This is a genomic window from Chryseobacterium piperi (assembly GCF_002285635.2).
In the GTDB taxonomy this organism is placed as follows: domain Bacteria; phylum Bacteroidota; class Bacteroidia; order Flavobacteriales; family Weeksellaceae; genus Chryseobacterium; species Chryseobacterium piperi.
Window position 1 is genome coordinate 4,440,696 of sequence record NZ_CP023049.2, and the last position, 57,671, is coordinate 4,498,366.

The 57,671-nt window shown below is 34.0% G+C and carries 53 protein-coding genes and 1 tRNA gene (1 of these 54 only partly in view); 30 read left to right on the forward strand and 24 right to left on the reverse strand.

All coding sequences use genetic code 11. The annotated features are described in order from the left end of the window. Window positions 1–140 precede the first annotated feature (140 nt). Window positions 141–623 (reverse strand): cytidine deaminase, encoded by a 483-nt coding sequence (locus CJF12_RS19495; RefSeq protein ID WP_034687041.1) that lies wholly within the window; start codon window positions 621–623, stop codon window positions 141–143. A gap of 102 nt (window positions 624–725) precedes the next feature. On the opposite strand from CJF12_RS19495, the gene namA reads away from it, so the two are divergent. The 4 genes from namA to CJF12_RS19515 all read left to right on the forward strand — a co-directional run bounded on the left by namA (window position 726) and on the right by CJF12_RS19515 (window position 3,880). Then, a complete protein-coding gene (gene namA, locus CJF12_RS19500) occupies window positions 726–1,778 on the forward strand; it encodes an NADPH dehydrogenase NamA (protein WP_034687037.1) in 1,053 nt (350 codons plus the stop codon). A 26-nt stretch (window positions 1,779–1,804) separates the two neighbouring features. After that, entirely contained in the window at window positions 1,805–2,095 is a 291-nt protein-coding gene (locus tag CJF12_RS19505; RefSeq protein ID WP_034687034.1) for a DUF2752 domain-containing protein, read from the forward strand. A gap of 10 nt (window positions 2,096–2,105) precedes the next feature. Then, window positions 2,106–2,426: a CCC motif membrane protein gene (locus CJF12_RS19510; RefSeq protein WP_034687031.1), complete on the forward strand. Its 321-nt coding sequence runs from the start codon at window positions 2,106–2,108 to the stop codon at window positions 2,424–2,426. 116 nt (window positions 2,427–2,542) lie between these two features. Next, window positions 2,543–3,880, forward strand: a complete 1,338-nt coding sequence (locus tag CJF12_RS19515; protein ID WP_095591034.1) for an IS1182 family transposase — start codon at window positions 2,543–2,545, stop codon at window positions 3,878–3,880. A 183-nt stretch (window positions 3,881–4,063) separates the two neighbouring features. On the opposite strand, the gene CJF12_RS20055 is transcribed toward CJF12_RS19515, so the two are convergent. The 4 genes from CJF12_RS20055 to CJF12_RS19535 all read right to left on the reverse strand — a co-directional run bounded on the left by CJF12_RS20055 (window position 4,064) and on the right by CJF12_RS19535 (window position 7,185). After that, on the reverse strand, window positions 4,064–4,216 hold the full coding sequence (locus CJF12_RS20055; protein WP_165569122.1) for a bacteriocin-like protein: 153 nt from the start codon (window positions 4,214–4,216) through the stop codon (window positions 4,064–4,066). Window positions 4,217–4,467: 251 nt separating this feature from the next. Next, window positions 4,468–6,270 (reverse strand): endonuclease, encoded by a 1,803-nt coding sequence (locus CJF12_RS19525; protein WP_051887345.1) that lies wholly within the window; start codon window positions 6,268–6,270, stop codon window positions 4,468–4,470. A gap of 200 nt (window positions 6,271–6,470) precedes the next feature. After that, entirely contained in the window at window positions 6,471–7,001 is a 531-nt protein-coding gene (locus tag CJF12_RS19530) for a DUF4136 domain-containing protein (protein ID WP_034686130.1), read from the reverse strand. Window position 7,002: 1 nt separating this feature from the next. Then, window positions 7,003–7,185, reverse strand: a complete 183-nt coding sequence (locus CJF12_RS19535) for a DUF5522 domain-containing protein (protein ID WP_034686132.1) — start codon at window positions 7,183–7,185, stop codon at window positions 7,003–7,005. A gap of 37 nt (window positions 7,186–7,222) precedes the next feature. On the opposite strand from CJF12_RS19535, the gene CJF12_RS19540 reads away from it, so the two are divergent. The 8 genes from CJF12_RS19540 to CJF12_RS19575 all read left to right on the forward strand — a co-directional run bounded on the left by CJF12_RS19540 (window position 7,223) and on the right by CJF12_RS19575 (window position 15,485). Then, a complete protein-coding gene (locus CJF12_RS19540) occupies window positions 7,223–7,567 on the forward strand; it encodes a hypothetical protein (RefSeq protein ID WP_034686134.1) in 345 nt (114 codons plus the stop codon). Window positions 7,568–7,623: 56 nt separating this feature from the next. After that, entirely contained in the window at window positions 7,624–8,532 is a 909-nt protein-coding gene (locus CJF12_RS19545; RefSeq protein ID WP_034686137.1) for a 1-aminocyclopropane-1-carboxylate deaminase/D-cysteine desulfhydrase, read from the forward strand. Between the two features lie 14 nt (window positions 8,533–8,546). Further along, the gene (locus CJF12_RS19550) at window positions 8,547–9,599 is read left to right on the forward strand and encodes a glucosaminidase domain-containing protein (protein WP_034686139.1); all 1,053 of its coding nucleotides are present in this window, start codon (window positions 8,547–8,549) and stop codon (window positions 9,597–9,599) included. A gap of 54 nt (window positions 9,600–9,653) precedes the next feature. Next, window positions 9,654–10,937 carry a glutamate-1-semialdehyde 2,1-aminomutase gene (gene hemL, locus CJF12_RS19555; protein WP_034686140.1) on the forward strand — a complete coding sequence of 428 codons (1,284 nt, stop codon included), beginning with the start codon at window positions 9,654–9,656 and terminating at the stop codon, window positions 10,935–10,937. 172 nt (window positions 10,938–11,109) lie between these two features. Further along, complete coding sequence (locus tag CJF12_RS19560; RefSeq protein ID WP_034686142.1) at window positions 11,110–12,447, forward strand: amidohydrolase; 1,338 nt, start codon at window positions 11,110–11,112, stop codon at window positions 12,445–12,447. Between the two features lie 60 nt (window positions 12,448–12,507). Further along, entirely contained in the window at window positions 12,508–13,353 is an 846-nt protein-coding gene (locus CJF12_RS19565) for a helix-turn-helix domain-containing protein (protein ID WP_034686144.1), read from the forward strand. 81 nt (window positions 13,354–13,434) lie between these two features. Continuing rightward, on the forward strand, window positions 13,435–14,676 hold the full coding sequence (locus tag CJF12_RS19570; protein ID WP_034686147.1) for an amidohydrolase: 1,242 nt from the start codon (window positions 13,435–13,437) through the stop codon (window positions 14,674–14,676). A gap of 287 nt (window positions 14,677–14,963) precedes the next feature. Beyond that, on the forward strand, window positions 14,964–15,485 hold the full coding sequence (locus CJF12_RS19575; protein WP_034686149.1) for a hypothetical protein: 522 nt from the start codon (window positions 14,964–14,966) through the stop codon (window positions 15,483–15,485). 314 nt (window positions 15,486–15,799) lie between these two features. On the opposite strand, the gene CJF12_RS19580 is transcribed toward CJF12_RS19575, so the two are convergent. Both CJF12_RS19580 and CJF12_RS19585 read right to left on the reverse strand, forming a co-directional pair. After that, on the reverse strand, window positions 15,800–17,002 hold the full coding sequence (locus CJF12_RS19580; RefSeq protein ID WP_034686152.1) for a hypothetical protein: 1,203 nt from the start codon (window positions 17,000–17,002) through the stop codon (window positions 15,800–15,802). A gap of 25 nt (window positions 17,003–17,027) precedes the next feature. Next, window positions 17,028–19,526 (reverse strand): TonB-dependent receptor domain-containing protein, encoded by a 2,499-nt coding sequence (locus tag CJF12_RS19585; RefSeq protein ID WP_034686153.1) that lies wholly within the window; start codon window positions 19,524–19,526, stop codon window positions 17,028–17,030. 188 nt (window positions 19,527–19,714) lie between these two features. On the opposite strand from CJF12_RS19585, the gene CJF12_RS19590 reads away from it, so the two are divergent. From CJF12_RS19590 to CJF12_RS19615, 6 genes are all read left to right on the forward strand, one after another. Then, a complete protein-coding gene (locus CJF12_RS19590; RefSeq protein ID WP_034686154.1) occupies window positions 19,715–20,392 on the forward strand; it encodes a response regulator in 678 nt (225 codons plus the stop codon). A gap of 55 nt (window positions 20,393–20,447) precedes the next feature. Then, the gene (locus CJF12_RS19595; RefSeq protein WP_034686158.1) at window positions 20,448–21,479 is read left to right on the forward strand and encodes a sensor histidine kinase; all 1,032 of its coding nucleotides are present in this window, start codon (window positions 20,448–20,450) and stop codon (window positions 21,477–21,479) included. A gap of 131 nt (window positions 21,480–21,610) precedes the next feature. After that, entirely contained in the window at window positions 21,611–22,207 is a 597-nt protein-coding gene (locus CJF12_RS19600; RefSeq protein ID WP_034686201.1) for an IS1096 element passenger TnpR family protein, read from the forward strand. 109 nt (window positions 22,208–22,316) lie between these two features. Then, entirely contained in the window at window positions 22,317–23,663 is a 1,347-nt protein-coding gene (locus CJF12_RS19605; protein ID WP_034686161.1) for an alpha-amylase family glycosyl hydrolase, read from the forward strand. Between the two features lie 127 nt (window positions 23,664–23,790). Further along, window positions 23,791–24,231, forward strand: coding sequence for a hypothetical protein (locus CJF12_RS19610; protein ID WP_034686164.1), 441 nt, complete (start codon window positions 23,791–23,793; stop codon window positions 24,229–24,231). A gap of 157 nt (window positions 24,232–24,388) precedes the next feature. After that, on the forward strand, window positions 24,389–25,183 hold the full coding sequence (locus CJF12_RS19615) for a thymidylate synthase (RefSeq protein WP_034686166.1): 795 nt from the start codon (window positions 24,389–24,391) through the stop codon (window positions 25,181–25,183). 157 nt (window positions 25,184–25,340) lie between these two features. Here the strand turns inward: CJF12_RS19615 and CJF12_RS19620 are convergent, their stop codons facing one another. After that, on the reverse strand, window positions 25,341–25,589 hold the full coding sequence (locus CJF12_RS19620) for a hypothetical protein (protein ID WP_034686169.1): 249 nt from the start codon (window positions 25,587–25,589) through the stop codon (window positions 25,341–25,343). A 315-nt stretch (window positions 25,590–25,904) separates the two neighbouring features. On the opposite strand from CJF12_RS19620, the gene CJF12_RS19625 reads away from it, so the two are divergent. Together CJF12_RS19625 and CJF12_RS19630 are read left to right on the forward strand one after the other, a co-directional pair. Beyond that, complete coding sequence (locus tag CJF12_RS19625) at window positions 25,905–26,135, forward strand: hypothetical protein (protein WP_034686171.1); 231 nt, start codon at window positions 25,905–25,907, stop codon at window positions 26,133–26,135. Then, window positions 26,135–28,645, forward strand: a complete 2,511-nt coding sequence (locus tag CJF12_RS19630; protein WP_034686172.1) for a M1 family metallopeptidase — start codon at window positions 26,135–26,137, stop codon at window positions 28,643–28,645. The genes CJF12_RS19625 and CJF12_RS19630 overlap by 1 nt, the downstream gene beginning before the upstream one ends. Before the next feature lie 135 nt (window positions 28,646–28,780). On the opposite strand, the gene CJF12_RS19635 is transcribed toward CJF12_RS19630, so the two are convergent. Continuing rightward, window positions 28,781–29,512 (reverse strand): class I SAM-dependent methyltransferase, encoded by a 732-nt coding sequence (locus CJF12_RS19635; RefSeq protein ID WP_034686174.1) that lies wholly within the window; start codon window positions 29,510–29,512, stop codon window positions 28,781–28,783. 85 nt (window positions 29,513–29,597) lie between these two features. Here CJF12_RS19635 and CJF12_RS19640 point away from each other — a divergent pair, with 85 nt between their 5' ends. From CJF12_RS19640 to CJF12_RS19650, 3 genes are all read left to right on the forward strand, one after another. Next, window positions 29,598–30,923 (forward strand): hydroxymethylglutaryl-CoA synthase family protein, encoded by a 1,326-nt coding sequence (locus tag CJF12_RS19640; protein ID WP_034686175.1) that lies wholly within the window; start codon window positions 29,598–29,600, stop codon window positions 30,921–30,923. A gap of 433 nt (window positions 30,924–31,356) precedes the next feature. Then, complete coding sequence (locus tag CJF12_RS19645; protein ID WP_034686177.1) at window positions 31,357–34,188, forward strand: SusC/RagA family TonB-linked outer membrane protein; 2,832 nt, start codon at window positions 31,357–31,359, stop codon at window positions 34,186–34,188. Window positions 34,189–34,200: 12 nt separating this feature from the next. Further along, window positions 34,201–35,670 (forward strand): RagB/SusD family nutrient uptake outer membrane protein, encoded by a 1,470-nt coding sequence (locus tag CJF12_RS19650; RefSeq protein WP_034686179.1) that lies wholly within the window; start codon window positions 34,201–34,203, stop codon window positions 35,668–35,670. A 103-nt stretch (window positions 35,671–35,773) separates the two neighbouring features. Here CJF12_RS19650 and CJF12_RS19655 read toward each other — a convergent pair whose 3' ends face one another. Next, on the reverse strand, window positions 35,774–36,697 hold the full coding sequence (locus CJF12_RS19655; RefSeq protein ID WP_034686181.1) for a helix-turn-helix transcriptional regulator: 924 nt from the start codon (window positions 36,695–36,697) through the stop codon (window positions 35,774–35,776). Window positions 36,698–36,873: 176 nt separating this feature from the next. Here CJF12_RS19655 and CJF12_RS19660 point away from each other — a divergent pair, with 176 nt between their 5' ends. Both CJF12_RS19660 and CJF12_RS19665 read left to right on the forward strand, forming a co-directional pair. Further along, window positions 36,874–38,403: an aldehyde dehydrogenase family protein gene (locus CJF12_RS19660; RefSeq protein WP_034686182.1), complete on the forward strand. Its 1,530-nt coding sequence runs from the start codon at window positions 36,874–36,876 to the stop codon at window positions 38,401–38,403. Window positions 38,404–38,678: 275 nt separating this feature from the next. Beyond that, window positions 38,679–39,062 carry a DUF779 domain-containing protein gene (locus CJF12_RS19665; RefSeq protein WP_034686183.1) on the forward strand — a complete coding sequence of 128 codons (384 nt, stop codon included), beginning with the start codon at window positions 38,679–38,681 and terminating at the stop codon, window positions 39,060–39,062. Window positions 39,063–39,116: 54 nt separating this feature from the next. Here the strand turns inward: CJF12_RS19665 and CJF12_RS19670 are convergent, their stop codons facing one another. Continuing rightward, window positions 39,117–40,322, reverse strand: a complete 1,206-nt coding sequence (locus CJF12_RS19670) for a dicarboxylate/amino acid:cation symporter (protein WP_034686184.1) — start codon at window positions 40,320–40,322, stop codon at window positions 39,117–39,119. A gap of 94 nt (window positions 40,323–40,416) precedes the next feature. Between CJF12_RS19670 and CJF12_RS19675 the strand changes: the two genes are divergently transcribed. Genes CJF12_RS19675 through CJF12_RS19685 form a run of 3 tightly spaced genes read left to right on the forward strand, consistent with a single transcriptional unit; the run spans window position 40,417 to window position 42,202 of the window. Then, on the forward strand, window positions 40,417–41,328 hold the full coding sequence (locus tag CJF12_RS19675) for a DnaJ C-terminal domain-containing protein (protein WP_034686186.1): 912 nt from the start codon (window positions 40,417–40,419) through the stop codon (window positions 41,326–41,328). 3 nt (window positions 41,329–41,331) lie between these two features. After that, window positions 41,332–41,634 carry a chaperone modulator CbpM gene (locus tag CJF12_RS19680; RefSeq protein ID WP_034686188.1) on the forward strand — a complete coding sequence of 101 codons (303 nt, stop codon included), beginning with the start codon at window positions 41,332–41,334 and terminating at the stop codon, window positions 41,632–41,634. A 43-nt stretch (window positions 41,635–41,677) separates the two neighbouring features. Next, window positions 41,678–42,202 carry a hypothetical protein gene (locus CJF12_RS19685; protein WP_034686189.1) on the forward strand — a complete coding sequence of 175 codons (525 nt, stop codon included), beginning with the start codon at window positions 41,678–41,680 and terminating at the stop codon, window positions 42,200–42,202. Window positions 42,203–42,240: 38 nt separating this feature from the next. On the opposite strand, the gene CJF12_RS19690 is transcribed toward CJF12_RS19685, so the two are convergent. Together CJF12_RS19690 and CJF12_RS19695 are read right to left on the reverse strand one after the other, a co-directional pair. Continuing rightward, the gene (locus tag CJF12_RS19690; protein WP_034686190.1) at window positions 42,241–43,224 is read right to left on the reverse strand and encodes a PLP-dependent cysteine synthase family protein; all 984 of its coding nucleotides are present in this window, start codon (window positions 43,222–43,224) and stop codon (window positions 42,241–42,243) included. A 142-nt stretch (window positions 43,225–43,366) separates the two neighbouring features. After that, a complete protein-coding gene (locus CJF12_RS19695; RefSeq protein WP_034686191.1) occupies window positions 43,367–44,596 on the reverse strand; it encodes an ABC transporter permease in 1,230 nt (409 codons plus the stop codon). A gap of 4 nt (window positions 44,597–44,600) precedes the next feature. Between CJF12_RS19695 and CJF12_RS19700 the strand changes: the two genes are divergently transcribed. Further along, window positions 44,601–45,797: an exo-beta-N-acetylmuramidase NamZ family protein gene (locus tag CJF12_RS19700; RefSeq protein WP_034686202.1), complete on the forward strand. Its 1,197-nt coding sequence runs from the start codon at window positions 44,601–44,603 to the stop codon at window positions 45,795–45,797. On the opposite strand, the gene CJF12_RS19705 is transcribed toward CJF12_RS19700, so the two are convergent. From CJF12_RS19705 to CJF12_RS20000, 7 genes are all read right to left on the reverse strand, one after another. After that, entirely contained in the window at window positions 45,794–46,000 is a 207-nt protein-coding gene (locus CJF12_RS19705; RefSeq protein WP_034686192.1) for a hypothetical protein, read from the reverse strand. The two genes, CJF12_RS19700 and CJF12_RS19705, sit on opposite strands and share 4 nt — an antisense overlap. Window positions 46,001–46,004: 4 nt before the next feature. Continuing rightward, window positions 46,005–46,625, reverse strand: a complete 621-nt coding sequence (locus CJF12_RS19710; protein ID WP_034686193.1) for a DUF3575 domain-containing protein — start codon at window positions 46,623–46,625, stop codon at window positions 46,005–46,007. 9 nt (window positions 46,626–46,634) lie between these two features. After that, window positions 46,635–47,810, reverse strand: coding sequence for a thioredoxin family protein (locus CJF12_RS19715; protein ID WP_034686195.1), 1,176 nt, complete (start codon window positions 47,808–47,810; stop codon window positions 46,635–46,637). A gap of 268 nt (window positions 47,811–48,078) precedes the next feature. Beyond that, window positions 48,079–50,280: a peptidase domain-containing ABC transporter gene (locus CJF12_RS19720; RefSeq protein ID WP_034686197.1), complete on the reverse strand. Its 2,202-nt coding sequence runs from the start codon at window positions 50,278–50,280 to the stop codon at window positions 48,079–48,081. Beyond that, window positions 50,280–51,608, reverse strand: a complete 1,329-nt coding sequence (locus CJF12_RS19725) for a cupin domain-containing protein (protein ID WP_034686198.1) — start codon at window positions 51,606–51,608, stop codon at window positions 50,280–50,282. The genes CJF12_RS19720 and CJF12_RS19725 overlap by 1 nt, the downstream gene beginning before the upstream one ends. 15 nt (window positions 51,609–51,623) lie before the next feature. After that, on the reverse strand, window positions 51,624–52,382 hold the full coding sequence (locus CJF12_RS19730; protein WP_095591055.1) for an IS5 family transposase: 759 nt from the start codon (window positions 52,380–52,382) through the stop codon (window positions 51,624–51,626). Window positions 52,383–52,529: 147 nt separating this feature from the next. After that, a complete protein-coding gene (locus tag CJF12_RS20000; RefSeq protein WP_157759876.1) occupies window positions 52,530–52,703 on the reverse strand; it encodes a hypothetical protein in 174 nt (57 codons plus the stop codon). Between the two features lie 422 nt (window positions 52,704–53,125). Between CJF12_RS20000 and CJF12_RS19735 the strand changes: the two genes are divergently transcribed. After that, entirely contained in the window at window positions 53,126–53,884 is a 759-nt protein-coding gene (locus tag CJF12_RS19735; RefSeq protein WP_051887413.1) for a response regulator transcription factor, read from the forward strand. Window positions 53,885–53,940: 56 nt separating this feature from the next. On the opposite strand, the gene CJF12_RS19740 is transcribed toward CJF12_RS19735, so the two are convergent. The 4 genes from CJF12_RS19740 to istB form a co-directional block, all read right to left on the reverse strand. After that, window positions 53,941–54,013: transfer RNA gene (locus CJF12_RS19740), tRNA-Phe, on the reverse strand. A gap of 150 nt (window positions 54,014–54,163) precedes the next feature. Then, complete coding sequence (locus tag CJF12_RS19745) at window positions 54,164–55,516, reverse strand: DUF3472 domain-containing protein (protein ID WP_034688292.1); 1,353 nt, start codon at window positions 55,514–55,516, stop codon at window positions 54,164–54,166. Window positions 55,517–55,803: 287 nt separating this feature from the next. Continuing rightward, window positions 55,804–57,024 (reverse strand): hypothetical protein, encoded by a 1,221-nt coding sequence (locus tag CJF12_RS19750; protein WP_034688290.1) that lies wholly within the window; start codon window positions 57,022–57,024, stop codon window positions 55,804–55,806. A gap of 81 nt (window positions 57,025–57,105) precedes the next feature. After that, a protein-coding gene (gene istB, locus CJF12_RS19755; RefSeq protein ID WP_095591070.1) for an IS21-like element helper ATPase IstB crosses the window boundary here: on the reverse strand, window positions 57,106–57,671 show its 3' portion. Its footprint extends 178 nt past the window's final position; only the last 566 of its 744 coding nucleotides appear in the window; its start codon lies beyond the right edge, outside the window — the gene reads right to left on this strand; it ends in the stop codon at window positions 57,106–57,108.

The following is a 57,671-nucleotide window of genomic DNA, read 5'->3' on the forward strand; positions in this document are numbered from 1 at the left end:
GTAGATGAACGTCCTTTTAATAAAGGAAGAACAGTTTCTAATTTTAATTTAAGAGATTTCTCACTTTGTTCGAAATGACAAAAACCTGTTGAACTCCTCATTTACAAATTGGCGATTTTGCGGTTTTACCTTTTTACAGATTATAAAAAGGTACCGTCAAAATAAAAAGGCATTAAATCCTTAATTGAATGTACTTTCACTACCTCTCCATTCATACTTGAAAAATAAAGATCGATATTTTCATGTTGTTTTGTTTCGTATTCCATCAAGCTTTGTCTGCATGCTCCACAAGGTGGAATAGGAGGTGTTTTTTCAGAACGTTCTTTGGGACCACCTACAATAAAGATTTTTTTAATTTTTTGATCCGGAAAGTTGGCGGCTACCCAAAATATGGTTGTTCTTTCAGCACAAAGTCCTGATGGGAAAGCTGCATTTTCCTGATTATTTCCGGAGAATATTTCTCCGTTTTCAAGTAAAATAGAACAGCCAACCAAAAACTGAGAATAGGGGGCATAGGCATTTTCACGAGCCTGTTTTGCTTTTTCGAACAGTTTTTTTTCTATATCGTTCAGTTCGCTACTATTTTTAAAATATTCATAGCCGATCTGTATGTCTTTTTTCATATATTGAAGCCTAAAAAGGGGGGATAAAATTACTTCTTTTTCACCACGTGAGCAAGTAGATTCTATTTCTTCGTTTGATATTAAAATATAAAACAAATCAAGATGTTATATACTCCGATACAATTCAGAAATGTAGAGCTTAAAAACAGATGGGTAATGTCCCCTATGTGTATGTATTCCTGTGAAAACGGACTGGCGAATGATTTTCATTTTGTACACTATGGAAGCAGGTCACAAGGCGGTACAGGTTTAATTATGGTTGAAGCAACAGGTGTGGAGCCACGTGGCAGAATCACGAATAAGTGTATGGGAATCTGGAATGATGAACAAGCAGAAAAACTGGAAAAGATAGTAAAGTTTGTTCATTCCAATTCGGAAAGTAAAATTGGAATTCAATTGGCCCATGCCGGAAGAAAAGGGTCTACCTGGAATAATATTCAGATTCCGGTGGAAGAGGGGTGGGAGACCATTGCTCCGAGCCCTATACCTTATCATCCTACGGAAAGGATTCCACAGGTATTGACGATTGAGGATATTAAAGCACAGATTCAGAATTTTAAGAAGGCAGCTAAAAGGGCTGTAAAGGCAGGTTTTGATATCATTGAAATCCATGGTGCACACGGGTATTTAGTCCATCAGTTTTTGTCACCTCTATCAAACATACGGACAGATGAGTATGGGGGAAGCTTTGAAAATAGAATTAGGTTTTTACTCGAGATTGTAGATGCGGTGAATGAAGAGCTCAATGAAAATGTAGCTTTGTTTGTGAGAATATCAGGAACCGAATATGCTGAGAATGGCTGGAATATTGAAGACAGTGTAGCACTGGCAAAAATACTTAAAGATCATGCAGTGGATTTGGTTGATGTTTCCAGTGGCGGAAATATCCACGGTGCAAAAATTCCTGTGTTTGATGGTTATCAGGTTCCGTTCTCCTCACAGGTAAAGAAGGAAGCTGTAGTAAAAACCGGAGCTGTAGGTCTGATTACTCAAGTAGAACAGGCCGAAGATATTTTAGAAAAAGGGGATGCAGATCTGATATTTATTGCCAGAGAAATTTTAAGAAATCCATATATTGCTGTTCAAGGCTCTTTTGAGATGGGAGAAAATTGCTTTTTCCCACATCAGTATCTGCGAGCGAAAATTTCTTCTTAATTTTAGAGAATAAAATAAAAGGAAAAATGAAAATTGAAGACTTTATGTTGCCTTGCCCAAGCAAGAAGTTCCTAGGAATAGAATGTTTCGGCTGTGGAACCCAAAGGGCTATTGTCTTGGTTTTTGAAGGAAAATTTTCAGAGGCATTTCATATGTTTCCTGCGGTTTATACTTTATTACTTTTTTTATGTACCGTGGGGCTGAATTTTATTGACAGAAAAAGAAATTATGGAAATGTTATCATTTTTTTAGCAATTCTTAATTCAGTTATCATGGTGGTTTCCTATTTTTACAAACACTTTTATTTAACAACTTAACAAAATAACTATGAATCAGAAATTACCAAACGCAACAACAGTATTAGTATTAGGGATCGTTGCTATTTTAGGCAGCTGCTGCTGTAACGGAATTGTAGGTGTCATTTGCGGATTAATCGGAATGAACCTTTATAATAAAGACAATGCCTTGTATCAAAAAGACCCAAGTCTTTATATAGATTATAATAATTTGAAGACAGGAAGAATATTATGTATTATAGGTCTTGTTATTGGGGTTTTAAGTTTAATCTATATGGTTTATGTGCTTTCAACCGGAGGTTGGGATGCCTATATGGAACAAATTGAGCAGATAAAAAATATGGGTAAATAAAAACCTATATTACAAATAACTATAAAAAATGAGGCTGTCTCAAAAGAGATAGCCTTTTTTATGCAAAAAGGAAAGCTTTCGCTTTCCTAATAGTTGCAAATTGATTAATTTGCATTGTGTTAAGTACGTCAAAAGTAGTCTTTAAAGATTACACCCCCAAAGAAAATCTGCTTTTTCCTCCCAATTTATCGGAGTTGATTGATGAGCGACATCCTGTGAAAATTGTTTCAAACATTATTGATGGCTTGGATATCAAAAGCTTAATTAAAACCTACAAACCTGGCGGAACATCTTGCTACCACCCAAAAATGCTTTTGAAAGTTTTGATTTATGGCTATTTAAGCAATATCTATTCAAGCCGCAAAATGGAGCAGGCCTTGAAAGAAAACATCCATTTTATGTGGCTCTCTGCAATGAGCCGTCCCGATCATAACACCTTAAACAGGTTCCGTAGTGAACGATTGAAAGGTGAGATTAAAGCTATTTTCACACAAATTGTTCTTCTTTTGGAAAAGGAAGGTTTGGTAAGTCTGAAAACCACTTTTGTAGATGGCACCAAGATAGAAGCCAATGCCAATCGCTATACTTTTGTTTGGGGAAGAGCTGTCAAAAAACACAAAGAAAGGATTGCAGAGCAATTAGAAGAGCTTTGGAACTATGCAGAAACAGTTGCCAAAGACGAGCTTGAAAATACAGAAAGTATTGATTTTAAAGAAGTAGATTCTGAAAAAGTAACTCAAACCATCGAAAAGATCAATGAAGTTTTGAAAGATAAAAAAGTAGCTTCAAAAGTTCGTCAGAAACTGAATTATGCTAAGAAAAACTGGGCAGATAATTTAGAGAAATATAAAAAACAGCAAGAATTATTAGAAGATAGAAATTCCTATTCCAAAACCGATACAGACGCTACTTTTATGCGAATGAAGGAGGATCATATGCGAAACGGACAACTAAAACCCGCTTACAATCTACAAATTTCTACCCATAGACAATTCATTTTACATTATTCAATTCACCCCAACCCAACAGACACCAAAACATTAGCGACTCATTTACTGGGTTTTGAAGAAAGCTATCATAAAGCTCCCAAAGAGCTTGTTGCTGATGCTGGTTATGGCTCAGAAGAAAATTACAACTTGTTAAAATCTAAGAAAATAAAAGCTTATGTTAAATATAATTACTTCAGAAAAGATCAGAAATCGGGACAAATAACCACTTCACAAAACAATCCTAAATTGGCAAAAATCAGAGAAAAGGTTTTCAAACTTCTTAATACCAGCAAGGGCATCAAACTCAGAAAACAAAGATGCCATGATGTTGAACCTGTTTTTGCAGAGCTCAAACACAACAAAAATTTTAAACGATTCATGCTTCGGGGAAAAAATAAAGTCGAGGTAGAAATCGGCATACTCGCAATTGCCCACAATCTAAAGAAAATGTCAAAAGCAGCCTAAAACAGACTGCTTTTTTGACTTATATCTTCTTTTTTCCAAGATATTTTTTTTATTCAAAATATCGAAATCTTTTTTCAATGAAATACTAAAAAGAGACTGTCCTTTTGAGACAGCCTCTTATTTTCTTTTCATCAATACCCTCTATTTATTTATGATATCTAGGAGGTAAAGATGAGAAATTCATTAAGCCGGACAAGCAGGGTAACCGCCATTAGGACATCTTGAAGAGCAATCCCTGATAACATATCCTCCACCAGGAAGGTAGCATACTCCTTGATCGCCTCCGCCTTTAATCGTTTTTAAATTTTCTTTACTGAGTTTGATTAAATTTTTCATAATAAATAATTGTTTTTGTGTGATAATTTGTGTCATACAATGTCACACTATATTTTTGTTTACACAATTATTTAACAAACTTTAACTCGGAATAATGTTTTGATTTTTAGTGTTATATGAGGCTTTTTTCTAAGTTAAACTAACTGGAGTAGCATTAATTCCGGGGTCTTATCGATAAGTTTTGGTATAAAAGAAATAAAAAGCGGGTTCAATATTGAACCCGCTTTTTATGTTTACTAAATTGAAACTATTTATTTTACAATAAACTTCAGAGTCGACTGATCCAATTTTAAAATATAAACTCCTTGCTCAAGGTTTTTAATTTTGATTGAGTTCCTGGTATTTTTAAAAGGACTATCAATTGTTTGCATTACTTTTCCTTGTAGGTTATAAATTTCAGCTTTTTTGATATTTTGAGTTTCCCCCTTTACATAGATTTCCTGATTGGAGATTGGGTTAGGATAAATCTGTAAATCCGATGATTCTGTTTTCTGATCTGATTCAATGCTCTTACTTTGTTTTCCAGTGGATGAATAACAGGTCCAGCTTAGATTGTCAAGAGCAACTCTGTTGCTTGATGAGTTGTTTTCGAGTGTCACAATCACATTTCCAGAAACATTGATGTTGCTTATGGTGGTTGTCTCAGCAATTGCACTGTAAGGAATTGTTCCTACTTGCGTACCATTCACTAAAACATTAAATGTTCCGTTGCTACCACTGAATTTTAATTGTGTTGTTACTGTTAAAGATCCAATACCATTAGCTGATGTACTTGATTTTAAAGAACCGTTTCTCACAGTAATTGCTTTATTGGAGATGGTTTGGTCAGTTCTTGCGTCTGTAGCTGTCCAGGTAATTCCACTGTTGGTCCATGTTCTTGTAGAATAGCTTGATGAACTGCCTGTAGGAATGGTTTCAAAATTTTCATTAACACAATCTGTTGACGGGTTAGTGGTTCCACCAGCTTCAGTCGTTGCAGAGACAGTTGAGCTGTTTGAAGAAGTATTTTCTGCTGCATCCTTAGCAACCACATAGAAATTATAGGTTGTAGAAGCAGTTAATCCAGACACAGTCGTAGAAGTTGAGCTAACGTTAGTTTTTAGACTTCCGTTCATATAAACATCATAAGAAGATACGCCAACATTGTCTGTGGAAGCATTCCAAGAAAGTGAAACACTGTTAGAAGTTTTTCCTGATACGGTAAGACCTGTAACGGTAGTGGGAGCCTGGGTATCTGTTGATGGTTGTTGAGATCCCCAGATTTGATTGACATATGCAGGATTGTCAATGAATGGGTTTCTGTTTCCCTGATACGTATATGAGGCATTATTTCTGGTGATTTCAGCCGGCGAAACAGGATCCTGATTATGCCATGCCAAAAGAACATTAAGTTCCCAGGTCTGTAATCCTGGATAAGCTGTGCTTCCCAGCATATTCCCTGAGGAGAATGTGGAAAGTTGGCTTTCGTAGCGGGTTACGAAATAGAAGATCATACGTGCCACATCGCCTTTAAATTCATCGATAGGTTCAAAAACAGTTCCGGCATATCCTGAGGAAGTTGAATTTCCTAATTTAGAACCATTTTGAGAAGTATAAGTAGATGAGCCTACTTTTCCGTAAGGATAATTGGATCTCATTCCATTCACTTTTCCGTCAGTGGCTCTGATAAAATGGATGTCAGAAACCATAGGAGCATTCTTATTAAATAAACTTTGAGGAACAATATGCTCACGGTTATAGCAATTCCCTTCTACAGAGTAAGTACCACACTGATTGGTACCTGGAGTATAATTATAGGGATCTGCACCATTAGGTTTTTCAGAATAGATATCCATGATAGAACCGTCATTTTCATAGTCTTTATCAATGTCTGTCGTTTTAAAGGCAGTCCACAACCCATTATATCCCTTGTCCTGATGACCATTTGTAATGATTGTACTTAATGCGCTTTTCAAAGGAGCGCCTGTTAATCCATTGGCAGAAGAGTAGTATCCTGCGGGAGCCTGAGCTTTAGCAAAGCCTGCTAAAACAAGAAATAAGATAATTTTTTTCATATTAAATAAATTTCGGTAAGATTACTACATTTTTATGAAATGAAAAATTACATTATTGTTAATTTTGAATGCAACGCATTATGTTCTGGGAATCAGTGTTTTTGATGTTTTTCTAAACTTCGATTAGCTTTTCTTAAATGAAAAAGCCAATACATTTTTGTATTGGCTTTTTACCATATTATTGTTTAAATACAATCGTATTATTTTCTCTGTGGAGGATAATTTTTCATAATTTCCGCCATGATTTCCGGGATTTGTCTTTGTTTAGCTCTTGGAGAGTCTACGGAGATTCCGCTTCCGATACCCTGCCAAACTAATTTATTACTTTTTGTATCGATAAGATCAACGATAATAGCGCCTTCATTATAATTGCTGGTCCAGGTTCTGTTCATTCCAAGCCCCCATCCGAAAGGACCACCCCATCCCCACATTCCCATTCCAGGGTTCATGCTGTTGATGTCTGTTATTTTTTTGTGATTAGCTTTTACGTTAACGATTAAGTCCGGATTTTCACCCGATGAAAGACCTTTGCTTTTCAATTGTCTTGACAATTCATTCAAAACTCTGTCTTTATCAATATCATTCAGCTTTAAATCATCAATTCTTATTTTATATGTTTTATAAGAAGTGAAGTTACCGGTTTCAGCATAGTCAGATCGTACCTGAAAAGGACTACAAGAAGTTAAGCCCAAAGTAGCCACGGCTAACAAAATAAAAATATATTTTTTCATTTTATTTATTTTTTTTATCGTTTTTAATGAATGTATCAGTCTTTTTATCGTATCCGTAAGGACAATGTTTACAGCCACTCTTACAGCAATATCCTCGTTTCAGGTGAAACTTTTCTGTGAAAACCTTGTACCCTTGTTCATTATAGTAAAAGTCTTCATGTTCTTTGATGTCAAAATGAGCCATAAGTTAAATCTTGATCAAAAACTTTATATTTGTTATTATGATAATTGTGTGCCAAAAACCATTAAAAAAATTAAAAATTAATGGCATCGCTCTTTTTCCCTTTATCTTCATAAGGAAACCCGAAGATAAGGAAAATAATGTATTGATCAATCACGAAAAAATTCACTTGAGACAACAGCTGGAATTGCTGATTATTTTCTTCTATATTTTTTATGTAATTGAATACTACTATCTGCTTTTCAAACTAAAAGATGGCTATCTGGCGTATAAAAGTATTTCATTTGAAAGAGAGGCATATGCGATGGAAAACAATCCTGATTATCTGAAAAAAAGAAAGTTCTGGGGATTCAGAAAATATCTAAGGTCAAACTTCAAAAAATAAAAGAGTTGTAGACTTTATTTCCCTGAGCTAATTAAAAATCTTTACGTTAATAATACATGATATTGCAAATTCCTTCTACATCTGTTCCTATCCAGGAAATTCCTATTCAAAAAAATGTGAAACTTTTCATAAAGCGAGAAGACCTTATCCATCCTCAAATTTCAGGGAATAAATTCTGGAAGCTTTTTTATAATATCAATAATTATTTAGAACAGAACTCTAAGAAACCTTATCTGATTACATTTGGAGGAGCCTACTCCAATCATATCTCTGCTGTTTCTGCAGTTGGAAAGCAGGCCGGAATTCCTACACTTGGCATTATCAGAGGAGAAGAGCTTGCCGATAAATGGAAATACAATCCTACTTTATTTTTTGCGTTTAAAAATGGAATGAACCTGAAGTTTGTAACCCGTGAAGAATACCGTAACAAAGAAAAGCTATCGGAGTTTTTACAACAAGAGTTTCCCAATGCTTTAGTAGTACCTGAAGGTGGAACCAATGAAGGTGCAGTAGAGGGGATAAAAATGATGCTCAATAATCAAACAAAAGATTTTGATTATCTTTGCACTGCAGTTGGAACCGGAGGGACAATCGCCGGAATTTCTAAATTTTGTGAAGAGAATCAGAAAGTTATAGGTTTTAAGGTGGTTGACGATGATTCTTTAGAAAATAAAATCTTTGGATTAACCTTAAAGAAGAATTTTAATCTAATAGATTCTAGTTTTGGAGGTTATGGTAAAATAAAGGATGAAAACATCCAGTTTATCAATGATTTTAAAGAGAATTATAATATTCCTTTGGAACCGATTTATACAGGAAAAATGATGCAGAAAGTTTTAGAACTGATCGATGAGGGGTACTTTCCTGAAAACAGCAAAATATTATGCTTTCATACTGGAGGATTACAAGGTATTGAAGGAGCAAATTTGCTTTTAGAAAAACAAAATAGAAAATTAATTATATAGTAAAATTGAAAAACATGAAAAGACTTTTCTTGCTTGTAAGCCTTTTAGTTTTATCAAAATTCTCGGCCCAGACCTGGGCTACTGAAGACCAATACATCCAAAGGTTCGCTCAATATGCAGTGGAAGAAATGGAAAAGTATAAAATTCCGGCTTCCATTACTCTTGCACAGGGGCTTTTAGAGACCGGAGGAGGACAAAGCAGATTGGCTCAGGAAGGTAAAAATCATTTCGGAATAAAGTGTAAAGAAGACTGGTCGGGTAAAACGATGAAGCATACGGATGATGCACCTAATGAATGTTTCAGGGTGTATGACGATCCCAGACAATCTTATGAAGACCACTCCATATTCTTATCTACAAGAAAGTATTACACCAATCTTTTTAATTTAGATATAAAAGATTACAGAGCCTGGGCTTATGGCCTTAAAAAAGCTGGATATGCCACCAACCCCCGTTATGCTTCTATACTGATTGGTAAAATTGAAAGATATAAATTGTATGAATTCGATAATACCAGTTCTAAAGAGGTTCTTTATGCGGTGTTAAGAATGTATCCGGATTTAAAAGATGACAGAGCCTTTATGGCAAGACTGGAACCTTCAAAAGCAGGTAAAAAAGAGCCTGTAACAGTAAGCGTACCTTATAAGCAGACATCTTATGCACAACAGCAGAAAAGAGTAGAGAGAATTAAAACCAAAGCTGAAATTCTCAATTCTATTTTAATAAAAAGTCATCCTAACGACGGTTTAAAGTATATTGTTATTCCTGAAGACACCGACGTAAAATATATCGCCAATAAATTCAAAGTAAGTGAAAGTAGACTGATTAAATGGAATGAATTGGAAGGTACAACCTTAAAGAAAAACGATATTGTCTTTCTTGAATCGAAAAACTCCAGTGGAAATACAGCAACTTATAAAGCTGAGCCAGGAGAGGGTATGCATGATATAGCTCAGAAATTTGGGATAAAATTACACAAGCTATATGCAAAAAACCGAATGGATGAAGGACAGCAATGCTCTGCAGGACAGTTAATTTATCTGATCGATAAAAAACCAAGAAATTAATAAAAACAAAAATATAAATAATGATGCGCCGTAAGGCGCATTTGTTTGAGTAATATGAGATACCAAAGAAGTTCAGCTTTATTTGATGAAGCTTATCAGTACATTCCGGGTGGTGTTAATTCACCTGTTCGGGCGTTTAAATCAGTAGGGGGAGTTCCTGTATTCATGAAATCAGCAAAAGGGGCTTATCTGACAGATGAAGATAACAATACCTATATTGATTATATCAATTCATGGGGGCCGGCTATTCTTGGACATACACATCCTGAGGTTTTAGAAGAATTAAAGTTGCAGGCAGAGAAAGGATTTTCTTTCGGAGCACCTACGGAGCTGGAAACTGAAATCGCAAAATTTATCGTAGAAAATGTACCCAATATTGATCAGATCAGAATGGTTTCTTCAGGTACGGAAGCTTGTATGAGCGCCATACGACTAGCAAGAGGATATACCGGCAGAGATAAGATTGTAAAATTTGAAGGATGTTATCATGGACATTCAGATTCTTTTTTGATCAAAGCAGGAAGTGGTGCAGCAACTTTTGGAAACCCAAATTCACCAGGGGTTACTCAGGGAACTGCGAAAGATACTCTTTTGGCGAGATATAATGATTTTGAGCAGGTTGAAGATTTATTCCGTCATAACCAGGGTGAGATTGCAGCAGTAATTATTGAACCAGTTGCAGGAAATATGGGGTGTGTTCTTCCTGAAAATAATTTCTTACAAAAACTAAGAAAGATTTGTGACGAAAATGGGGCTTTACTGATCTTTGATGAGGTGATGACAGGATTCAGATTAGCTTTTGGAGGTGCTCAGGAACTTTTTAATGTAAAAGCAGACTTGGTTACTTATGGAAAAGTAATCGGAGGAGGTTTGCCGGTAGGAGCTTTCGCAGGAAGAAATGAAATTATGGATTATTTGGCTCCTAAAGGAGGCGTATATCAGGCTGGAACATTAAGTGGAAATCCGCTAGCAATGAGAGCGGGATTAAAAACCCTTCAGCTGATTAAAAATGATCCGGCCTTCTTTGATAATATTAACAAAACAACTGAGACTTTGGATTTCGAAATTGGAAAAATTCTGAATGAAAAAGGAATTGCCCATAAAATCAACAGAAAGGGTTCTATGATGTCAGTTTTCTTTCATATCAACAGGGTTTCTAACTTTGATGAGGCACAGGAAGCGAATCATGCTTTATTTAATAATTTCTTTCATCAGATGTTGACGAATGGAATCTACCTTCCACCAAGTGGGTATGAAACTTATTTTATCAGCAACGCTATTAAAGATAAGGAAATTGATATGACACTAGAAGCTGTAAGAAAATTTGAATATTCTTAAACTTTAATCGATTATAAAATATAAATAGGATAGGGCTTGAAGTCTTATCCTATTTTTTTATTAGAAAAAAGGTTTGTTGTTGTACTTACCAAATAAATGATACAGATATTGTTATAAACGATACCCGGAGTTCTATTCTGTTCTTTTTAATTTTGTGGTAAATAGATAGGAAATGAAGACTTCAAACCATATATCACGTAAAGACTTTATCAGAAATTCAGCATTAGCGATGGCAGGATTAACTTTAACTTCGGGAACCTTAAGCGGGGCAAGCCTATTTTTCGACTATACAGGTTCTTTGATAAAAAATAAAATAAGTCTGAAAAATGTACGTCTGGAGACAGGTTTTATGTATGATGAAGGCGAAGTAGTATCAACGAAAACCGATTTGTTTTCTATCGAAATTGAAAATGGAAAGATAAAAACAATCAGTGCTAACCAACCTCATAATACAAAAGCCATTGATGCTAAAGGCTATCTGATGCTTCCTGCCTTTAAAGATATGCATATCCATTTGGATAAAACGTTTTATGGAGAAAAATGGCAGGCAGTAAAAAAAAGGACAGGTGGGGTAAAAGGGATGATTGAGTTGGAGCAGCAAATGCTTCCGGAAATGCTTAAGAATTCTACATTTAAAGCAGAGAAAATGATAGAATTGCTTCAATCCAAAGGAACTTCTTTTGCAAGAAGTCATGTCAATATTGAGCCTACTTCAAAACTGAACTCTTTAAAAAATCTACAAAAGGCATTAGAGAATAAAAAGGCAACTTTTGGAGCAGAATTGGTGGCATTTCCGCAGCATGGTGTCTTTTATACAGATTCGGTTCCTTACTTAAAAGAGGCAGCTCAGACAGATATTGATTTCATTGGGGGAGTCGATCCTTATACGATCGATGGTGCTATAGAGAAGACAATAGATTTTACAGTTCAGTTAGCTTTAGACCATAAAAAAGGAATTGATATCCACTTACATGAATCAGGAGAATCAGGATTGAAAACTGTTGAATATTTGATTAATAAAGTAAATGAAAATCCGACGTTGAAAGGGAACACGTATTTAAGCCATTGTTTTGTTCTTGGAAAATTAGATAAACCAAAGCAGGAAGAGATAGCGGAAAAACTGGCTGATGCACAAATAGGAATTGTTTCTACCATTCCGTTCGGAGGTCTCATTATGCCGATTCCAACCCTATACAAACATAATGTAACAGTTTTAACGGGTAATGATAGTATCGTTGACCATTGGAATACTTTTGGCTCAGGGAGTGTTTTGCAGAAAGCTAATCTAATGGCGCAATTGTATGGTTATTCAACAGAGTTTTTATTATCGCGTAGCTTGAGGCTTGCTACCGGAAATATCCTTCCATTGGATGATAAGGGAAATCAACAATGGCCCAGGACAGGAAATGATGCTAATTTAGTTTTTGTCAACGCTACCTGCTCTGCAGAAGCTGTATCAAGGATTTCTAAGGTAGAATCGCTTATTCATCAGGGAAATATTGTTTTTTGATAAAGAATATCACGGGCTCTCATGAAATTTACTTATTTTAGGAAGTAAATTAAGAGTAGGATGAATCATCAGTCGGATCATTTTCCCGTTTTAGGTATTCAGGTATTTAATGAAAATCAATCCAAAGGCTGTCAGCTTTTGTTTAATGAGCTTCACGGCGAAAGATCTATTGATGATCCGCATAAGCATGATTTTTTTATTATTAATCTTTTTGAACATGGTAAAGGATCTCATACTATTGATTTTATAAAATATCCTATTGAGAATCATCAGATTCATTTAGTATTCCCCGGACAGGTTCATCAGTGGGTTATAGAAAAGGAAACCATAGGATATCAATTGATGATCAGCCGTGAATGGTTTGAAGGTTTCCTGCCTGCTTTACGGTTTTCATGGTCGTATTATCAGAATCATCCTGTGATCAATGTTTCAGAGGAGATGTATCAGTTGCTTTTATATGAATTTAAGGCTATTCAAAAAGAACTCAATAAAGAGACTGTTTTTTTGGACCTGATTCAGAAGAGAAGTGAGGTGATCGGACTTCTGATCAGTAAGTCTGTAGAAGGTGTATTTAAGGATTTTGAAATTTATAATTCAAATCCAATCATTTCTAAATTCCAAAACTTTATTGATCAATATTTTAAAGAGGAGCGTTCGGTTTCTTTTTATGCGGAAAAGCTGAATATTTCGGCAAATTATTTAAATATTGTCTGTAAAAAAAGCCTTAATACCTCTGCGTCATCCCTTATTCAGGACAGGATTTTATTGGAAGCAAAACGCCTATTGAAAGTTTCTGAAATGTCTGTAAAAGATATTGTCTATGACTTGGGCTTTTATGATCATGCCAGCTTTTCTAAATTTTTTAAAGCTCAAACAGGAATGACTCCATCTCAGTTTAAAGAGTAATAATCGATACAAAATATGATATGATTAATACACTTGTTCCATTGGAAACAGGTGTAACTTTGTATTACTAAAATCAGGAATATGCAGTCAGAATATCAACTTTTATCAGCAGAAAATTTTACGTTAAAAAATGTCCGTTTAGAAACAGGATTTGAATATGATCATGAAGATGTTATCAAGACAAAAACTGATTTGTTTTGTGTTGAAATCGCTGAAGGAAAAATAAAAACAGTCAAAACTAATGATATATCTGCTAATGCTATTGATGCTAGAGGAAAATTAATGCTTCCTGCATTTAGAGATATGCATGTTCATTTAGATAAAACATTATATGGATTACCGTGGCAAGCACTTTCACCTAAAAGAAAAACGGTAAAAGATATGATTGCTTATGAGCAGGGAATTATCCAGGAACTTTTAAAAACTTCGGTACAGCGCGGTGGGCAATTGATTGATCTGTTGCAGAATTACGGAACCAATTTCGCCAGAACGCATTTCAATATCGATCCGACTTCAGGATTGGTATCATTGGAAAATTTAGAAAAAGCATTAGAAAATAAAAAAGATTCTTTTAGGGCAGAGTTGGTTGCTTTTCCTCAACATGGTTTGTATTATACAGATACTGTTCCATTAATGAAAGAAGCTGCTGCTTTAAAAAGTGTTGATTTCATCGGAGGTCTGGATCCTTATAGTATTGACGGAAGCATCGAAAAGGTTTTGGATTTTACAGTCCAGTTAGCTTTAGACCATAAAAAAGGAATTGATATCCACTTGCATGAAATAGGCGATTCGGGGATGAAAACCATCAATTATTTAATTGATAAAGCGATTGAAAACCCGATTCTTCAGGGGAATACGTTTGTGAGTCATGCTTTTGCTTTAGGACATCTTTCATTAAAGGAAACGGAGCGAATTGCCGAGAGATTGGCTGGTGCCAAGGTTGGAATTGCCTCTTCTGTTCCGTTCAGAGGTACAGTTATGCCTCTTCCTATATTAAAAAAATATGGGGTCAATGTTTTGATTGGTAATGACAACGTTCAGGACTACTGGAGTACGTTTGGGTCAGGAAATATGCTTCAGAAAGCTAATTTAATTGCTGAACTATATGGTTACGAAACGGAATTTGATCTTTCAAGAACATTGGAGTTTGCTACTCAGAGCAGACTTCCGTTAGATGATAAAGGAAATCAGCAATGGCCGAAATCGGGAGATGAAGCAAGTTTTGTTTTAGTAGATGCAAGCTGCTCAGCCGAAGCGGTTGCCAGAATTTCTAAAGTGGAATCTCTAGTAAATAAAGGGTATTTACTCTGGAAAGAGTCTTAATATATTTTTAGTACTTGTCTTTGTAATCAAACACCTTCGGAAATTATTTTTTGAAGGTGTTTTCTATTTTATGTTGGCTAAAATTCTTTTAATATTTTTTTAATATTAATTTTACGTAATAAAAGTTGTTTATATTTAAGAAAAAAATAAATTCGCAGTGGCATTCCAAGCGATGAACAAGTAGGAAAAGGCACTAATAACCACCACACAAAATTTTTTTTACGAAAAGTCAATGTTTCACCCTCCAGTCTATATACTATTGGAGGGCTAATAAATAATTAAATACTATGAACTATTTAAAATTAGATTACAAACAAATTCTTTTCTTTTATGCTTTCTTAAGACAGATGGACCTGTCACTGGATAGAAGCAGATGGACTTCTTTAAAAGAGCTTCAAGAGTACTATGAAGACAGAGTATCACCAGAACAAATGATTAATTATTTAGGTTTGAAGCTTAAGGTATCCGATGATAATTCAAATCAATTATCTGTTCGAAATGAGAATATCTTCAAAGATAAATTCAAGTTATTTTTTAAGAAAACCCACCTTACAGAAGAAGAAGCTACGAACTTACACAACTTTTTAGTATTATTTGATCAGTACTTAAAATCAGATTTAGAATATTATACCCGTGAAATGGAGATACTAAGGGTAGGTATAGAACAATTTTATACACAGCTGTTTGAACCAAAAATTAATAAAAATGATTTAAAGAAGATAAGAGCTATTGAACATTATGGACAAAACAGATTAGCAAAAACCCAGGAATTGAAAAAAGTGATTCCTAAAGATTTTATTATCAATTAATTCTTTTTAATAATTATAAAACAAAAATATGAAAAAACTGTACTCATTGATTTTAAAGATATAGTGTCATGATACTATTTTTTAGAAATTTTCCCAAAATATAAAAATAAAAGGTGTCGAATATTCGACACCTTTTATTTTATTTTTATCTATGTATACCTTTTTTGCTATTATAGTTGGAGGGCTGCAAAGGTTTTCATTGTTTTACTTCAATACATAGGCAAGTTATAAATATAAAAAAATAAACCATAAGAAGATCAATTGATCCTCTTATGGTTTTTATATAATTTGATATGATAATCTATTGATGAATCTTAGTTCATTGCATCAACAACATCAAAAGATGTTAATCCTGTCCAACCTTTAGCCCAATCTGGTAAAGCTGTACCGTTTCCTGCACCTGAAGCATTAGCATTAATGGTAAATACACCAGACATATCCGGAGCTGGAGCTTTTGCTTTCACAAGAGTAGCTACATTTATGAATCTAATGTTTTTGATATAAGAACCTGACGTAAACCATCCATATGTTCTATCCGTTTCGAAGTCAAGTCCGGTTGAATAATTTGCAACAACAATATTATCAAATTTACCTTGAGAACCAGCTCTGATTTTTAATCCTTGAGATTCAGATCCACCAGCATTTCCTAAGAAAGTAGCATTGTTTATGGTAGGGTTAGAAGTTCCGTTTCCATTAGTAGTATTAGGGTCAGTATCCTGAGTATCGGCTTCAATTCCTCTGTTTCCTGGTTCAGCCGCATTTTGATATTGCTTTTTTCTTGCAGCATAAAGGAAGTTTACAGTTCCTCTGTATCCTTCTGTCCAGTCGAAAGAATCATCTCCAACACCTGTAATTACAAGGTGATCTAAATTAGGGCTTCCACCGAAACACTCAATACCATCATCAGCTCCATCTGTTACATATACGTAAGAAATAGTAGTTCCACTACCTACGCCGAATAAAGAAAGTCCGTTGAATTCTTTTTCAGGATTGTATTTAAATCCACTGTCTTTGATAACTACATATTTAATTAGACCTGAGTTGTCGCTGTTATCAGTACCTCCATAAGTTAAATCTCCTAATTCAGAAGTTGAAGTTCCTGAAGCACTTCTGTTTGAAGGTGCGTTTCCTAATATTACAATACCTCCCCAGTGTCCTTGTTTATGTGTAGTTCCTTCAAAAACGACAGGGTTTGTTGCTGTACCATTGATGAAAATTTTCCCACCTCTGTCAACAATTAAATAAGTAGCACCTGCTGATGCTGTGATTCTTGTTCCTGCAGGAATGATAAGGGTAGCTCCCTTTTCTACTAAAAGTCTTCCTGTAAGATTGTATACTTTTGTAGCATCTAAGGTAATAGATGTTCCGGCAGCGATCTTTCCTTGAAAGTTACTTGGATCTACCGTAGATACATTCTCTGTTGTCTCATCATCAGAACTGCTACAAGAAATGGCAGTTGAAGAAAATGCAGCCACTAACGAAAGGCAAAGAGCTGCTCTTAAAATTGTTTTTTTCATAACTATATTAGATTTATATTTTTAATTAAAATTTATATGATAGATTGATTCCGACCTGACGTCCTTTTGTATAGTCTTTATGAACAAATACTCCGGCTCCGTTAGTTTGTTCAATTTTATAATCAGGGTTTAATAAGTTTTTAGCACTGATTCCGATACCCACTTGTTTAAATGAAAAGTTGATATTAGCATCAAGAAGATTACGGGCTAGCTCATAAAAGTTACCTGTTTTATTGGTTCCAAGTGCATAAAGGTTTTTCCCAACATAAGAATAAGAAACAACGAAGTCTAAGCTATTATCATTATTCCATTTATGATTATATCCTAAGTTGACATTGGCTAAGAAGTTGGCTACCCCTTGGATATCATCTTTAGTCTGATCGTTGAACTGTATAACTTTACCATTATTTTCCTTCATAAATTCGGTTTCAGTTTTTAGCTTCTGTTGAGACTGCATGAAGGTTCCGTTTAGGAAAGTGTACAATTTAGAGTTACTCCATTGATATAGATCTTTTCTAAATTCCACTTCAGCTCCGTATATATATCCCCAGTTTGCAATATTGAAATAACTCATATCACTTGGGGCTGAAGTTGAGTAGGTTGTTCTGGCAATCGGATTTTGAATATATTTTCCAAAAGCAGCAATTGACAATACTTCCCCGGATCTAGGGAAAAGCTCCCATTTTAGATCTACATTATAATTGTCAGAAGGATAAAGGTATTGGTTACCATATACGTTGTTTGTTACATCATAATAAGCAATCGGAATAAGTTCTTTTGCCTGTGGTAAAGTATATGTTTTTGAGAATGATAGTCTTAAATTTTGTTTGTCATTAACACTATATTTTGCATTTAATGCAGGGAGAAATTTATTGTATGTCTTATTTTTCTTGCCTTGGCCCATTACCGAATCATCCCAACGTGTCTGCATATCAATGAAATCATAACGACCTCCAACTTGTACAACAAATTTGTCTGAAAGACTTATGTCTACATTCGCGAATCCTGATTGGATGTTTTGTTTAATAGTATAAAAGAATGGAACAAATAATTTATTCTCAGGCTGGAATGTTAAATAAGTAAAGATAGGCTCTCCTTGAGCAGTAACTAGTGTATTGTTATGAGCATTAATAAATGCATCAATATTATTAGGATCCATTGTATGACCCAACAGATCTTTGAAAGTCATACCAATTGTAGTATTTTCAAACTTACGATCTTTATAAGATCCATCATATCCAACAGTTACTTTGAATTTATCAAATTGTTTACTAAGGTATGCGTGACCTAATACAGTATTGTCTTTTAGCTCATCAAAATATCTGTGGTTATTGATAGCACTTCCAGCAAGTAATTGAAAGTTTTGAGCATCAATAGTATTCTGAAGACGATCTGGTCTTTTGCTGTTAAGCATGTTATAACCTACGGCCCAGTCAGCTGTCCAGCTATCACCTAATTTATGATTACCAAATAATTGGTTGATCCAGGTTGTAGTAATTTTATTATCACCTCTGTTGATAATTACTTCTCTATCTACATCATAAGAATACCCCTTGTAAATTTTTGCTGCCTGATCTGATGAATGAATGTAATTGGAAGTGAAATTAATTTTATTATTGCTATTAATTTTATAACCTAAATTAATTAAAGCAGTAGTATTTGATTTGTATACCGAACGCTCTACATCGGTGAAGTTTTTATTTGGAGTACCATCAGCGAAAAAGAACCCTTCCTGTCCTTTGCTAAATTCATAAGAGTTTTCAAATCCTGCATATCCAAAGAATGAAAACTTTCCGAAATTAGCTCCTCCTTCTATATTCATTTCAGAGTTAAAAGGATTGTCTGCATTTTTAAAATTCCATTTTGTAGTGAAAGGGTAGGTTTGATTAGGATTTCCTTTTATAAAAGAAGCGGTTCTGTATCCAAAAAAACCTGGTGCTCCATCCTGTACTTTGAAATCTTTTTTATCGAAAGTCTGTAAATTGATGCTGCTTCCTAATCCTACTCTGAAATAAGGCTTTCCGGAATGCTCTTTAGAAGCAATATTGACATTGGCTCCTCCAAAATCACCAAGTAGTCTTGGGTTATACACTTTATCTAATGAGATATATTCAACCATTGATGTTTTAAATATCTCAAGGTTTATATTTTTAAATTCAGGATCATCAGATGGGATGGGTAGTCCATTAAGGGTGGTGCTGTTGTAGCGATCTCCTAAACCTCTTACAAAAATCTGCCCGCTTCCTTCTTGTTTTTGTGTTCCTGTAGCTTTAGTTACTGCCGTTGCAGCATCTCCAACACCTTGCTTGGCAAGCTGTACTGAACCTACACGCTCAATAACCTCTACGGATTTTTTTTGTAAATTAATAATGTTAGATTCGGTTCCTTTTTTTGTGGTTCCTTTGATGATAACACCTTCGATTTTCTTCTCTTTTTTAATGGTGTCTTGCTTGCTTTGAGCATAAAGTACAGTTCCCGATGTGCTTAAAAACAAAACTGCGATACTCAGTTTTCTAAAATTCATTTTATTTTTTACTATATTCTTTCGTTGCAAAGGAATAAAAGTTTATCGGAGTGGGTGATTTAGTTTAATTTAATTTTTTCTTAACTAAACATTAACAAAACGATATTATTGTTAACTTTATATGAACGATAAATGATTTCTTAATCTGTCGTATAAAAATTATTAACTTTGACTCGTAAAAATTGAAAATGAACCAAAAGAAAATACTCTTAATAGATGATGAACTCGATATTTTAGAGATTCTGTCTTATAATCTGGAAAAGGAAGGATACGATATCTATACCGCTACCAATGGTAACGAAGGAATAGAAAAAGCAAAAGAGATTATTCCCGATCTTATTTTATTAGACGTTATGATGCCCGAAAAAGATGGTATCGAAACCTGTCAGGAACTTCGTAAAGTAAAAGAACTTCAAAAATCATTAATTGTTTTTCTTTCTGCAAGAAGCGAAGAATTTTCTCAACTCGCAGGTTTTCAGGCTGGAGCCAATGATTATATCGTAAAGCTGATCAAGCCGAAAATTCTTATTTCTAAAGTAAACGCACTTTTACAATTAACATCTCAGGTTTCAGATAATGCTAAATTAATTGAAATTGGCGATTTGATTATTGATAAAGATAATTTTAGAGTTTCTAAAAGCGGTCAGCAGTTTTTGCTTCCTAAAAAAGAATTCGATTTACTTTATCTTTTGGCCTCTAACACTGAAAAAGTCTTTAAGAGAGAAGAAATTCTTGAGAAAGTTTGGGGTAATGATGTTATTGTAGGCGAAAGAACAATAGATGTTCACATTAGAAGATTAAGAGAAAAATTAGGAATTAATACCATTCAGACTTTAAAAGGAATAGGATATAAACTTATCGTTTAATTGAATAAGTCAAATAAGCTACCTTTACTCTTCTAACCAATAAAAATTTGTAAAATTGAAATTTTACAGGCTAACTCTCGTCGCATCATGTCTTCTGACATTGGTGATGTTCTTATTAGTAATCATTTTTGATTCACTAAAGGATATTTATTATAAAACTCCTTTTTTCAAAGTAGGGCTTTTCCTTTGTCTCGTCTTTATATTTATTATTAATTATGTGGTTCTGGAGCTCCTGTTTAATTATTATGGAAAGAAGCAGGTTCGTGGACTTTCCCAGATTTTGCCACAGGAAATCGTTAATAATAATGATGAAAATATCACGATTAAAGAATTAGGAGAGCGGTTTTCAGATCTGAATCAACAAAAAGTTTCCCAAATCGATATGATGACGGAAATGGAAAGTTACCGTAAAGAATATATCGGAAATGTTTCTCATGAATTGAAAACTCCGTTGTTTTCTATTCAGGGATATGTGGAAACTTTGAGAGATGGAGGAGTTGATAATCTTAGCATACGAGACAAGTATCTGGAAAGAATAGATATCTCTGTTGAGCGATTGATTGCTATCGTTACTGATTTGGATATGATTAACAGGCTTGAGGCGGGAGAAATTAATCTTACGGTTTCAAAGTTTGATGTTAATCTTTTGATAAAAGAAATTTTTGACTTGTTAGATCTTGAGGCCGAAAAGCATAACACGACTTTGCAGATTCAAACGCTGCATCCTCAGATTTTTGTTGAAGCCGATAAGCAGAAAATTTCACAGGTATTCATCAATTTAGTTTCCAATGCTATTCATTATGCCAACAGACAGGAAGCTAAGGTTGTTGTAAAAACCAGTGTTCTAAAGAATAAGGTTCTCATTGAAGTTATTGACAATGGAATGGGAATAAAATCAGAAATTCTTCCAAGGATCTTTGAGCGGTTTTATCGTGTAGAGACCAGCAGAAGTCGTAGAGAGGGAGGTTCAGGCTTAGGCTTGGCTATCGTAAAGCATATATTAGAGGCTCATAAAGAAAACATTACGGTAGAAAGTGTATACCTTGAAGGGACAAAATTTAGTTTTATGCTTGAAAAAAGTAAATAATCCGGGCAAAATTTAAGAAAAAAAATATTTTAAAAAATCCTGAAATATTTTTTTGTGACATGTCATTTATTATATATTTGCAACAGAAATTTATCATAATAATCAAGGCAAAAAGTAATTTAAAAACTGATATGGTTTACAAAATCCGCGTAATATTAGATGCGAAAGAAGATATTTTCCGTGATATCGAAGTTAAGGGAAAACAGACACTATGGAACTTACATTTAGGAATTAAAAGTGCATTCAGCTTGCAAGGAGATGAGCTTTCTACTTTTAATTTACTGGAAGAAGATGGAACGATAGTAAAAAGTGTTCCATTAGAAGATATGAGTGATGATGGTGATGGTGAAATTATGTCGGATGTATATATTGACGAAGCATTTGCCAGTGCAGGAGATAAAGCTCAGTTTCAATATGGACTTCTTGATCTTTGGGAATTCTTCTGTGAGCTTGTAGAAGTAATCGAAGAAACAAAAGGTGTTAATTATCCGATCACTGTATATCGATTTGGAAATGTTCCTTTAAAGGCTCCTACTAAAAATGGAAGTGGTGGCGGATCTAAAAAGAAATCTGCAATGCCTTTAATGGATGATGAGTTTAGTTTTGAAGATGACTTTGGAGGTGGAAATAATTTTGCTGACGAGGATGATAACTTCGACGATGATGAAGAGGAAGATTATAACGATGATGTCTTCGATGATGAAGATGATGCAGATGACGAAAGATAAGCGCTAACGCAATATAAAATACAAAGCTCCGGATTATTTCCGGGGCTTTTTTTGTCTTTTTGCCACCCTAGTCTTCAAAACAATCCTTATTTTTGTTAAAACAGGATTAATGAAAAAATTAATTTTATTAGCAATTATTGGCTTGGGAATTGTTTCCTGTACTAAGCAAAATACAAATAAGACTATGGATTTACCTAAAGATTGGAAACATTCTACAAATATTTATGAAGTTAATGTAAGACAGTATACTCAGGAAGGGACGTTTAAAGCATTTGAAAAAGAAATGCCTCGACTAAAATCAATGGGAGTGAAAACCCTTTGGTTTATGCCAATTACTCCTATTGCCCAGCAAAATAAGAAAGGAAGTATGGGAAGTCCTTATGCCGCTGCTGATTATACTTCGATCAATCCGGAATTCGGAACATTGGATGATTTCAAACATATGGTAAATGAAGCCCATAGATTAGGATTTAGAATAATCATTGACTGGGTAGCTAATCATACGGGTTGGGATCATGTCTGGACAAAGACTCATCCTGAATTTTATCTTAAGGATCCTGATGGGAAATTTCATATTGCTTCCGGAATGGATGATATTATAGAATTGGACTACAAAAATCAGGAAATGCGGAAAGCAATGATTGATGCGATGAAGTTTTGGGTTAAAGAAACCAATATTGATGGCTTCCGATGTGATTTGGCCTCTTGGGTGGAGTTGGATTTCTGGGAACAGGCACGTCCGGAAGTTGAGACTATTAAACCTCTTTTTTGGTTAGGAGAATTTGATGAGCTGGAAAACCCGGAATATGGGAAAGTGTTTGATGCAAGTTATTCGTGGACGTGGATGCATAAATCTGCGGATTATTATAATAAAAATCTTCCTTTGCAGGATTTGAAAGACCTTTTGGTGAAATACTCAAATCTTGGAGACTCTTCAATGCGAGCATGGTTTACAACTAACCATGACGAAAACTCCTGGAACGGAACGGAATATGAAAAATATGGAGTGATTACAAAACCTATGGCTGTGTTTTCTGCAACATGGAATGGAATTCCATTATTGTACTCCGGTCAGGAGCTGCCGAATATGAAAAGATTGGAATTTTTTGAGAAAGATGCAATCGAGTGGACCAATACTTATCAGATGGCTGATTTTTATAAAACATTATTGAATCTGAAATCTTCAAATCCGGCTTTAAGAGGAGGTGATAAAAATGTGATCACTTATCTTTTGAATACAACAGCTGATGATAAAATTTTAGCTTATGTAAGGAAAAGTGGAGAGCATGAAGTGTTGGTTGTTTTAAATATGTCAAAAGAACCAGTTAATTTTAGTATTCAGGATGAGAATCTTTCAGGCAGCTTTAGAAATGTCTTTGACTATACTAAAAGAGATTTTAATGATGGAAAAGGTTTTAATTTCAAAGTTTCAGATTATGCAGTCTTTGAAAAATGAGAGAATAAGCCACTTAAATTTTGGCTGAAAATTTAAAATGGTTTATATTTAATTTTAAATAAGATAACTAATACAAGCGGGCTAAAGCCCGCTTTTTAATTCAAATCGATACAGACTTTTAATTCAAATGAATAAGGAAGAAATATTAAGTATTATAAGAATAAAGGTTTCAGAAAAAATTAAAAATTTTGAAAATTTGATTGATGAAACCCGTGCTTCAAACAATGATACCAAAAGTTCAATGGGGGATAAGTATGAAACAGGTCGTGAAATGCTTCAGCAAGAAATTAATAATCTTCAGAGACAGCTTAATGAATCACTAAGCCAGCAAGCCATCCTTCAAAAAATTACTTCAGAAGATTCTTCCAAAGTACAAAACGGGGCATTGGTAAAGACAGACAGAGGTCTTTTTTATGTGGCTGTATCCATAGGTGAAGTGGTATTTGAAAACAAAAAAATGATGACTGTTTCTGCTGAATCTCCTTTGGTAAAAGCAATGTTTGGCAAGAAAAAGGGAGAGAAGTTTGAAATTATTACAATGTATCAAACAATAGAAAATATCTGGTAAATACAGGAAAATAACCAATGATTTTGTGAAAAAAGATTATCTAAGTATATCAATAAAATAAAGTTAAACAGCTGTGAAATTATTTTTTACAGCTGTTTTTTTATTAACTTTGAAGTTTGTTATAATTTACTAAAAGCACAATCATTAAATTCTCACAATGCAAAATTACTTAGACCTTTTACAACATATTCTGGATAATGGAACAGATAAAACGGATAGAACCGGAACGGGAACAAGAAGCGTCTTCGGATATCAGTTGAGGTATGATTTATCAAAAGGGTTTCCTTTGGTGACGACTAAAAAGGTGCATTTAAAATCTATTATTTATGAGCTGCTTTGGTTCTTAAAAGGAGATACCAATATTAAATATCTAAATGATCATGGAGTAAGTATCTGGGATGAGTGGGCTGATGAAAATGGAGACTTAGGTCCTGTTTACGGAGCGCAGTGGAGAAGCTGGAGCGGATCTAATGATAAAATAGTCGATCAGATTTCAGAAGTGATCGATCAGATTAAGAAAAATCCTGACTCCAGAAGACTGATTGTTTCTGCATGGAATGTTGCAGAGATACCGAATATGGCTTTGGCGCCTTGTCATGCCTTATTTCAGTTTTATGTAGCAGATGGAAAACTATCTTTGCAGTTGTATCAGAGAAGTGCTGATGTTTTCCTTGGTGTTCCTTTTAATATTGCCAGCTATGCTCTATTATTAATGATGGTGGCTCAGGTATGCGATCTTGAGGTGGGAGATTACGTCCACAGTTTTGGTGATGTCCATATTTATAACAATCATTTCGAACAAGTAAACAGACAGCTTTCAAGAGATCCGAGACCACTTCCTACAATGAAATTAAATCCTGAAATTAAAAATATTTTTGATTTTAATTTTGAAGATTTTACTTTAGAAAATTATGATCCGCATCCGGGAATTAAAGCACCTGTGGCTATTTAATAACTGATATTGAGATTGTAATTATCTTTTTAAAAAGAAATTACTTTACTAATTTATACCATTAGCGTGGGAATGGATTAGTGATTATTAAGATAAAAAAAGACCGAAAGATTATATATTTCTCTTCCGGTCTTTTATTTTTAGGATTGTTTAATTTTTAATAAGGTTGTTCTTCACAGTCTTGTGGTCTTCCACATCCACTTCCTCCTCCGCCTCTTGGGCCACCACCACCATTTCCTCCTGAGCCGCCGTTTCCTCCTACACATTGTCCAGGATTTCCATCATCATTGAGTAAACATGATTTTCCTGAGCTGCATTGGCTGTCTGACCAGCACGAAGAAGAATCTCCATTAGTATTTACACTGCCTAAAATTTGTGATAGGTTTTTTCTCGAAAGTTTTTTCATAATATTATTTGGTTTTTATGTTAACTATTTATAAATATAATAAAAAAAACAATGCAATTGTTTGAAATTTACAAATAATCATTTGGTTTGTTAAGTTGTTTGTGGATAAAATAAAGTATTTTAATTTTTTCGATAAAATTAATAAAAGAAAAATCTTGTTTTCCTTTTGCTTAAATAAGGTAAAACCCATTTTTCTATATTATCTTAGCTAATGAGTTTCACAAGATCCTTTTATATTTTTCGATGTGAATTTTAAAGTTTTTTTTCGGAGCTCTTTTCTTGTGGAAGTTTAACCATTTTCTATTGTAAAACATAATGAAATATTTAAAAATAAATACTGACGAAAAAACTGATCTCGAATTATTACAGAATGCGATTCTTCAATTGAAGGGTGTCGATTCAGTAGAGGTTATTGACGAAGAAAATCCAGAAAGCGAACTCAAAAAAGCTTTTGCTAAAACTAAAGAGCAGCTTAAAAAAGGGGATTATGAAACCCTAGTCAATGATATTTTTGATATATTAACAAAAAATAATTCTAAAAAATAATGAAAAAGGCCATTTTATCTATTGCTGTGCTTGGGCTTCTATTTTCAGCCAATGTATCAGCTCAAACCGAAACTTCAGGCAGAGAAAAAGTATACAGAGCAACTCATACAAAAGTAACGGAGCTAAAACATACAAAACTTAAAGTAAACTTTGACTATCAGAAAGAACAAATGAATGGAGAGGAGTGGCTTACAGCCTCACCTTACTTTTATCCTACCAATCAATTGATTCTTGATGCCAAAGGTATGCTGATTCATGAAGTAGCTTTAGATAATAATGGTAAAAAATCTCCTTTAAAATATGAGTATAAAGATGATGTTCTAACTATTAATTTAGATAAGACATATCAAAAAAATCAGGATTACACAGTATATATCAAATATACTTCGCGTCCTAATGAAGTGAAGCAACAAGGAAGTATGGCTATTAATGATGCCAAGGGCTTGTATTTTATTAATGCACAAGGAAAGGATCCTGATAAGCCAACCCAGATATGGACGCAGGGGGAAACAGAGTCTTCATCTGCATGGTTTCCAACTATTGACAAGCCCAATCAAAAAACAACTCAGGAGATTTATATGACAGTTCCTGATCAATACGTAACGCTTTCCAATGGAATATTAAAAGACTCTCAAAAAGAATCAAACGGGCAGAGAACTGATCATTGGGTAATGGATAAAAGACATTCTACCTATCTTTTCTTTATGGGAGTAGGAGATTATGCTATTGTTAAAGATAAGTGGAAAAATATTCCTGTAGACTATTATATAGAAAAAGAGTATGAGCCGTATGCTAAACAGATTTATGGAAATACTCCTGAAATGATTGAATTCTTCTCAAAGAAAATGGGGTATGATTATCCTTGGGCAAAGTATGCACAAATCTCAGGAAGAGACTATGTAAGTGGTGCGATGGAAAATACTACAGCAACGCTTCATGGTAGTGATATTTTGCAAAAGCCTGGACAGCTGATCGATGAGAATAAATGGGAAGATACCATTGCACACGAGTTATTTCATCATTGGTTTGGAGATCTGGTAACGGCAGAAAGTTGGAGTAACCTTACGGTAAATGAGTCTTTTGCTAATTATTCCGAATATCTCTGGAATGAATACAAGTATGGAAAAGATCAGGCGGATTATCATCAGATGAGTGATGTGAATATGTATATTCATAACCCCTCCGATTTTAAGAAAAATTTAGTAAGGTTTAATTATGATTCTCGTGAAGATGTTTTTGACTTGGTGACTTATCAAAAAGGAGGCGGTATTCTTCATATGCTAAGAAATTATTTAGGAGATGACGCATTCTTTGCAGGGATGAATGACTATTTAAAGACCAACGAATATAAAAATGGTGAGGCTCATCAATTGAGACTTTCTTTTGAGAAAGTTTCAGGAAAAGATCTGAACTGGTTTTTCAATCAATGGTATTTTGGAAGTGGAAATCCAAAACTGAGCTATTCTTATACTTTTGAACCTGTTAAAAAGCAAGTTACACTGGTTATTAATCAAACCCAGGAGCTGCCTTTTGAATTTCCTTTGGCAATAGATGTCTATGATAATGGAAAGCCTAAAAGATATAATGTATGGGTAAATGCTGAGGCTAAGAATACATTTAATTTTGATGTTTCAAAAACTCCGGATTTAATCAATATCAATGCAGATGGAATATTGGTGTCAGAAATTACTGATACAAAGACACCGGAACAATATTTAATGCAGTTTACCAACTCCAAGGAGCTAAAGAGCAGATATAATGCAGTAAAAGCTATTAAGGATCAGGTTGGAAAAAATCCGGCTGCTACAAAGTTGCTTGCTGCAGCATTGAAAGACCCTTATTTCAGAGTAAGAATGAAGGCATTGGAATTAATGGATTTGTCTAATGCTGAACAGGCAAAAGTTTTAGCATCAGATGTAGAAAAATTAGCGGCTAATGATCCTAAAACTTTGGTTCAGGGATCGGCGATTGCTGCCTTAGCAAAAACGAAGGATAAAAAATATCTTCCGCTTTTTGAAAAAGGGGTTAATGCTGTTTCAAATTCCGTAAAAGGAAATTCGTTATCAGCTTTAGTTACTGTTGATCCTTCAAGAGCTAATGCTTTAGCTGAAAAAATTGATTTGAAAGGGGCTTCTGATGACCTGTTAGCACAGTTGTTGCCTGTTGTTGTTAAAAACAAAATAACATCTCAGATGGCTAATATTGCTTCTGTTGTAGCATTTTATCCTTTCATTAAGTTTCAGAACCCGGAGTTAGGGAAATCTGCAGAAGAAGGTTTTAACTGGATTATGACTTCAGATAATCTGAAAGCTACAGAAAGTATTACAAAATTATTGGGACAGGCAAAAAGCCAGGTGGCACAAAATCCGCAAGCTAAGATGATGATTTCTCAGATGTTGAAGGATGGTCTCAGTAAAAAGATGGAATTGTTAAAACAAAATCCACAAAATGCTGCAAGTATTAATAAACAAATCGATGCTTTAAACAAATCGATTGAAGAATATAAATAAATTGTTTTTTTACAATATAATATATATATATGAAGAGGCTGTCCAATTTTTGGACAGCCTCTTATATTTAATTATTTCTTTAGAATCAGGTTTAAGAAAATATGGGGCCTTATTGTTATATATATTGATCAGTCTTTACTTCTTACAGATAATAATCGTTTCCTGATCCGAAAAACCAAAGTAATTGTCTTTTTCAAAAACTTTGATTTCCGCTTGAAATCCTGTGCTTTTTAGTCGTTCTACCAGTCCTTCCACAGAATAGATCCGTACATGATCTTCCTGTCCGAAATGTTCTAACCTTTCTTCAGGAGTTTTTACTTCAGCATTTTCATAGATTTCTCCATTTTTAAAAGGGGTCTGAATTAAAGCCATTCCATCTTTTTTCAAAACCCTGTATAACTCATTCATAGCAGCCGTATCATTGTCAATGTGTTCAAGAATATGGTAGCATAGAATAAGATCAAATTTTTCAGACTCTGAATCAATTTGCGTGATATCAAAATGGTAATCTGCTAAAAATTCGTTTTCGAAATCTGTTGGAAAATAATTGATTTCCTTTGAATTTTTCAATGTTCGGTAAATAGCTCGTGAAGGAGAAAAGTCTAATACTGAAAACCCGGGTTTCAAATAGTCTTCTTTCAGGATTTTATACAATCTCCTGGATCTCGGTAGACTTCCACAAATAGGGCAGAGTAGGTTTCCGTTATCGAGCTTTATAAAACTCTTAAGTTGGGAATGGCAGATATTGCATTCATGATGGTTTCCTTTATATAATGGATATAAAGCTTTTCTGAAAAACATTTCGTTTTCAAAAATGAATTTTTGGGGAAGAATGCTTTTGATAATATTTTTTGCAGTAGAATACATTGGTGTTTGCAATTTAATAATAGTAATCGAAAAATTCGGTGTTGTTGCTATTAATTTTTAAATTTGTGCTTTATAATTTTAACGTATGACTTTTGGAATTGAAGCTGTAGGCTACTATATACCGTCTTTGTATTTAGAGATCAAAGACCTGGCAGAAAAAAGAGGAATTGAACCTGCGAAATTAGAAAAAGGCTTAGGCTTACATAGGATGGGATTTCCTGATGTTCATGAAGATGCAGCTACTTTTGCAGCCGAAGCATTGTTAAAATTAATAAAAGACTATCAGATTAATCCTGAAGATATAGCAAGAATTTACTTAGGGACTGAAAGTGCATTGGATGCAGCAAAACCTACCGCTTCTTATGCCATGCAGATGGTAGAAAAAGTGTTGGAGGAAGAATTCGGAGAACGATGCTTTAAAAATTGCGATGTAGTAGATATGACTTTCGCATGTGTTGGTGCTGTTGATGCTCTTCATAACTCTCTTGATTTCGTAAGGGTAAATCCTGATAAAAAGGCTATTGTCATTGCCAGTGATTATGCAAAATATGAGCTTAGCTCACCTGGAGAGTATACGCAGGGTGGTGGTGCAGTTGCTTTATTGGTTTCTTCAGAGCCTAACCTGTTAGAAATTGAAAACTTTTGGGGAGTAGCTACAGAAAGTGTATTTGATTTTTTTAAACCGAGACGTTATTATCAGAAAGAGGAATTGACTACTGCTCCTGAAACTTACCCGGACAAAATAGAGATATTTACCGATGAGCCTGTTTTTGATGGGCAGTACTCTAATCAATGTTATCAGGATCGTATCAGAGAAGCATATTCCCATTATAAGGAAATTACAGGTAAGGATAAACCTTATAAAGATTGGAAATACCTGATCTTCCACCTTCCCTACGCTTTTCATGGGAAAAGGGTCTTTACTGAAATTTTCAGTCTGGAAAATGGACTTTCTTATAGAACACCTGAAGAGCAAAAGGTTGTTGCTAAATCTGAAGACTATCTCCAATTCATCAATGAAAAAATTGAAAAATCTCAACGGGCCTCTTCCGAAATAGGAAATATGTATACCGCTTCTATCTTTATGGCATTGCTTTCGGCATTGCAAACATCTTTTAATGATGGTGAAGAATTAACAGGAGAAAAGATAGGATTTCTTGGATATGGCAGCGGATCCAAATCTAAAGTTTTTGCAGGGGCAGTTTCTAAGAACTGGAAAAATGTAGTTTCTAAATGGAACTTATTCGAAAATCTAAATGAGCGAACTGCTATTGATTTTGAAAGCTATGAGAAACTACATAGAAAACAACTAAAGGAATCTGTTAATCCAGACTATAGTGGATTTGGATTGGAATCTGTAGAAACCGATAATCCTGTTTTAAATGGAGCAAGATATTATAATTATAAGTAAATAAAAGATTATTAAATAAAAGTTAATTTTATGTAAAAACATCTCATTTTTGAGGTGTTTTTTTGTTTTTTTTTAGAATATAGGATTTAAAATGCAATATATAAAGGCTGAATACGTGATTTGAAATTTAAATTGTGTTTATAAAATTAGGCAACAGTATTATTTGTATTTATTTTATTAATAGGATTGTAATAGCTGGTTGATGTGTGAGGTATTTTTATTTCTATTTAACTCGTTAAAATTATTCTGGTAAAAGAATTGGTGCGAAAATATTTTTATTAATTATTTAGGATCGGCTGTTAATTTTTTTTAAAATTCACTATTCTTGATGAATTATTTATTTTTTAATACATTGTATTTCAATTTGTTGCAGGTTGTGTGTGTTAATATTTATTAACATATTTACAGCCTTAAATACTAAAATTAAAAATACATGAATGTAAGATTATGCATTATAACAACTGCCGGATTGTTTTTTACGGGGCAGTTTGTAAATGCTCAAAAAAAAACTAATGATAGTTTAAAGGAGGCGAATATACAGGAAGTAGTAGTAACTGGATATCAGAAAAAAAGTAAGGATGAAGTGAGTTCTGCTATTACTGTTGTATCCGGGAAATCATTATCTAACTTTTCTGGTTCTACTATGGGAAGTAATGCATTGCAGGGGAAGGCTGCCGGAGTAGATGTTTCTGCATTAAATGGGAAACCTGGTGGAGGATCAGCAATTAATATTAGAGGACTTGGTAATATTACAACCTCAGTAGGAGCATCCAATCCATTATATGTTATTGACGGGTTTATTGTAGGAAATGATCAAAGAGCACAAGATGTTTTTAATTCTATAAACCCTAGTGATTACGAAAATATTTCAGTACTAAAGGATGCCGCAGCAGCAGCAATCTATGGTTCACAGGGAGCTAATGGGGTAATTGTTTTAACTACCAAGAGTGGTAAATCAGGAAAACCTGTGATTACTTTAAGTTCTCGTATGGGATTTTCTGAACGAATTAATGACATCAATTTTAGGATGATGAATTCTGCCCAGAAAATTGATTATGAAAAACAAATGTTTAATTTGGGAATTCCGGGATATACCCAGTGGACTGATGCCAGAACTAATGCTGCACTTGCATTAGATCATAATTGGCAAAAGGATATTTTAAGAACTTCATTTATAGAGTCTTATCAGGTAGGGATCAGAGGAGGAAATGATAAATCCAAATATACTATTTCATTAGGTTATGATTCTGATAACGGGATCGTTCAGAATATTCATGCGTACAAAAGATATACCGGTAGGATGAAGTATGAAGCTAATCCAACTGATAGATTGAGTTTTGGTACGTCCATGGGGGTAAACTATAGCAGATCTCAGGAAACAAGAGATAGAAATAATACACAGAACCCATTTAGAGCGATGTATGCTTATAACAGTTTTGAACCTGTTTATAATCAAGATGGTAGCTATAATGCTACAAGACAAGGATTCCCTATCTTGGAGGCTCTTAAAAACAATCCTGAATTCATCAACTCTTTAATTTTTGATGGAAATATATTTGCTCAATACAAAATTACAGAAGGTTTAAATTTTAAAACTCAATTAGGAGGGTATTTTAATAATATTAGAAGAACCAGTACAATATTTAGAGGATCATTTCTAGATAATATATTAGGAATCAACGGGCAGGTTACAGAACAAAATCAAAATCGCTTTAGATATACCAATTCGAATACATTAAACTATGTAAAGTCGTTTGGAGATCATAGTTTTGACTTTTTAGCTTTAGTTGAGTACACAGAATTCAGGAATGACTTTATCAGTGGAACAGGAAGAAGTTTTGCAATACCATCAATAAGCCAATTAAATAATACGGTTGTACCTTTTGCTGTTGCTGGATATAATGAATTATTCAGAACATTCTCCTATGGAGGTTTTGTAACATATGATTTTGCTAAGAAGTATGTTGTAACAGCTTCCGTAAGACAAGATAGGGATTCTAGATTTGGAAGAAATAATAATATCTCAGAACCATTCTGGTCAGTGAGTGGAGCCTGGAATATTAGTAATGAAAACTTTTTAAAGGATAAAAATATAGTATCTCTTTTAAAGCTTAGAGCATCAATTGGTACAAGAGGATACAATAACATTGGGCTTAATTTGAATAATGTTCTTATGTCAGGAGGGGCTTATGGAAATTTTCCAACAGCCGCACTTAACAGTAATTATGGAAACCCAGATTTAAAATGGGAGGTGACAAGATCACAGAACTATGGAGCAGAATTTGGTTTTTTAAAGAATAGAATTAGAGGGACACTAGATTATTTTATTGATCAAAAGAGAGATTTTATTCTAGCTATTCCTAACTTAAGTTCAGAAGGAGGAGCTTACTCAAAAAATATTAATGCTGGAGATCTTGTTAACAAAGGTTTAGAAATTAGTTTGTCAGCCGACATTATTAAATCTAAGGACTTTAATTGGAGTGTACGTGCCAATACAAGTATCATGAGTTATAAACTTAATAAATTGAGAAATGGTGAAACAGAAAGGATATATGATATTAATATTTTAAGAGAAGGATACGAACCGTTTTCATTTTTCTTAGTAAGAAGCGCAGGGGTTAATCCTGCTAATGGTAATGAAATGTATTATACTAAAGATGGTGGATTAACAGAAATTTACAATTCTAATGATGCTGTTTTGTTAGAAAACAAATCTCCTCTTCCAAGATTATTTGGAGGATTTGGAACTAGTCTTTCTTATAAGGGTATTGATCTACAAGCTGACTTTACTTATAAATCAGGAAATTATACCTACAATTATATGGCTCGTGATATGTTGAACTATAGTAACGGTGCTCTTGGTAATATGAGAACTGACGCAGCCAACTATTGGACAACACCAGGTCAAACAAATGTGTTACCAAGACCTAATAATCCAAGTAATGCTCCAGGAGGTGCTACAGGGTTACAAACCACAGATCGCTTTTTACAGGATGCTTCCTATCTTAGATTGAGAAATGTAAGTATTGGATATACTATTGATAAAAGAACAATCGGAGAATCATTACCTGTTAACAAAATAAGATTATCATTAACAGGACAAAACCTTGCAACCTGGACAAAGTTTCAAGGAGATCCGGAGGTGTCAATCGGATCGGGTGAAAATCAAACCGGTGCCGGACAGACATTTATTAGCGGTGCTTATGCACTATATGGCTATCCAGCTGTAAAAACTTATTTATTTGGAATTGAAATAGAATTTTAAACATTTAGAAACATGAAAAAAGTAATTAGTATATCAATCCTTTCATTAATATCTTTCTTTAGCATTCAGTGTAGTGCGGATAGGTTTGATATTATACCTAACGATCAAGATACTCCGGATAATATTTTCACTACTGAAACTAATTATAGAATAGTATTAGATGGTGCTTACGATGCATTTAAAAGCCCAACTTATTACAATGGAGATACGGGAAGTTCAATAATACTTGGAGACGTATTAGCGGATAATCTTATTTTAAATCCACAAGGAAGACAAACCAATAGGAGCGCTTATGAGTGGTCTTATACTCCACAGTCAGCAACAGTTACAGGATTATATTCTTCTGCATATAGAGTAATTTCCAGAGTTAATAATGTATTGGATAATCTCAATAGAGTTCCTTATACAGATTATATGAAGAATATTGAAGCGGAGGCTAAAGCGATCAGAGCATTTGCTCATTTTGATTTAGTTAGAGCCTATGCGAAAATTCCTACACAAAGCAGTGATGCAATGTCTTCTATGGGAATTGCTTATGTAACAACTTTTAATCCTGAAATTAAACCGTCAAGAGACGCATCTGTAAGTATTACATATGATAAGATTATTGCAGATTTAGAAGATGCGTTAGTTAAAATTAGTCCGGACACCAAATTTATTGGAAGGTTTACTAAAGCTTCTATATTAGGGTTTTTATCTCGTGTTTATTTATATAAAGGAGATTATGCTAAGGTAATAGAATATGGTGAGCAGTCTATAGCACTTTCTTCATCGGTAGGACTAAGATCTAGTTTTGTTAATGTATGGAGAGATGCATCTGATGATGGAGAGTTGTTTACCATTTTAAACTCTAATATAGCTGCAGATAACGTAACTGTAGGAGTAGCTTATAATCAAATGGTACGAGGAATTCGTTCAGAGTATAATGTAAATTATGACTTATTTACAAAGTATAAAGATACCGTAGATATCCGTAAAGAAGCATATGTTGTTACAGCTAACTTTGCAACAACACCTTATAATCATGTGATAAAATATGCCTACCGAGCATCAATTTCGGTAACACAAGTTGTAGATATTAAGTTATTAAGATCTGCTGAAGTATATCTTAATGTTGCGGAAGCATATATGAAATCCCCTGCACCTAATCCGGCTTTAGCTCTTGAAAAACTTAATAAACTAAGAGCACAAAGATATGACAAATATGTTCCTGGAACAGAAACAGGAACGGATCTATTAAATGCAATCTACCTTGAAAGAAGATTAGAATTAGCATTTGAAAATGACCGTTTTTGGACGATTAAAAGATTAGGACAGGCGGTCGTAAGATCTGATTTTGGTTCATCTGTCAATGGAGGAGGAACTGATGCTCCATCAGGTGCATTAAAAACACTTCCTGCAGGTCACTATAGATTTGTATTGCCAATTCCACAAGAGGCGATCAATCTAAATTCTAATTTGAAACAAAACCCAGGATATTAGTCCTTTTTATAAGTTAATTTTTAAACCCTGCTTTAAGCAGGGGTTTTTTATTTTAAATGGTTTTGATTTTGTTACTCAATTTTATCCTTCTCTTGGAGTAATATTATTCAAACAACACCACTTTATTCTGATAGCTTTTAGGCGTGATACCCACTAGCTGTTTAAATACCCTTGTAAAATAGTTAGTGTCTGAAAATCCTGTCTGATAGGCTGTTTCTTTAATACTGTTATGTCCAGCTAATAACTCCTTAGCTTTGTTGATTCGCTCTTGCAAAATGAAGTCATTTGGAGAAGTGCCCAGTTCATCTTTAAACATTTTAAAGAAATTGGATTTGCTGACATAGGCCAATTTTGCAATACTGTCAATGGATAATTTTTGATGAAGATTTTTCCTTATGTAATCGACAGCAAAACCTATCCTGGATTTATTTTTAGCAATATTTTTTTCCACCATGCTTCTTGCCTGGGTCTGCATCAATCGTATTAAAAGTTCTTTCAATGCAAAATCAGCCATGACATCTTTTTGAGAATTATCATCCATGGCAATTCTCATGATATTATTAGTCGCCATAGCTAACGGTTTATTATTAAAAAGAAAATACTCATCAAGCTGAATATGCCATTGGGATGTTTCATCAACTTTAGGCAGCGTATAGTTCAGGTAATTTAGAGAGTCTTCTATAAAATCAGGATTCAGACTTAATGAAATACATTGGGCAGGTGTTTCATCTGCTTCAGGAAAATCAATAACCATAGTTTCTCCAGGAGCAACTAACATACTCTCCCCAGGAAAATAGTCAAAATAACCTGTCTTATTCTCCAGCTTCATATGTTTTTTACCTCTTAACATGGCAGTGAAAGCAATAGTCTCAAAATGAAGTTTGACATCAAAGGCAGTCTTGTGAGTTTCATAGATACTGAATTCACAATTGTTTAGATTGAACTTGGTTTGGTGTTCAACCAAACTTATCAACTGATTTTCTTTTTTCAGTTTAGGGGTATTTAATAAAAATTTATTATCATTCATTTCTAAACATTTTTAGACCGGTTCTCTCAAATATAAGAAAATATAAAGCGAGGGTGTTGTTAAAAAATTATAAAATTCTGGTTTGTACTATTTTGAAGTTTTTTTATAGGATTGTGCTATCTGTTGTTGCTTGGGAAATGTAATTTGGCATTACAGAAAATTAAAACAATAAGAATATGAGCACAATAACAGAACAAAAATCAGAAACGACTTTACAATGGCCTGAATTTAAAAGTAAATATGATAACTATATCAATGGTCAATTTACCGCTCCGGTTAACGGGCAATATTTTGATGTCGTTTCTCCTGTCAATGGAAAGAACTTCACACAAGCGGCTCATTCATCCAAAGAAGATTTAGAGTTGGCCGTTGATGCTGCTTATAAAGCATTTCAGACATGGAAAGATACTTCATCAACGGAGAGAAGCATTATTTTAAATAAAATTGCTGACAGAATTGAGGAGAATCTAGAATATCTGGCTATAGTGGAAACGATTGATAATGGTAAGGCAGTTAGGGAAACATTGGCTGCAGACTTACCTTTAGCTATTGATCATTTCAGGTATTTTGCTTCAGTAGTTCGTGCAGAAGAGGGATCACATAATGAACTAGATAAAGATACTGTATCTCTTATTGTTCACGAACCTCTAGGAGTAATTGCACAGATTATTCCCTGGAACTTTCCTTTATTAATGGCCATTTGGAAATTGGCGCCAGCTTTGGCTGCCGGAAACTGTGTGGTTTTAAAGCCTGCGGAAAGTACACCTATCTCTATTATGGTTTTAATGGAAATTATTGGAGATCTGTTGCCACCGGGTGTGGTTAATATCGTTAATGGTTTTGGAGCAGAATTGGGAAGAGCATTAGTGACCAACCCTAAAGTTTCAAAAGCTGCATTTACAGGTTCTACAGCTACCGGACGTTTAGTAATGCAGTATGCTACTGAAAATATTATTCCTGTTACCTTGGAACTTGGAGGGAAATCTCCGAATGTTTTCTTTAGTTCAGTAATGGATGCTGATGACGAATTTCTAGATAAGGCTGTTGAAGGAGCTGTTCTTTTTGCTCTTAATCAGGGAGAAATATGTACTTGTCCTTCCAGACTATTGGTTCAGGAAGATATTGCCGATGCATTTATTTCAAAGGTAATCGAAAGAGTAAAAGCCATTAAAGTAGGAAATCCTTTGGATAAAACAGTAATGATGGGTGCTCAGGCATCTCAGATTCAGAAAGATAAAATTTTATCTTATATCAAATTAGGGAAGGAAGAAGGAGCTGAGGTTCTTGTCGGAGGAGATGTTAATCATGTTGGAGATGGTTTAGAGAACGGGTATTATATTCAGCCGACCATTTTCAAAGGAAACAATAGGATGAGAATCTTCCAGGAAGAAATTTTCGGACCTGTTTTAGCTTTCACAACTTTTAAGGACGAGGAAGAAGCAATAAAAATTGCTAATGATACTATTTATGGTCTTGGAGCTGGAGTTTGGACAAGAGATGCTCATCAATTATATAATGTTCCACGCCATATTCAGGCAGGAAGAGTATGGGTGAACCAATACCACTCTTATCCGGCAGGAGCACCTTTTGGAGGATACAAACAGTCAGGAATAGGAAGAGAAAATCATAAAATGATGTTGGACCATTATCGTCAGACTAAAAATATGTTGATTTCTTATAACAAAAACAAATTAGGTTTCTTTTAATTTTTTAATATTAGAGTGTCCGTTTATCCCATTATTATGATGGGATAAACAGGTTCACAATAATAATTTATAAAAAAGTACCTCACTTGATTGTAGACTATTATGAAGAATATTGACATCAACTAAATAAGATTAATGTTAGCCTGGCAGAAAATTATTTGTCAGGTTTTTTAAACTTTATATAAATGAGTTACAGAGTTGCAACATTGTGAAAAGATCAGGCAAATTGTAAGGATAATGAGAGACTCTGTCAATGTAAAAAACAAAACAATAAAATGGAAACAAAAATATCCAGATTATCTGCTACAGAAAAAGCACTTGAAGTCATCTGGGAATTAGAAAAAAAGTATGGAGATCTGATGTTTTATCAGGCCGGCGGATGCTGTGAGGGAACTCAGCCTCAGTGTTTTGAAAAAGGAGGCTTTTACCCGAGAATGAATGATGCGATGATAGGAACCATCAATGGTCATGAATTTTGGATTGATCGTGATTTATTCGAATATTGGAAGTACTCTCACTTTACATTGGATGTGACCGACGGATTCGGACCCGGCGGTTTTTCTCTGGAAACTCCATTAGGTAAAACATTCAAAGTGCATTACAAACTTTTTACCCCGGAAGAATATGAAAATCTTGAACCGGTAAAACGTAGTGAGTAAAGTGTATTTTTAGCCCTTCTTAGGTTATTAGCTCAATAATTTATCATGAAGGCTTCAGCTACTTACCTTGACAAACCGATTGACAAACATGGCTGCGACTACATCACCAACAGCATTTAGAACAGTTGCTAAAGGGTCTACCAATGTTCCGATGATCATTACTGCGGGGATAGCTTCCTGTGGTAATTTATACACGGATATCATCAGCATTTCACCAATATAGCCACCATTTGGAATTCCACCGGCTACAATACTTACAAAAACTGTAATCCCTAATGCTAAAAGCAAATTAGAAGGTTCAAAAAAATCTCTTCCGATAATTAAAAAAGCCACATAGATTTTAATGATTGAAGATATGGACGAACCATTTTTATGTAACGTAGTCCCGATAGGGATGACCAGATTGGCAATTGAATTAGGAATACCAATTTTTGAAGCTGCCTGTAAATTGGCAGGCATAGTCGCAAAGCTACTGCAGGTACTTAATGCTGTAAGGGTAGGATAGATAGCGTTGGTCCAGAAACTTTTGACACCATTTCTTCCCCCTGCTACAAAAGCATACAGCGAAAAGAAGACTAAAAAATAAACTGTTCCTACAATATAATATAACCCTAACGGTTTTCCATAGAAGCCAAAAAGCTGAGGTCCTACTGTAGCAACCTGATAAGCAAAATAGGCTCCTAGACCAATAGGCGCTAGTTTCATGACCAATAAAAGCAATTCTTTCATCACTTCATAACCTGAAGCAATAAAAACCCGGAAAGGTTGTCCACTTTCTCCTGTTTTTCTGGCTGCAAAACCTGTTAAAAAGGCAAATATTAAAAGAGCCAGCATATTTTTTCTGGAAAACAGTTCTGTAAATTCTCCCACTGTGAAAAAGCTGACAATTCTATTTCCCCATGTTTCATGATCTGCGGCTTCTGATATGATCTGAGAGCTTCCGGAAACAGAAGAAACGGGAAACAGGTACACTGCACCAATTGTAAAAATGGCGGCAGTTAATATAAAAAGCAAAAATGTGAAAGACATCATAGAAATAATTCTTCCAAATTTTGATTGTTGCTCTAAAGAGGCGATAGAATTGGATACGGCAAAAAATACCAAAGGAACCACACTTACAAAAAGAAGATTAAGAAAAATGTCGCCGAGTGGTTTGATATAGTCCACAAAACCAGGAGCTACAATCCCAATAATGCTCCCAACAGTAATCCCTAAAAGTAAAAGTATAATTCCCGAATAGTTTTTAAAAACCTCTTTCATGTAGTGCTTTTTATCAAAGATAGGTTTATTTTTAACATATTATTATATAATTTTCCAGCTTAAATTATTTAAATTTGAGTAAACAAACGTCTCTATGGCTTATATAGATTACTATAAAATTCTAGGCGTAGATAAAAACGCAACCCAGGATGACATTAAAAAGGTATATAGGAAACAGGCAAGAAAACTGCATCCGGACCTTAATCCTAATGACAAAGAAGCTGAAAGAAAATTCAAAGAACTAAACGAAGCCAATGAAGTACTGAGTAATCCTGAAAACCGTACCAAATATGATAAGTATGGAGAGAACTGGAAGCATGGCGAAGAGTATGAAAAAGCCCAACAGCAGCAAAGACAGTATCAAAGTCAAAATCAAAGCTATGGTGGATACTCGGGTGCTGATTTTGGAGAAGGTGAAGACTTTTCGGATTTTTTCCAAAGTATGTTTGGCGGTGGCGGTGGCTATAGCCGAAGTTCTCGTGGAAGTGCTTCAGGAAAATTTAAAGGGCAGGATGTTCAGGCTGAGCTAACGCTGAATTTAAGAGATGCTGCAAAAACACATCCACAAACTTTTGATATTAATGGTAAGAAAGTAAGAATTACAATTCCTGCAGGAGTTTATGATGGACAGCAGATCAAGCTGAAGGGACATGGGAATCCTGGTGTAAATGGAGGTCCTAACGGGGATCTGTACATTACATTTAGTATTCCGGCAGATCCGGATTTTGAAAGAATAGGGGATGACCTGAAAACAAAGGTTGCTATTGATCTGTATACTGCTGTGCTAGGTGGCGATGTAAAAGTACATACTCTGGATGGTGGCGTCAACCTGAAGGTGAAACCTGAAACACAGAACGGAGTTACTGTACGGTTAAAAGGTAAAGGATTCCCTGTTTATAAAAAAGAAGGGCAATTTGGTGATTTGTTTGTAACCTACGAAGTAAAATTACCGGTAAACCTTACGGATAAGCAAAAAGAACTTTTTGAACAACTTAAAAATTCTTAGGTCATGGATGAAAGAATATCGCGAGAAGACCTCGTAAAAATATATAATATTGAGATCACTTTTTTTGATGAACTCGTTGAATATGGTCTTTTAAGAGTACAGACAGAAAACGATATCCGTTATCTGATGTATGATGATTTGCCAGCTTTTGAGAAGTTTACCAATTTGCATTATGATCTGGAAATTAACATGCCCGGTTTAGAAGTGATTCATGATATGCTTCAAAAAATGGAGACTCTGAGAAGAAAAAATCGGGAATTAATCCATAAACTTTCAGAAATAAATGTTCGATATGAAGATATTTAATTTAGTTTTGTAGTCTTTAAAACAAATTAAATAGTTTCAAACAATGAGCGAAGAGAAAGTAATCCGGCTGAATGTAAAGAGAAGGGATTTTGAAGAAATTTATTTTAAGGGTAATCAGGAAAGCTTATTTTTCTCACCAACTACAAAAAGCAAGACCATTATTACGATTGTAGTTGCATTGAGCTTGTTCATTGTATTTTGTTTAAAAGATCATTTGAGTCAGGAAAACTTCGGTGTTTTATATTTTATAAGTTTTATTTTTCTTCTTTGTGCTGTTTACCTTTCAGTAAGCATTAACAAAGTTTCAAGATGGAAAAAAGAGGTGTACAGATATTTAAAATCTCTTGAAGATTCTAAGGTGTATGAAATAAGATTTAATGATGAGTTTTTTGACGTTAATCTTAATGGTCAGCATGAATTGAGTGAATGGAAAGAGTTTGTCAATGCAGAAACTCAAGATGATTATATTTCCCTGGAAGGAAAGTATCATTATATGTTTCCTCAAAAATCGATGACTAAACAGGACTATGCTATATTAAAACAAGCTATAAAGAAAAATATAAAATAAAAAAACAGAGCGAATTGCTCTGTTTTTATTTTTATGACTTAGTCTAACCAACCCATTTCCTTCATCCATTCATCATTGTAGATTTTCCCTACATATCTTGAACCATGGTCATGAAGTAAGACAACAATTACATCATCTTTTGTGAACTGATCTTTCATTTGTACTAATGCAGCGATAGCACTTCCTGCAGAATAACCACAGAAGATACCTTCTTCTTTAGCCAGTTTTCTCGCATAAATAGCACCATCTTTATCTGTTACTTTTTCAAAATGATCAATAACAGACATATCATAGTTTTCAGGAATAATGTCTTCCCCAATTCCTTCTGTAATATAAGTATAAGCATGATCATAATGAAGTTCACCGGTTTCATGAAATTCTTTTAAAATTGACCCATAAGTATCTATACCGATTACTTTGATATCAGAATTTTTCTCTTTAAAGAATGTCCCACATCCGGTAATAGTACCTCCTGTTCCTGCTCCTACCACAAAGTGGGTCAGGTTTCCTTCTGTTTGTTCCCAGATCTCAGGAGCTGTAGATTCATAATGAGCAGCTCTATTGGATAAATTATCATATTGGTTAACATACCATCCGTTTTCAGTCTCTTTAGCCAGTCTTTTGGAAACTGAATAATAAGAACGGGGATCTGTAGGTTTTACGTCTGTTGGACAAACAATAACTTCTGCTCCTACAGCACGAAGGATATCACATTTTTCTTTAGATTGTTTAGAATTGGTTACAAAAATACATTTGTAGCCTTTGATGATTGCGGCAAGTGCTAATCCCATTCCGGTATTTCCCGAGGTCCCTTCGATAATGGTACCTCCAGGTTTTAATCTACCATCCTTTTCAGCATCTTCAATCATTTTAAGAGCCATTCTGTCTTTTACAGAATTACCAGGGTTGAAGGTCTCTACTTTTGCTAAAACTAATGCAGGGAAGTCTTCTCCTAAAACTTTGTTAAGCTTTACCAGTGGAGTGTTCCCTATAGTTTCAAGAATATTTTTCGCGTATTTCATAAATGTTTTATAAGCAGTGCAAAGATACAGCTTTAAAATTATTAGCTCGTTAACTTGCTTGCAAATTGAATGAAATCAAATTGATGAGTTCAGTCGATATTGGGAGTAAAAGCGTTTATAAAAATACTTATGCTGTATATTATTAATTATACTTAATAGCTTTCACCGGTGAAATTTTGCTGATTAAATAACTTGGAACAATCAATGCTAATGCTGATATTATTAAAATCCCTACAGAGATTGAAATGATCGCTATTGGATTGAGATCTACCGGAACAGTACTCACATAATAATTTTCTGGATTTAATTTAATAATGCCAAAGAATTTCTGCAGCAATAAAAGACCCAGTCCTATAATGTTTCCATACAATAGTCCGGGAACCATGATAATCAGCGTATAATTAATGAAAGTAGCCCGTATCTGTGAATTACTCGCGCCTAAAGTTTTTAAAAGACCGATTGAGTTGGTTCTTTCAATAATAAGAATTAAAAGCACCATGATGATATTAATAATCACTACAATAAGCATAATGACAATAATCAAAGCAATATTCGTATCAAAAATACTTATCCAGTCTGTGATTTGAGGAAATTTTTCAGTTGCTTTTTCTGCGTAATTCTTATAACCTATTAATTTCTCAATTTCTGGGAAATCACTGTCGATGTCATTCACATTTTTAAAGAAAATATCCAGACCGCCAATCTCATCAGGCTTCATATCCTGAATTTTTCTTACATGATTAATTCCGCCAATAACAAATTGCTCATCAATCATTTTAATGTCGGTTTTGTAAATGCCGACTACTTCAAATTTCCTGTAAATTGGTTTTTGATCAGCCTTTGAAAATATAGTGACAATGCTATCCTTCACCTTTAAATGGAGATCCTTGGCTATTTTTTGAGAGATAACAACTCCATGGTTATATCCGACTTCCGTTACTTTTGGAGTAGTCCCTGCTATCAGAAATTTTTTAAATCGTGCACTGTCAAAATCCTTTCCTACTCCTTTGAATATAATTCCGGCAAAATTATGTTCATTACGCATAATTCCGGTAACCATAGCGTATTTTTGGACACTTTCAACATCGGGAAGTTCCTTTATTTTTTGAATATTTAAGCCCTGCTTATCAAGAACCGAAGTATTATAAGAGGAATTGGATCTCGTTGATTTTACCGTAATATGTCCACTGAAGTCTGCCAGCCTTTCTTTGATAGCTTTTTTAGATCCGAAACCGGTAGAAACCGTAATCAGAGAAACAATGATGCCTAAAGCTACAGAAAGCCTGCCTATGAAGATGATAACCCTTGAAAGATTATTTTTGTTATCTTTGGAAAACGCTATTTTTCTAGAGAAATATAAAGGAAAGTTCAAGCTTATGAATTTAGATTTCAAAATTAAAAATTTACTTCTTATTTGCCTAATTTTTTTAGGAGTATTCAATCAATATTATTCTCAAAATCAATCAAAAGGTGATTTTAAGACTGGTGCAGACAGACCTGAGCTCTATTTGCCCTTACTAAAAGGAAAGACGATAGGTATTGTTACTAATCAGACCGGTTTGATGAAAGACAAAACGCATCTGGTTGACTTTTTAGTTAAAAGCGGAATCAATCTAAAAGCTATTTTTGCTCCGGAACATGGTTTCAGGGGAAATGCAGATGCAGGAGAGACTGTGAAAAGTGGAGTAGATGCTAAGACTGGAATTCCTATCGTTTCTCTATATGGAAATAATAAAAAACCAAAACCTGAACAGCTGAAAGGGATTGATGTTGTTGTTTTTGATATTCAGGATGTTGGCGTTAGATTCTACACCTATATTTCAACATTGACCTACCTTATGGAAGCCGGAGCTGAAAATAATGTTGAGATTATGGTTCTTGATCGTCCTAATCCTCATGATGGCTATACAGATGGTCCTGTTTTAAAAAAGAGATGGACAAGTTTTGTAGGAATGCATGAAGTCCCGGTGGTATATGGTTTAACAATCGGTGAGTATGGGAAAATGGTGAATGGTGAAAAATGGTTGAAAAATGGGATACAGGCAAACTATAGGCTTATTCCAATGCAGGGTTATCATAAAAAGCAACGATATCCTATTTCTGATAAACCATCTCCCAATTTACCTAATGACAAAGCCATTAATTTATATCCAAGTTTATGCTTTTTTGAAGGAACTCAGGTTTCAGTTGGAAGAGGGACTGATATTCCTTTCCAGGTATATGGATCTCCTTGGACAAAAAGCTTGCCCTATCAATTTACTCCCAAACCCAATTTCGGTGCGAAAGATCCGTTTCTTAATGGCCAGCTATGCTACGGTGAAAACTTATCAGACTATGGCACAGATTTGAGGGAACTGAATTTAGAGTGGGTAATTAAGGCATTCAAAAATTATAAAAATCCAAAACAGGATTTTTTCCTTAAAAACTTATGGTTTGATACATTAGCAGGGACTGATGAATTGAGAAAACAAATCATTTCTGGTCAATCAATTGCAGAGATAAAGGCTTCCTGGAAATCAGATCTGGAAAAGTTTGAAAAAATCAGATCTCAGTATGTCGTATATGAAGATTAATCAAAGTCTGGTGGTGGGTTTTTATCATTCTTGCCTTTATTTAAAATAAAAAGACCGATTGATAAACCTACAACTCCGGCAAATGCAGTCATGATAGCTCTTTGTAACTTATCGGGAGCATCATTACCGATATAATTCATGAAGAAAAGAATAACAAAGGTAATTGCTGAAATGATGAGATGGTTTTTACCAAATAGTTTCATTGTATTATTTTATTTTATAAGAGATCATAATACCGCCCCTGTAAGGAAGTATTTCGCCACTTTTATTATATCCATTCGCTGCATCATATCGTTTTCCTGAAGTACGGTCATACCCTTTATAGAAGTCTTGTGACGTTCCTATAGCGGCATATACATCCATATTCCAGTTTTCCGCTAGTTTGAATTGGTATCCTGCTGTGACACCCAAAAGTACAGAATATCCTTTTTGGTAGAGATTAGATTTGATAAATTTCTCATTATTGGCATTAGTATAAGTGGTACTGTTCCAGTAGTTCCATTTTTGTAAAACAAAAGAAGATACTGCAAGGTTAGCCCCTACATACCAATGTTTAAAAGCTTCATCGAAGTAATATCTTCCTTCTACAGAAGCAGAATAATATTGAAGTTCATGTCCGCCAAAAGATTTCCATGGAGAAATAAAGATATCCCCTTGTAAAGTATATTTTTTACTTAGCTGATATTCTACTCCTGCATTCACAATACCTATCGGAAGAAATAGTGCATTACCCTTTACATATAAGTTTTTTTCTTTACCCTGCTCTTGTGCTTGTATTTTTCCTAGAGAAAAAAGTGTAAGAATACTTATTAAAATTTTGTATTTCATCCTTCGAGATTATTTTAGCTGTTTAAGCAAATTTTCAGCCAGAGTAGATTCTTTATTAGATTGAGTTGCTAAGTTTCTGGACATCTCAGCATATGTTTTTGCCATTTCTTTATTACCAATAAGAAAATAAAGTTTGGCTAAAATATAGGTGTTTTCAGAAGTCTCTCCTCTCATTACTGATTTTTCAGCCCATTCAACTGCTTTTTTCAGAGAAGTCGTATTTTTTACCTGATCAGAAAATATCCAGGCTGCTTTTAACAATTCATTGGGTTCAAATGAATCAGAGTTTTTGTAGTATTCAAGAGCTGCTTTTTCATACTCTGGAAAATTTTTGTTCTGTTCGTAATAGCTTAACTTTGTTTGGTTCAGCTTAATTAAAGCTTCGTACTTTCCAACTAAAGGCTCTGCTGTTTTTAAAAAATAATCTTCATTGATTCTTTTGTTTTTTTCATCAATAGATTGAGCTGCGACTTTTGATAATATAAGCTGATGATCAAACTCTTTGTACGTTTCTTCTGGAAGATATTTGATAATATCCGCTTTTTTCGATGTGAAAACTTTATAGTTTGGATCTTCAACTGACTTTAAAAAGAATAATAGAAATCCTATATCGTCTTTAGACAGTTCTTCAGCTTTATTTTTATTTTCGAAATACCTTTCAGAAGCTTTTTTAGCAAAATCATAATCAGAAGTGGAGTTTAATTTCATGATATTGATTAAAAATTCAGGATCTTTCTCACCTTTTGCAAAACGATCTTTTAAAGATCCTTTCTTGTTGCTGGGAGAGTTAATATCCTGAGCCATAGCAAGAAAAACACTTTCTTCCATATAGCCGAGGTTTTGTGAGATCAGTTCACCATCACCATTAAGAAACAAATAGGTTGGATAAGAACGAACGCCATATTTGGCAGCAATTTCCCTTCCTTCTCCTTTTTCCATATCAAATCTTGCATTCACAAAATTGGCATTATAATAGTCTCCTACAGGTTTTTTAGTAAAAACATTCCTTTCCATTAGTTTGCAGGGACCACACCAGGATGCATAGGCGTCTATGAAAACTATTTTATTTTCTTTCTTAGCTTTGGCAATAAGATCTTTAAAAGGTAAGTCCTGAAATTGGATGGATTCCTGTGCAAAAAGAATTATACTGAAAAAAACAAATAATCCGGAGATAATCTTCTTCATTCGATTAAAATTTGTAGGCGAAGATAGTTAATTTCCAAGATATAGACTGCTAATTTTAGAGCATAGCAACAGATATTAACTAATTTTAAGACCTTCGTTTATATCTTAAATAAAAGAATTGGCTGATTTTTCTTTTTTTATAACTCTAAATAAATATTATTCTTTATTTGTGTGTAAAATAAGTTTAATATTGATAAATAATGGTAGGTTGTATGCTTTTTTTTCTTGAACTTTTATTATGTTTTTAATATGGAATGATATAAAAGTTTTACGAGCCCAGTTCCAGTTGGTTTTTAACCAGATTAAAATAATCAGACCTTTTTTCTACCAGTGACTGATGATTTCCCTGTTCTACAATTTGTCCATGTTTCAAAACAATGATCTGATCTGCATTTTTAACAGTAGAAAGCCTATGTGCAATAATGAGGACAGTTCTTCCTTTAAAAAAATTCTGTAAATGATCATGAATTATTTTCTCATTTTCGGCATCGAGTGCAGAAGTGGCCTCATCAAAGAAAACAAAATTAGGTTCTTTATAAACTGCTCTGGCAATAAGAATTCGTTGTTTTTGGCCTCCTGAAATGCCGTTTCCTGAGGCGCCGATTCTGGTATTCATACCCAAAGGAAGTTCATCGATAAAGGACTTGATATTAGCGGTTTTAACGGCTAGGTCCAAGGTGTCATCATCTATGATTTCATCGCTCGTAGCAATATTTCTTTCAATAGTATCGGAAAATATATAGCCATCCTGCATAACCACACCGCAGTTTCTCCTTAGGTCCTTTGGTGAAATGTCCTTTAGATTGGAATGGTTGAAATAAATATCTCCGGAAGTAGGCTCATAAAACTTCAGGAGAAGTTTCATTAAAGTAGTTTTTCCACTACCACTGGCTCCGACAATGGCGGTTACTTTTCCCTCCGGAATAAAAAGATTGATATCCTTAAGGACAAAAGGTGATTGAGGACCTTCGTATTGAAAGGAGACATTTTTAAAATAAACTCCTTTCTCGATTCCGTTTTGTGTTGTGTATTTTTCATTCATCAACGGAAGATGATTCTTTTGTTCTTCTTCCGGATGATTCTGAACTTCATTTAAACGGGATAAGCTTAGTTTAGCATCCTGTAAAGATTTAAAAAAGCTGATTAACTGGTTAACAGGCGAATTCATTTGACCAATAATGTAAGAAACACTTAATAATGCACCCAGGGTCATATGTCCTTTGACTACAAATGAAGCAGCGAGAAATGTGACAATTATATTTTTTAGCTGATTGATGAATTCAAATCCTGAAAGCTGAATTTGGTCAAGCTTTAAAATTCTTAGATTGATTTTAAAAAGTTTCTGTTGGATTTCTTCCCATTCATTACGTTTATAATCTTCAAATTGATTAAGTTTCATTTCCGAAATGCCATTAATGATTTCATAAATTGAACCCTGGTTTTCACTCTTCTCCCGAAAGCGAAAATAATCTAATGATTTGATTTTTCTTAACCAGTAAAGAGACCAGAATACAGAGATAGTGGTAAGAATGAAATACGTTACCAGAATACGAAAATCATAAGTCCATAGTACTATAAAAAATACTGAGAAAGTAATCATGGAGAAAAGCGTAGCCAGACTTTGAGAGGTAAGAAAAAGCTCTATTCTTTCATGATCCTGAATTCTCTGATTAAAGTCTCCCATAAATTTAGTGTCGAAGAATTTGATGGGTAAATTCATTAATTTTTTGAGAAACTCAGAAATGATTTTTATATTTAATCTACTGCCGACACTCAGCATGATCCAATTACGGAATACTCCAAGCACAATATTTCCGAGAAAAAAAGCCAATTGAGCTAACAGAATATAGGTGATGATGCTTAAATTCTTTTGATTAACACCATCGTCAATCAGTTTCTGTGTTAATATAGGGAAGGCCAGGGTAGTTAAAGTTCCTAGAAGAAGAATTAAAGATAACCACAAAAACTGTTTTTTATGTGGACTCAGATATTGATAAATGTATTGTAATGAGACCTTCTCATCCCTTATATTTTTTGACTGGAAAAAACCTTCGGTAGGTTCCAGTAGTAAAGCGATACCGCTATCCGTGTTTTTTAACCACGATTTTTTAAATTCTGTTTCTGTTAGCCTAATGATTCCGTGTGCAGGATCTGCAATCGTATATACTTTTTCCTTATTGAAAAAATATTTTGAGATTTTTGTGAGAACCACGAAATGATTTTGATTCCAATGCAGAACGCATGGCAAAAACTGATTTTTTAAATCCTCAATTGATAATTGCGTGGCTAAGGTTTTAAAGCCAATTTTAGTAGCGGCATTATTCATACTTAATATGGAAACACCTTCTCTTGAAATAAAACAATGATCACGTAAGTACTGTAGTCCATATGCTTTTCCATAATACGCTGTTATCATAGCCAAGCATGATGGACCACAGTCCATTTTATCATGTTGAGGAATAAATTTCATTATCTTTCTTCTAACAGAATATCTTCAGTTTGTTTCACTGTTTTGGTTTCTCCCACAATTTCGATTCCCTTTTTATCATAGATCATCGAAAGGAAATATAAACCTGCTTCTATAGGCCAGTCTATTTCAAGTGTTTTTAATAATTCGGAAACTTTCCAGTTTTTATGAGTATTGAGATGATCTATAATGTTTTTTAATTCTGGATGGTATCTCATCTCTATTTTTGAGCCTCTTACAAAAAGATAGAATGTATCTTTATTTTCATCAATGCTGTAAATCATTTTAAAAGGTTCATTAGACCGGATTTCTTTTTCAAGTAGGAATTCATAGCCATCTACATTATACTGGTCTTCTTTCTCTCTTGTCTGAGGAGGAGCCTGCCAGCCGGCATTGCTTAAAAGACTGTTTTTGTATTCGTCATACAGATATTTGAAAAATGATTCCGTAGAACCTTTAAGCAGATCTTCATCTAGTTTTAGAATGGAAAGGAACTCTTCAAAGGTCTTATTGTTTTCCAGATAATTATGTTGCGGATCAATAACATCTTTATTGATGTCGATATAGTTGGTGTAGAACGTATTAAGTACTTTGTCAAAAAACTTAACTTTTGAAGGATTATTAAACCAAAATGTAACGCCTACTGAAAGGTCATCACTTTTACCGATATGGAATTTATTCCATGGCATATAGAATAAGTCTCCTGCTCCGAAATCATACTTTTCTGCATGTTCCAGCAAAGGATCTATATCGAAGTTGTTATGCTTAGTACCCGTTAAGTCTTTATATTTTTCCTGATCCCAGATATACATGGTTTTTTCACCGGGGCCTAAATGGAAATGCAACACATTTTCTCCTTTATGATCCTGGTGAATTCCCAGCGGGGTCCAGCCGTAATTTCCGATAAACACAGTTACGTCTACTCCTGTAGCAGGAATTCCGATAATTTCAAGAAGAGGTTCTGCGATCAATCTTAATTCTTTACCAACAAAATCAGAATGTCTTTCCATGAAATTAACAATCAGTCCGAATTTTTCTTTGAAAATCCGGTTGCAATAATCGATGATTTCCTCATTTTCAAATGGAGGATTTTTATATAATTCTTCGATGAAATCAGCATTCTCTTTACCTTTTCCCTGAGAAGGAAAATAAAGCCTGAAACCATCAAGATCTTTTGTCTTAAATCTATTGATCAGCCCATCAACCACAGCATCTTTCAGTTTTTTGATCAGTTCTTCTGATATCACATTTTTAATGACACAGGTTTGTGTAAAGTTTTTATTGGTACTAATAAAGCTCTCCCAAAATTCTTTATTAAAATTTGTATCCATAGTATAAGAGTCTGTTTAAATTTTATTCAGTAATAATTTTATGGCGGATAATTTGACCATGTTTTCAGAGGATTCCATTAAGAGTTCATAATTTCTGCATAATCTTCTATCGTTATCAAACCAAGCAAATGTACGCTCTATAATCCATCGTTTATGAATTGGCTCAAACCCTTTTACTTTTTTGTCACTCCGCATTACGATCTGAATGATATAATTAAACTTAATTCTTATTTCCTCAATAATCTCTCCTCTATAACCTCCGTCCGCCAGGATTACCTGAAGCGGAATTAGTAAATATCGCAGTGTTTTGATCAGTAACAATGCAGCCTTACTGTCATGAACATTGGCTACACTTACCATTACGGCTAACAAAAAACCATTTTTGTCTACCACAACGTGTCTCTTGATTCCTTTTATTTTTTTACCTCCGTCAAAGCCATTGAGTGAACGGTTATTTCCCCAACGAACACTTTGACTGTCAATAATTCCTAAACTTGCCTGCGCTTTCTGACCCCTGTTTCGTCGTACTTCCTCTCTCAATTTTGATAATAATAAATCGAAAATCTCCAGATTTGACCATTTTGAATAATAGTAATAAACCAATTGCCATTTGGGAAAATCATGAGGTAAAAGTCTCCATTGACAGCCTGTTTTTACTAAATAACTGATAGCATTCCAAATGACAACCAAATCATATTTTCGTTTTCTGTCATCAAAATCTAATGCTTTTTTTATAAATTGCCACTGAGTTTGGGTTAAGTCTGTTGGATACATTGATGTTTTTTTCTTTTGCAACTCTAAAATGACAATTTTTATGCAACTTTTAACCCTTACTATTTTTTATTATTACTTTTTTAAACAGGCTCTAAGTTTTTAAATAAAAGGCAACAGGGAACCTTGGCTCCCTGTTGCCTGATTGAATTATCTTTGTACAACTACCACAACAACTTGTTTTGGCTGCTGTACTTGTTGACGACGTACCTGCATATTGTTATCATCTTGTTCTCCGAATCCTCCTCTTAATTGGTTTTGCTCAAGTGGAGAAAGGTCTTTTACTTTTAAAAACTCTTTTGCATTGAAATTTGCTTTTTTCATGATAATAATTTAAAAATGATTTTTGTGGATCAAAGTTTATAGACATTAGTTCCTTCGTTGGTCTCTTCTTGCAAGAAAATATTTTGTATTCCTATTTTTTTGATTCTTTAAAAAAAAATATAGGATAAGATATTAAAGCATATAAAATAGATGAGCAATTTTTCTATACCTATCATAAGACTATTTATAACTTGATAAGATGGGATATTTTATTTTATAAAATAAATAATTCAATATATAGTGATTTATATTCATTTGGAAACAGCTATTAATTATGGTAAAATTTCAAGTTGCATCTCTTAATCATGTGAATTATTTTTTCTAAATTTAGAAGGATTGATTTAGCTAAATGCTACACTTTAGTGTAGAATTATCATTAAACTTGAATTAATTTTTAAAAAACTATAACTAAAATGAAATTTATGAATGAAAACATTAATGGCCTCTTTTTTCCAAAAAACAGGGTAGGATCTATCTCGGGAGAAGAGATTTCACAATTAAATAATTATTGGGAAGTGACAGATGCTTTTTCCAGAATGAGCTATATGAGTGTGTATATTATAGATTATTATCATAAAAATTTTGAATATGTGTCTCAGAATCCCTTATTTCTTTGTGGGCTGACTGCTGAAGAAGTTAGAAGTATGGGATTTGAGTTTTATTTTAAATATGTAAAAAAAGATGATCTTGAATTACTGTTAAAAATAGATCAGTTAGGATTTGATTTCTATAAGAAGATTCCTATGGATGAAAAGAAATGGTATACGATCTCTTGTGACTTTCATCTCTTGAGTGATAATAAGCCTGTTCTGGTCAACCATAAACTAACTCCAATTTTTCTTACCAAGGAAGGAAAGATATGGAAGGCACTATGTGTTGTTTCACTTTCTACACATATGGAAGCGGGAAACATTACTATTTCTAAATGTGGATCTGGCGATTATTGGTCATATGATATTAAGGAAGATGTATGGAGAAATCAAAAGAAAGTAAAGCTGACAGAAAGAGAACGGGACATTTTACGGTATTATGCGCAGGGTTACAGCATTAATGGAATTGCAGATAAGATTTTTATCTCTCCGGATACTATTAAATTTCATAGAAGAAAGCTATTTGAAAAAATACAGGTGAGCAATATTTCCGAGGCATTATCTTTTGTGAAGAATAATCAATTATTGTAGTTTTGAATTATAGAAGGATATAAAAAACAAAAAAACCACCTTAATAAGGTGGTTTGTGGTTTCTCCAGGAATCGAACCAGGGACACATGGATTTTCAATCCATTGCTCTACCAACTGAGCTAAGAAACCAATATGGTTGTTGAATTACTTCGTTGTTTAAGTGGGTGCAAAAGTAGTAATTTTTACTATATGATGCAACTAAAATTTAAAAATATATGAAAAATAGAAGCCTGTTATTATATTAAAAGTTCAATAACAGGCTCTTATGTAATTAATATTTTATGGAAGCGTTGATAAATCTATATTAGGAGCCTGTGAAGGTGCGGTGACAGAAAACTGAGTTCCCGGAGCGACAATTGTGCTAAAAAATCCGCCATTCTGCAAATAGAAAGCATTGTTGCTTGTTCCGCCCATAGCGTCTATTCTCTGCTGCGCATTGTAAGTATTATCTACACTGAACTTAGCTGTTGAAACCGGCATCCAGGTTCCATCACTTGTTCTTACCCATTGATTCTTAAATTCGACCTTTCTTCCCTGATATCCGTTTTCAGGATTGAAGTTTTCTAAAAAACTATGAAATCTTTTAAGGTAGGTATTCGTTTGTGGTCGCTTCCAGCTGGCAATAAGTTTCCAGGCAGAAGTACCTGGTGGTAAGAACCAGGCGGTATAATCTGTTTTTCCGGTACCATCAGGTTCACCCTTTAATAAAAATTTATAAGTTTGTCCCGCTACCCAGTTATACTTATAGTAGCTCTGTCCTCCGGAACCTTCGTTCCCGAATTCTCCAATCGTCACTCCGCTACCGGCTCTGTTTAGTATTGTTTTTTGATCAGCGGGAATACTATTAGGATCATCTGTTTGGAACGGGCTCCATACGGAGAATAAAATTCTTCTTTCAGTAGCGGAATTGACCTGCATGCCGAAATAACCCTCAGCAAAGCCATTAGCCATAAAATAAGAGCCGATCTTATCTTCCCCTGTTGGAACTGTTACCTCATTGTAATAGTAGCTAACATTATTACTGGTAGGGATGGTATAATTAAGGTGGCAGGATGGTCCTCTGCGTGCCCAATAATAATAAGAGGTGTTATTGCTGAAAATATTAGTTCCTGTAGATGCTGATCCACTAAAGGTAATATCCGTTACATCTGCAAAGTAGCCACCTGTTTTAGATACACCTTGTAAATCAACTTTTACATAACCCGGAGAAGAAATTGTAAAATCTCCTGCAATGTAATTGGTATAGGCAGAACCTGCTAATGTCACATTTTTCGAAATATTACCAACAGTTACTTTTACTATGCTCGTCCCCGAAGGTACGGAAGCTTTTAAACCAATATTTAATGTTCCAGTATTGCTTACCCTGAAATAGGTACTGATAACTGTGTTTGAATTGGTCCAGTTGGCTAATTTGGCAGAAGTGATTACTTCATTTGCTCCGGAAGGTTTTACTGTTAAAAATGAATTTCCGGCAACCGGTACATTGAAAGAAGAACTGGCTAAGGAGGAAGCTAGTTTTCCCTGTTTAGAATCAGAAATGCTGTCTTCTTCTGTGATGTTGTTTCCTACACATGATTGAAACATAACCAGTGCAATACCCAACAAGGTATTCGTTAATACTTTTACTGTCATAATTGTGCTGTGATTTGGTTTTATTCTACTAATTTAATTTTTTTATTAATACAATAAATGATTATTTCACGTAATATTGATTAAATAAAAGTTAAGCTTCTAAAAAGGGAGGGAGGATATAATAGTAAATAAAAAACAAAAACCACCTTGATTAAGGTGGTTTGTGGTCTTAACAGGAGCAAACTCGAACGATTTTATAAAAGATTTAGAAATTATCGCGAGCTTAACTTATTGATATTTAATTGGCTATTTTTCTATGTACGTTGTTAAACTTATTAATTATGGTTTTAATTAATATCTCGAAGTGGATTATTTATATTGTAATCGTCGAATTGTATATTAAATCTAATATTTAAAAACTCTTTTATTGCAGTAAAATTTGGAGTAATTAATTTAGTTTCTAACCCGTACGTCATTAGGGTAGATGGTAGGGCAAGATTAAACTGGTTCATAAACTCTTCTGATTGGAAAGCTTCTAAGGGAAATCGTATATAACAATCTTTTTCATCCATGTTCGTATACTTGAGAAATATTTTTTGATTATGCTCAACAAATTCAGCTTCGGAATCAAAAGTTTTACTTTCAAACACCTGTATCTTATAATTAACCATAAAATTTTGCATGTTTGAAACTATCTGCCAATCTTTAAAACCCTGGGTTCGTAAATTATTCAGCCATAAGGGAAATTCCGAATTTTGCTCTAATTCTTTTAATGTCAAGTGTATGCACTTATGAGTATTGTTGAATCTGTTTTTTATAGACTCAAGACTAAAAGTTTGATCATATTTTGCACTTAAAGAGTCATCCCAGGCCATTACTTTATTTTCAGTTGGCAGGTTTAAATTCAGAAAATTTTCTTTTAAAAAAGAATAAGGTTTGAAGGCTTTAAAATCTTCGCTCGCGTAAATATCTCTATGTATTTTCTGATATAAATTTACAGTTGTTTGTTTTGTACCTAATGCTGCATTCTTTAAAAAGGATATAAATAAATCTTTAAATTCATCTGATTTCAAAAGGCTTATTTTATTTAAAATATGTAAAAGAGACGTTATATTGAAAATGGCGTGGTTGTTTATTTCTTTAACATCTTTTGTGTCAGTATAACAGATATAAACCTTCCATTTTATGATGTGGTTTGATGGTAATTCTTCTGGAGGCAAATATTTGTTGCTGATAAACAGTTCGATTTCAATCTTGGATTTTAATAAATGAAAATCAATGTTTGACAAGGCAATTTCTGCAAGTGTAATTTGAATCGTCGAAATGTATTCTTCAGCGATTGATAAAATTTCATATGTATTGGCAAATTTTATTTCCCATAGGCTCCCTAATGCATAGAAATTAATTATTCGTTCTTTTCCAGTGTCATTAAGCGGGAAATCATCCATTTGTTTTTCAATAGCTTGGTTATAGATTTGATCAGACTGTAGGTCTGAATCAATTTTTGCCTGTATTGGTCTAATTATCTCTTCACCTACATAATTGTAAATTCCAGTGATATTGACCACCTAATTCCTGATTAAATTGACCACTAAGAATGAAGTCAAAAAAGGTGTCTAAAAGATGGTTTAAAAATATAAAATAAATCTTTACTCTGAGCTGATTTTCTGATCAGCTTTTTTTCTTCTCATCGATTCTCCTTTAAGGTCTATTCTCAGGGAGTTGTGAACCATTCTGTCAAGTATTGCATCGGCTATTGTTTGTTCCGCAATGACTTCATGCCAGGCACTTACAGGCAGTTGCGAAGCAATAATAGTGGAACGTTTTCCGTGTCTGTCTTCTATAATCTCCATAAAATCCTGACGTTTAAGATTATCCAGGGATTGTAATCCAAAATCATCAAGGATAATAAGATCCTGCTTTTCTATTCGGTCTATCTCTTTAAGGTAAGATCCGTCTGCCTTAGCCATCTTAAGCTTTGAGAAGAGTTTGTTGATGCTGAAGTACATGACTTTATATCCCATTGTACAGGCTTTGTATCCAATGGTAGTTGCGATAAAACTTTTTCCAACTCCTGTACTGCCTGTAATAAGAATATTCTGTTTCTGTGATATAAAATCGCAGGAAGATAATCTTCCAATAGTATTCTTATCAATATTTCTGGAAGAAGAGGCCGTAATCTCTTCCATAAATGTCCTGTATCTGAACTTAGCTG

Bases quoted from the DNA above. Each gene is read 5' to 3' on its own strand.
- CJF12_RS19495 (WP_034687041.1), bottom strand. From the start codon at position 623: ATGAAAAAAGACATACAGATCGGCTATGAATATTTTAAAAATAGTAGC.
- namA (WP_034687037.1), top strand. From the start codon at position 726: ATGTTATATACTCCGATACAATTCAGAAATGTAGAGCTTAAAAACAGA.
- CJF12_RS19505 (WP_034687034.1), top strand. From the start codon at position 1,805: ATGAAAATTGAAGACTTTATGTTGCCTTGCCCAAGCAAGAAGTTCCTA.
- CJF12_RS19510 (WP_034687031.1), top strand. From the start codon at position 2,106: ATGAATCAGAAATTACCAAACGCAACAACAGTATTAGTATTAGGGATC.
- CJF12_RS20055 (WP_165569122.1), bottom strand. From the start codon at position 4,216: ATGAAAAATTTAATCAAACTCAGTAAAGAAAATTTAAAAACGATTAAA.
- CJF12_RS19525 (WP_051887345.1), bottom strand. From the start codon at position 6,270: ATGAAAAAAATTATCTTATTTCTTGTTTTAGCAGGCTTTGCTAAAGCT.
- CJF12_RS19530 (WP_034686130.1), bottom strand. From the start codon at position 7,001: ATGAAAAAATATATTTTTATTTTGTTAGCCGTGGCTACTTTGGGCTTA.
- CJF12_RS19535 (WP_034686132.1), bottom strand. From the start codon at position 7,185: ATGGCTCATTTTGACATCAAAGAACATGAAGACTTTTACTATAATGAA.
- CJF12_RS19540 (WP_034686134.1), top strand. From the start codon at position 7,223: ATGATAATTGTGTGCCAAAAACCATTAAAAAAATTAAAAATTAATGGC.
- CJF12_RS19545 (WP_034686137.1), top strand. From the start codon at position 7,624: ATGATATTGCAAATTCCTTCTACATCTGTTCCTATCCAGGAAATTCCT.
- CJF12_RS19550 (WP_034686139.1), top strand. From the start codon at position 8,547: ATGAAAAGACTTTTCTTGCTTGTAAGCCTTTTAGTTTTATCAAAATTC.
- hemL (WP_034686140.1), top strand. From the start codon at position 9,654: ATGAGATACCAAAGAAGTTCAGCTTTATTTGATGAAGCTTATCAGTAC.
- CJF12_RS19560 (WP_034686142.1), top strand. From the start codon at position 11,110: ATGAAGACTTCAAACCATATATCACGTAAAGACTTTATCAGAAATTCA.
- CJF12_RS19565 (WP_034686144.1), top strand. From the start codon at position 12,508: ATGAATCATCAGTCGGATCATTTTCCCGTTTTAGGTATTCAGGTATTT.
- CJF12_RS19570 (WP_034686147.1), top strand. From the start codon at position 13,435: ATGCAGTCAGAATATCAACTTTTATCAGCAGAAAATTTTACGTTAAAA.
- CJF12_RS19575 (WP_034686149.1), top strand. From the start codon at position 14,964: ATGAACTATTTAAAATTAGATTACAAACAAATTCTTTTCTTTTATGCT.
- CJF12_RS19580 (WP_034686152.1), bottom strand. From the start codon at position 17,002: ATGAAAAAAACAATTTTAAGAGCAGCTCTTTGCCTTTCGTTAGTGGCT.
- CJF12_RS19585 (WP_034686153.1), bottom strand. From the start codon at position 19,526: ATGAATTTTAGAAAACTGAGTATCGCAGTTTTGTTTTTAAGCACATCG.
- CJF12_RS19590 (WP_034686154.1), top strand. From the start codon at position 19,715: ATGAACCAAAAGAAAATACTCTTAATAGATGATGAACTCGATATTTTA.
- CJF12_RS19600 (WP_034686201.1), top strand. From the start codon at position 21,611: ATGGTTTACAAAATCCGCGTAATATTAGATGCGAAAGAAGATATTTTC.
- CJF12_RS19605 (WP_034686161.1), top strand. From the start codon at position 22,317: ATGAAAAAATTAATTTTATTAGCAATTATTGGCTTGGGAATTGTTTCC.
- CJF12_RS19610 (WP_034686164.1), top strand. From the start codon at position 23,791: ATGAATAAGGAAGAAATATTAAGTATTATAAGAATAAAGGTTTCAGAA.
- CJF12_RS19615 (WP_034686166.1), top strand. From the start codon at position 24,389: ATGCAAAATTACTTAGACCTTTTACAACATATTCTGGATAATGGAACA.
- CJF12_RS19620 (WP_034686169.1), bottom strand. From the start codon at position 25,589: ATGAAAAAACTTTCGAGAAAAAACCTATCACAAATTTTAGGCAGTGTA.
- CJF12_RS19625 (WP_034686171.1), top strand. From the start codon at position 25,905: ATGAAATATTTAAAAATAAATACTGACGAAAAAACTGATCTCGAATTA.
- CJF12_RS19630 (WP_034686172.1), top strand. From the start codon at position 26,135: ATGAAAAAGGCCATTTTATCTATTGCTGTGCTTGGGCTTCTATTTTCA.
- CJF12_RS19635 (WP_034686174.1), bottom strand. From the start codon at position 29,512: ATGTATTCTACTGCAAAAAATATTATCAAAAGCATTCTTCCCCAAAAA.
- CJF12_RS19640 (WP_034686175.1), top strand. From the start codon at position 29,598: ATGACTTTTGGAATTGAAGCTGTAGGCTACTATATACCGTCTTTGTAT.
- CJF12_RS19645 (WP_034686177.1), top strand. From the start codon at position 31,357: ATGAATGTAAGATTATGCATTATAACAACTGCCGGATTGTTTTTTACG.
- CJF12_RS19650 (WP_034686179.1), top strand. From the start codon at position 34,201: ATGAAAAAAGTAATTAGTATATCAATCCTTTCATTAATATCTTTCTTT.
- CJF12_RS19655 (WP_034686181.1), bottom strand. From the start codon at position 36,697: ATGAATGATAATAAATTTTTATTAAATACCCCTAAACTGAAAAAAGAA.
- CJF12_RS19660 (WP_034686182.1), top strand. From the start codon at position 36,874: ATGAGCACAATAACAGAACAAAAATCAGAAACGACTTTACAATGGCCT.
- CJF12_RS19665 (WP_034686183.1), top strand. From the start codon at position 38,679: ATGGAAACAAAAATATCCAGATTATCTGCTACAGAAAAAGCACTTGAA.
- CJF12_RS19670 (WP_034686184.1), bottom strand. From the start codon at position 40,322: ATGAAAGAGGTTTTTAAAAACTATTCGGGAATTATACTTTTACTTTTA.
- CJF12_RS19675 (WP_034686186.1), top strand. From the start codon at position 40,417: ATGGCTTATATAGATTACTATAAAATTCTAGGCGTAGATAAAAACGCA.
- CJF12_RS19680 (WP_034686188.1), top strand. From the start codon at position 41,332: ATGGATGAAAGAATATCGCGAGAAGACCTCGTAAAAATATATAATATT.
- CJF12_RS19685 (WP_034686189.1), top strand. From the start codon at position 41,678: ATGAGCGAAGAGAAAGTAATCCGGCTGAATGTAAAGAGAAGGGATTTT.
- CJF12_RS19690 (WP_034686190.1), bottom strand. From the start codon at position 43,224: ATGAAATACGCGAAAAATATTCTTGAAACTATAGGGAACACTCCACTG.
- CJF12_RS19700 (WP_034686202.1), top strand. From the start codon at position 44,601: ATGAATTTAGATTTCAAAATTAAAAATTTACTTCTTATTTGCCTAATT.
- CJF12_RS19705 (WP_034686192.1), bottom strand. From the start codon at position 46,000: ATGAAACTATTTGGTAAAAACCATCTCATCATTTCAGCAATTACCTTT.
- CJF12_RS19710 (WP_034686193.1), bottom strand. From the start codon at position 46,625: ATGAAATACAAAATTTTAATAAGTATTCTTACACTTTTTTCTCTAGGA.
- CJF12_RS19715 (WP_034686195.1), bottom strand. From the start codon at position 47,810: ATGAAGAAGATTATCTCCGGATTATTTGTTTTTTTCAGTATAATTCTT.
- CJF12_RS19720 (WP_034686197.1), bottom strand. From the start codon at position 50,280: ATGAAATTTATTCCTCAACATGATAAAATGGACTGTGGTCCATCATGC.
- CJF12_RS19725 (WP_034686198.1), bottom strand. From the start codon at position 51,608: ATGGATACAAATTTTAATAAAGAATTTTGGGAGAGCTTTATTAGTACC.
- CJF12_RS19730 (WP_095591055.1), bottom strand. From the start codon at position 52,382: ATGTATCCAACAGACTTAACCCAAACTCAGTGGCAATTTATAAAAAAA.
- CJF12_RS20000 (WP_157759876.1), bottom strand. From the start codon at position 52,703: ATGAAAAAAGCAAATTTCAATGCAAAAGAGTTTTTAAAAGTAAAAGAC.
- CJF12_RS19735 (WP_051887413.1), top strand. From the start codon at position 53,126: ATGAATGAAAACATTAATGGCCTCTTTTTTCCAAAAAACAGGGTAGGA.
- CJF12_RS19745 (WP_034688292.1), bottom strand. From the start codon at position 55,516: ATGACAGTAAAAGTATTAACGAATACCTTGTTGGGTATTGCACTGGTT.